The sequence below is a fragment of the Rathayibacter sp. AY1F4 genome (assembly GCF_002931775.1).
In the GTDB taxonomy this organism is placed as follows: Bacteria; Actinomycetota; Actinomycetes; order Actinomycetales; family Microbacteriaceae; genus Rathayibacter.
On the sequence record NZ_PSVE01000002.1, the window covers coordinates 32,713 to 90,383 of the forward strand.

The following is a 57,671-nucleotide window of genomic DNA, read 5'->3' on the forward strand; positions in this document are numbered from 1 at the left end:
CGGTGCGCCCCTCCGTCGCGCCCGGCCCGGGCTTGGGCGAATGGGTGGTGGGCTACTCCCGCTCCGGAGTGCCGACCGACTGGGTCACCCGGCTCGCGGAGGCGGTCGGCCCCGTCTCGCTGCTCGGCGCGGCGATCGAGACGGTGGACGGGCAGGCGGTCGGCCACGCGACGATCGGGCTCGGCCCGGTCGATGAGGCGCGGCTCACCCGTGCGGCGGCCGAGCTCGGCCTGTCGGTCCGGCCCGCCGGCGTGCGCGTCCTCGCCGAGGAGGTGGCGGCGTGATCCTCCACCTCGACAACAAGGTCCCGCTCGAGCAGATCCCCGCGCTGGTGCTGCCGGCGCTCGGCGAGACGCTGATCATGGTCGGCATCGTCATGGCGATCGTGGTGCTGGTCGGCGTGCCGCTGGGCGCTCTCGTGCACAACCTCGCTCCGGGCGGGCTGGCCGAGAACCGGGCCGCCCACCAGGTGCTCAGCGCCGTCATCAGCGTCGGCCGCTCGCTGCCGTTCCTCATCCTGATGGCGTCGATCATGCCGTTCACGCGCCTGATCACCGGCACCAACATCGGGATCGCGGCGGCCGTCGTGCCGATGTCGATCGCGGGGATCGCCTTCTTCACCCGCATCGTCGAGAACGCGCTGCGCAGCGTGCCGCTCTCGCTCACCCGCGTCGCCCGCGCCTCCGGAGCGTCGCGGCTGCAGGTGGTGCGGACCGCCCAGCTGAGCGAGGCGGTTCCGCAGATCATCGGCGGCCTGACGATCAACACGATCGCGATGATCGAGTACTCGGCGATCGCCGGCACGATCGGCGCCGGCGGCATCGGCTACGTCGCGGTGACCTACGGCTACCAGCGCTTCGACACCACCGTCATGCTCGCCACCATCGTGATCCTGGTCGCCACCGTCGCGACCGTGCAGCTCACCGGCGACGCCCTCGTCCGCGCGACCACGCCCGGCGCCTCCCGCTCGCGGCGAGCGCCGCGGGTCGCGGCCGCCGTCTAGAACCACCACTCCTCCTCCTGCGCCCTCGGGCGCCCCTCCCGCGCGCCCGCGCACCCTCTCTTCGAAAGGCACCGCCATGTCCACTCCCGACGACCTCGGATTCGACCTCAAGAAGAAGCGCCGCTGGCCCTGGATCGCCGGAGCGGCCGTCGTCGTGGTCGGCGTCGCCTCCGCGATCGCCGTCCCGCTCCTCTCCCCCGCCGTCTCGGCCAACGAGCAGGAGGGAGCGACGCTCTACGTCGCGACCGCCGAGGGCAACGCCTCCGAGCAGGCCCTGGTCGACTTCGTCGCGAAGGAGGTGGCGCCGCGCTACGGCATCACCGTCGCCTTCAAGGGGCTCTCGGACAGCAACACCATCAACCGCGCGGTGAGCGAGGGCGAGGTCGCGGCCACGGTCTACCAGCACAAGCTCTGGCTGGGACAGGTGCTCGAGGCCAACCCCGACTTCGAGGAGGAGGCGGCCACCCCCGTCTTCCGCTGGGGCTTCGGGCTCTGGAGCGACAAGTACTCCGACGTCTCCCAGATCCCCGACGGCGGCACGGTCTCGCTCTACTCCGACCCCGCCAACGAGGCGCAGGGCCTCTGGCTGCTGCAGAACGCCGGCCTGATCACGCTGAAGCCGGGCACGGAGCCGGGCACCGCGACCCAGGACGACATCGCCGAGAACCCGAAGAACCTGCAGTTCACGCTGCTCGACTTCGCCGCCCAGTCGCGCGCGCTGCCGGACCTCGACGCGGCCGTCGGCTACACCGAGTACTACCTCGCCGCCGGCATCCCGATCGAGCAGCAGATCTTCGCCCCGCAGGCCCCCGACGACTTCGCCGGGCAGCTCACCATCGGCTCGAAGTACCGCGACACCGAGAACGTGAGGAAGCTCGTCCAGGCCTTCCAGGATCCGGCCGTGCAGGAGTTCCTCGCCACGGACGAGACGGTGAAGGGGATCCTGCTGCCGATCGACGGCTGAGCAGGGCCGGAGCGACGGGGTCGCCTGAGGAGTCGCGCGCGGCTTCTCGGGCGACTCGGCGTCTGCGGACGTAGCGTGGGCTCATGAACACGTTCACTCTCCACAACGGTGTCGAGATCCCCGCCCTCGGACTCGGCGTCTTCCAGACTCCGCCCGACGAGACCCGCGCCGCCGTCGCCGCCGCGCTCGACGCGGGGTACCGGCACATCGACACGGCGGCGGCCTACGGCAACGAGCGCGAGGTGGGCGAGGCGATCGCCGGCCGCGACGACGTCTTCCTCGAGACGAAGGTGTGGATCAGCGACTACGGCTACGACGAGACGCTGCACGCCTTCGACAAGAGCGCGGGCAAGCTCGGCGTCGAGCGGATCGACCTGCTGATCCTGCACCAGGCCCTGCCCGAGGCCTTCGACCGCACCCTCGACGCCTACCGGGCGCTCGAGCGGCTGCTCGCCGACGGGAGGGTGCGGGCGATCGGCGTGAGCAACTTCATGGTCGAGCACCTCACCCGCCTGCTCGCCGAGACCGACGTCGTCCCCGCGGTGAACCAGCTCGAGGTGCACCCGTACTTCCAGCAGCGGCGGGTCGAGCGCTTCGGCTGCGAGAACGACATCCTCACGCAGGCCTGGTCGCCGATCGGCGGCATCACCGCCTACCGCGACTCCCCGCGCCGCAGCTTCGACGACCCGGTGCTCCTCGAGCTCGGCGCCAAGTACGGGAAGACGGCCGCGCAGGTGATGCTCCGCTGGCACCTGCAGGAGGGCCGCCAGGTCATCCCGAAGTCGACCCGCCCCGAGCGCATCGCCGAGAACATCGACGTGTTCGACTTCGCGCTCTCCGGCTCGGAGCTCGCCCGCATCGACGCCCTCGAGGCCGGCGTGCGCGGCGGACCGGAGCCCGAGGCCGTGACGCTGGAGGCGTACGGCCGCGACATCCCCGAGGCGTGAGGAAGGCGCCCGCGACGGGAACACCGGAGCCGTCGCGGGCGTTGCCCTCACCATGAGCGTTCCCCTCTCCATCCTCGACCTCGCCCCCATCGCCCCCGGTGAGACCGCTCGCGACAGCTTCGCCGCCTCCGTCGCCCTGGCCCAGGAGGCCGAGCGGAACGGCTACCGCCGCGTCTGGTACGCCGAGCACCACAACATGGCGAGCATCGCCTCCAGCGCGACCTCGGTGCTCATCGCGCACGTCGCCTCGCAGACCTCCACGATCCGCCTCGGCTCCGGCGGCGTCATGCTGCCGAACCACTCCCCGCTCACCATCGCCGAGCAGTTCGGCACCCTCGAGACGCTGCACCCGGGCCGGATCGACCTCGGACTCGGCCGCGCCCCCGGCAGCGACCAGGCGACCTTCCGCGCGCTCCGCCGCGACCCCGACTCCTCCGAGCGCTTCCCGCAGGACGTGCTGGAGCTGCAGGCATTCCTCGCCGGCGAGTCCCGCATCCCCGGAGTGAGCGCGACACCGGGCGCCGGCACCCGCGTCCCCCTCTACATCCTCGGCTCCTCGCTCTTCGGCGCGCAGCTCGCGGCCGCTCTGGGCCTGCCGTACGCGTTCGCCTCGCACTTCGCTCCGGACGCGCTGCACCAGGCCGTCGCGGAGTACCGCCGCGGCTTCCGCCCCTCCGAGCAGCTCGACGCGCCCTACGTGATCGCCGGGATGAACGCCATCGCCTCCGACACCGAGGAGGACGCACAGGAGCAGTTCGCGCAGATGAAGCGCGCCCGCCTGATGATGCTGCTGCGCCAGAGCGGGCAGATCCCCGTCGGCCAGACCTTCGACGACGAGGAGCTCGACGCCCTGCTCAGCGCCCCGATCGGCGCCCACGTCGCGAGCATGACCACCTACACCGGTGTCGGCACCGGCGACCAGGTGGCCGACTACACCGCCGACTTCGCCCGCTCCGCCGACGCCGACGAGGTCATCGTCGCCCACGCGTCGCTGCAGACGGAGGCGCGCCTGCGCTCGGTCGCGCTCCTCGCGCAGTCGAACGCGCGCGTCGCCGCCTGACGGGCGGCCCAGTCCGTCGACGCCGCCGCACGGGCCCCGTGCGCGACCGGGGCCGCGCATCGGCGGGCGTGCGGCGCGCATCGGCGGACTCCTGTGAAAGTGAGCCTCTAACGGGGGCCACCTCTCGGGGCACGACCCCGGGAGGAGCGCGTCCGCGGTGCCAGGCTGAGCCCTGTGTCGACGATGACGGGCAAGCGGCGTGAGCCCTGGGACAGCCCTGCGCGGTCAGCGGCCCTGCTGCTGCGGGTCTGCGCGGGCGACCGGACCGCCTTCCGGCAGCTCTACTCGCTCACCGCGGGCAGAGTCGTCTCCATCGCGGACGCGGTGCTCGACGACCGCGCCGCCGCCGAGGAGGTCGCGCAGGAGGTCTACCTCGAGCTCTGGCGCACCGCGCGCTCGCTCGACCCGGGCCGTCCCGTGCTCGCCTTCCTGGCCCAGGTCGCGCACCGCCGTGCCGTGGACCGCGCCCGGGCGGACCGGTCGGCGCGGCGCCGGGAGCTGCAGTACACGGTCCTCGACCGGCCGCGCGATCACGAGTGGGAGCGCTCGGACGTCCGGCTGGCCCTGGCGCCCGCGGCCGGCGCGATCCGGCAGCTCGCCGCCATCCACCACGACGTCCTCTACCTCGCCTACGTCCGCGGGTACAGCCACTCCGAGATCGCGGAGGAGCTGTCGATCCCGCTCGGCACCGTCAAGACCCGGCTGCGCGACACCCTCATCCGCCTGCACACCCACCTGCAGTCCGCCGGCCCGGCGGATCCGGACGGCGGACCGGGACGGCGCATCCGGCACTGACCGGTGGCGCGGACGCCTCTGCGCCACCGGGGTCGCACGCTTCAGGACCGTGTCCGGCCCGCTCAGCCCGCCTGCGTCGCGCCCGAGACCGCGAGCCCGACGATCACCGTCAGCACCGTCGTCCACAGCGCGATCGCGACGCCCTGCCAGAGCAGGATCCGCCCGCGGCCGACTCCGGCGCCCGCCAGCATCACCGCGGTGAAGTGGGTCGGGAGCAGCAGCGGCCCCAGCAGGCTCACGCCCGGGACGCCGTAGCGGGTGAAGGCCCGCTGGAACTTCTCGCGCCGCGGAGTCGTCCGCTTCGCCTCCGAGCGGCCCGTGATCGCCGAGCGGACGCCGGTGCCCAGCAGCACGAGCAGCGCCACGCAGACGAAGTTGCCGATCGCCCCGGCGAGCCCGGCGACGACCGGGTGGATGCCGCCGATGATCCCGATGCTCGCCGCTCCCTCTCCCTCGATGAAGGGGACGGCCCCGGCCGCGGCGACGACGAGGGGCTGCACGAGCTCGGGAACGCGGCCGATCAGGTCCTGGAATCCGAGGATCGCGTCGCTGATGATCGTCATGGTCGTGCCTTCCGGTTCGTGGCCCCGGCTCTCGGGACTCCTCCATCCGACCGTGTCCGCGCCCGCTGCGGCAGTGCCGCCGGGTCACCGCGTCCCGGGAGGATCGACGGCCCGAGGGGTGACAAGTGTCATGGTCGTAGCCTGGGCCGCATGGTGAACTCGACCGAGGCGGATCCGCCCGTGCGCGCGGGCCGCGGCGTCGCCGTGACCTGGTGGTACACCCTCGCGTCGGCCGCCTCCTTCGTGGTGATCGTCCTGGCCGTCTGGTCCGTGGCGGTGCTGAGCGCCGAGGCCGAGGAGTGGCGGAAGGGTGCCTACTTCCTGGGCGCGGCCGCCTGGGTCGCGGTGTTCTCGCCGACCGCGCTCGCGTACCGGCGCGCCGACCGCGAGGGCCCGGTGCGCCTCCGGGCTGTGCCGACCCTGGTCTTCGGCCTCGGAGTGGCGGCCGCGGCGCTCACCGGCACGGCCGCCGGGAGCCTCGCGCTCGGGCTCTCGCTCGCCGCGACCCTGATCGCGGTGCTGCCCTGGCAGAGCGGGGTGCGGCTCCGGGTGATGGTGCTCTGCACGATCGTCCTCGCGGTCGCGGCGGTGCTCGAGCAGACGCGCGCGGCGCCGGACGCGTCGGCCGCGCTCTCGACCCTCCTGCTGTTCGCGACGCTGCTGCCCCTGACTGTCGTCAGCGCGCTGTGGTGGTGGGACATCGTCCGCGAGCTCGACCGGGCGCGCGCCGCCGAGGGCCGTCTCGCCGCCGCGCAGGAGCGCCTGCTGCTCGCCGGCGACGTGCACGACCTCCAGGGCCACCACCTCCAGGTGATCGCGCTGCAGCTCGAGCTCGCCGAGCGCCTCCTCGGCAGCGACCCGGAGGCCGCTCTCGAGCAGCTGCGCGCCGCCCAGCGCTCGGTCGACGGCGCCCGCACCGGCACCCGCGAGCTCGCCACGCGCTTCCGCAGCGTCCCGCTCGCCGACGAGCTGGCCAACGCCGCCGACCTGCTCCGCTCGGCCGGGCTCCGCGTCGAGCTCGAGGTCGACCCGGCGGCGGCTCACGCGCCGGCCGAGACGCTCGGGCCGGTGGTCCGCGAGACGACGACGAACATCCTCAAGCACGGCGGCGGCTCCAGCGCCCGGCTGCGGCTCGCGCGGGAGCGGGACGAGTGGCGGTTCGAGGCGGTGAACGACCTGGCACCGGACGCGGAGGAGGCGGACGGGACCGGCTCGGGCGTCCTCGGCATGGCGGAGCGGGTCGAGCGCGCGGGCGGGACGCTGCGCGCCGGGGCGGTCCGCCGCTCCTTCGAGCTGGATGCTCGCCTGCCGGTGGGGAGCGACTCATGATCCGGGTGCTGATCGCCGACGACGAGGACATGATCCGCACGGCGCTGGCCGCGCTCCTCCGCCTCGAGGAGGACCTCGAGATCGTGGGCGAGTGCCGCGACGGCGAGCAGGCGGTCGCGGAGGCGCTGCGCCTGCAGCCCGACGTGTGCCTCTTCGACGTCGAGATGCCCGGGCTCGACGGGATCGAGGCGGCGGAGCGGCTGCGCCGCGTCTCGGCGACGCGGGTCGTGGTCGTCACCCGCCATGCGCGGCCGGGGGTCCTGCGGCGAGCGCTCGGAGCGGGCGTCAGCGGCTTCCTGCCGAAGTCGCGCCGGGTCGAGGACGTCGCCGAGGTGATCCGCCAGGTCGCGAGCGGACGCCGCTACGTCGATCCGGAGATCGCCGCCGACGCTCTGGCGAACACGCGCAGCCCGCTGACCGACCGCGAGCTCGACGTGCTCAGCGCCGGCTCCCGCGGCGAGACGATCGGCGAGATCGGCGCGGCGCTGCACCTCTCCTCCGGCACCGTCCGCAATCACGTCTCGTCGATCCTGCGCAAGCTCGACGTCGACACCCGCCAGCGCGCGGTGATCGAGGCCCGCGAGCGCGGCTGGATCTGAGCGCAGGGCCCGGCTGCACCACCGCCGCCCAGAACGGCCGGATGCCGCTCCGCCTCAGGCCTCCACGCTCCAGATCTCGAACACGTCCGCCGCCGCCGGCAGCACGACCCGCCCCGACTCGCACCGCACCTGGGCGTCCGCGCGCCGGACCGCGCGCCAGGCGAGCGGCACCCCGAGCTCCACCGGACCCCGCACCGCCGCTCCGGGCAGCCGCACGACGTACAGCAGCACCGCCCCCTGCGCGTCCTCGTGCGCCCGCACGAGGAACCCCGCCGGCGCTTCGATCGCGACGCCCGAAGCGGTCCCGCCGAGGTCGAACTGCCGACCCGCTCGCACCGCCTCGAGCGACTGCCTCTCGACCGCGTCGTAGCGTCGGCGAGCGGCAGGCGAGTCCCAGGCGGTGTCCGGCGCCGATTGCGTGCCGCGCACCCGGTAGGCGTCGACCCGAGCGAGGTCGTCCCACTCCAGCGCGGTGGCCGGCAGCGGGCGGGAGCCCGGACGGATCCGCACCCCGCGCAGCTCGCGCAGCATCCGCTGGAGGGCGCGTCCGAGCGGAGTGACGACACCGCTCCGCGTGATCGGCGCATGCTCCCAGTTCTCCCGGTCGACCAGCATGTACAGGTTGAAGCCCTGGTAGCCGAGGGCGAGAGCGGCTCCCCACCACGCCACCTGCTCCTCCACCGTCGGGTCCGGGTAGTCGACGACCTCGCCGGGCGAGCGCCAGATGCCCGCCTGCATCTCGGGAGACCAGACCAGCGGAGTCGCCGAGGCACGCGCCTGCGCCACGGCGAGCGCCAGCCCCGCGAGGTCGCGGTCGTCCAGCGGCGGCACGTAGTAGTGGTCCTCGCCGACCACGGTGCCCTCGAGCGCCTCGACCAGCACCCGCCCGTCCTGCGGCCAGCCGCGCACGGGGTGGGTGTTGAGATTGATCGTGCCCGCCAGTACCGCGGCGCCGGCGTCGGCCGTCACCTCGCGGAGCCACGCGAGGTAGTCCGCGAAGTAGACCCGGTGCCAGTGGGCCCACGCCGACTCGAGAGCGGTCGCGGATTCGGGGGGCCCGGTCCGCGGGCGCGGCGGCTCCACCGTCCCGCCGATGAACCGGTGCCAGTCGGCCAGTGCGTCCGGGTGCCAGTCGAAGCCGTGCATGCTGTCCTGGAACCCCAGGCTCGGCTCGTTGTCGTACTGGGTGCCGACGACCGGACCGTCCTCGCCGAGGAACTCCGCGAGGTCGCTCCAGACGGCGCGGATCCACCTCTCGACCAGGGCGCGGTATGCGCGGCTCGAGCAGCTGGGCATCGGGTGCTTGAAGGGCGGGTTGTAGCCGGACACCTGCTCGCCCCGGTGGTCGAGGGCGATCAGCGCGTCATCGGCCACCACCCAGTCGGGCAGACCTCCGTTGGGCTCCTCCGCGCAGATCCACGGCCCCGGCTTGAGGATCACGCGCAGACCCCGCTCGCGGCAGAGGCGCAGGAAGCGGTGCACGTCGAGCTCCGGCGCGTGGGTGCCGCGCAGATCGAGCGTGCCCTGCACCGGCTCGTGCCGCCGCCACGAGAGGTAGGTGGCGACCGTGTCGATGCCGATCTCCTGCACCGCGCGCAGCGCCGGCTCCCACTCCTCCGGCTCCATGCGCCAGAACTGCACCTCACCGCTGATCGGCAGGGCACCCGGCTCGACGAGGCTCACCCCTTCACTCCGCCCGCGATCGCCCCGCCCAGCAGCCAGCGCTGGATGAACACGAAGAGGACGAGCGAGGGGATCAGCACGAGCACGCTCATCGCCGAGACGTCGTTCCAGTGCACCTCGAACGCCGAGCTGAGCTGCGAGAGTCCGACGGGCAGCGTGCGGTTCTGGTCCGAGCTGGTGAAGGTGAGCGCGAAGACGAACTCCTCCCACGCTCCGATGAAGAGGAAGATGCCGGTCGCGACGACGCCCGGCCGGGCCGCGGGCAGCACGACGCTGAAGAGCGTCCGGAACGCTCCGGCGCCGTCGATCCGCGCCGCCTCGTCGAACTCCCGCGGGATCTCGTCGAAGGCGGTCTTCATCAGCCACACGCCGAGCGGCGCCGATGTGGAGACGCCCGCGATGATGAGCGCCGCGATGCTGTCGTACAGACCCACGTTCGAGACCAGCCAGAACAGCGGGATGATCAGCAGCACGCTCGGGAACATCTGCGTCATGATCAGGCTGACGAGGAAGAAGCGCTTGCCGCGGATCCGATAGCGGGAGAGGGCGTAGCCGCCGAGTACCCCGATCAGCAGCCCGAGCGCCACGGTCGACAACGAGACGATCAGCGAATTGACGAACCAGGCCGAGAAGGCTCCCCGCCCGAGCACGTAGAGGTAGCTCTCGATGGTGGGGTTCGCCGGCAGGATCGTCGGCGGACTCCGGAAGATCTCGGTGCCGTCCTTGAACGAGGCGAGGACGGTCCAGAGCACCGGCACGACGGCGAAGACGCCGATGACGACGCCGAGCATCCGCACGGCGACGATGCCGGGGCGGGGCCGGCGGCGCACGCGCCGGGGCGGACGGGGCGGAGGGACGGGGGTGCTCGGAGTGAGCACGGGCCGGTCGACGGTGGCGGTCATTTCAGGGCGCCCTTCCCGAGTGCGCGGACGTAGAGGAGGGACCCGGCGGCGACGATCACGAAGAGGAACACCGAGAGGGCGCTCGCGTAGCCGAAGTCGAAGCGCTGGAACGCGTTCTTGTAGACGAACGTGGTGAGGATGTCGCTGGCGCCGTCCGGGCCGCCCTGCGTCATCACGTAGATGAGGCCGAAGTTGTTGAACGTCCAGATCAGCGACATGAGCGTGCTGAGGAGGATCACGGGACGCAGCAGCGGCAGAGTGATCCAGAGGATCCGCTGCCCGGTGCGGGCGCCGTCGACGCGGGCCGCCTCGTAGACCTCGTCGGGGATGGCCGCCATACCCGAGAGCAGCATGATCATGATGAACGGGAAGCCGCGCCACACGTTGGTGACCATCACCGCGGCGAGAGCCGTCGAAGGGTCGCTGAGCCACGCGTGCTGGAGGTCGCCGAGACCGACGCGCTGGAGCACATCGTTGAGCAGGCCGAACTGCGGCTGGTAGAGCCAGCGCCACGACATCGCTCCGACGATGATCGGCGTCGCCCACGGGACCACGTACGCGGCGCGGAGCCAGGCCCACGCCCGCCCCTGGAGGGCTTCGCGGACGATCAGAGCGGCGGCGAACGCGAGCACGAACTGCAGCGCGACGGAGCCGAAGGTCCAGACCGCGCTGTTCAGCATGACCGGGCCGAGCTCGCTGTCGCCGGCGATCCGGGCGTAGTTGTCCAGGCCGGTCCACTGCCAGCCCACATGGCGGCTGGGGTTCACGTCGAAGAAGCTCTCGACCATCACGAAGAGGATCGGCAGGCCGATCACGACGACGGCGGCTATCGAGATCGGCGCGAGCATCACCGCCGGTGCGAAACCGTCGCGGCGGGGCCGCCGTGCACGGGGGCGCACGGCGGCCGCGAGGAGCGTCTGGCTACTCATCGAGCGCGCTGTTCGCCTTCTGCGCCGCCTCGTCGAGCGCCTCCTGCGGACTGGCCGCGCCGGACAGGGCTGCGGCGACGGCGTTGCCGAGCGCCGAGTCGACGTCCGCGGCGCGGGCCACGGTCGGCCGCGACTTCGACGCCTCGATGATGGTGCCGAAGGTCGCGACGGTCGGGTCGTCGGTGAAGGGCGCCTGCTCGTAGAGCGACTTCTTCGCGGGCACATAGCCCAGGTCGTCCGCCCAGCGCGACTGCACGTCGTCGGAGGCCCACCAGCTCAGGAAGTCACCCGCCTGCTCCTGGTGCGGGCTGCTCGCCAGGACCGACAGGTCCATCCCGCCCAGCACGGAGGCGCTGGTCGCGTCCGCAGGCAGCGGCGCGACACCCCACTGGTCGTCCTGGAGGCCCGAGGCCTCGAGGATCGACGTCATGTAAGGGCCGGAGGTCATCATCGCGATGTCGCCGTTCGTGAACGGGCCGCGGACGTCGTCCTCGGTGGCGGTCGCCATGCCCGCGGGCATCGCGGTCTTCTGCAGGTCGGTCCAGAGCTCGAGGGCGCGGACCCCGTCGGCCGAGTCGAAGGCGACCTCGCTTCCGGAGTCGGCCATCACCTCGGCGCCCGACTGCCAGAGCCAGGGGTAGAACTCGTACGCGCCCCAGCCGCCGAAGAGGCCGATGCCGTACTTGCCGTCGGCGGTGAGCTTCTGCGCGTCGGCGGTCAGCTCCTCCCAGGTCGTCGGCGGCGCGTCGATCCCCGCCGCGGTCAGCAGGTCCTTCCGGTAGAACAGCGCGAGCGTCGAGACGTCCTGCGGGACGCCGTAGACGTGGCCGTCGCGGGTGGCTGCGGTGATGGTGTTCTCGAAGTAGTCGGAGCTGTCGCCGAGCGAGTCCTCGACGGGGGCGAGGAATCCGCTGGCCGCGTACTGCGCCACCTTCGGCGGTTCCAGGCGCACGATGTCCGGGCCCTTGCCCGCCGAGATCTGCGTGACGAGCTTGTCGTAGTAGGAGGAGTCGTTGTCACGCGCCAGGGTGACGGTGACGTCGGGGTGGGCCTCGTGGTACTCCGCGACCAGCTTCTGCGCCTCGGCCGTCTCGGCGTCCGAGAACTGATTCTGGAAGGTGAGGGTCGTCGAGCCGTCGGAGGATCCGGCGCTGCCGACGGCGCAGCCGGTCAGGGCGATCCCGGTGACGGCGGTCAGGGCGATCGCGGTGATGAGCTTCTTCATCGAAGTTCGCTTTCTCGTGGGGGGTGGGGCTAGCGGGTGAGGGCCGCCGCGGGGGCGGCGGCGGAGGAGCGGTGCGCGGCGATGACGTCGCGGTAGAAGGAGGCGGACTGCTTGGGCGTGCGCTTCTGCGTGCCGAAGTCGACGTGGACGAGGCCGAAGCGCTTGTCGTAGCCCTCGCCCCACTCGAAGTTGTCGAGGAAGGACCAGGCGAAGTAGCCGGCCGCGGTCACACCCTGCGCGGCGGCGGCGTCGATCGCTCCGATGTAGCCGGCGAGGTAGTCGATCCGCTCGGGGTCGAGTACGCGGCCCTCGGGGTCGACGTAGTCGTGGAAGCTCGCCCCGTTCTCCGTGATGTAGACGGGCAGGTCGGAGTAGCGGGAGGTGACGCGGAGCAGGACGGCGGTAAGCGCCTCCGGAGTGACCGACCAGCCGAACGAGGTGTGCTCCGAGCCCGCGGGCGTCTCGCGGACCCGGGCCGCCCCGCCGTCCGCGTCGTCCTCGACCACGACGCGCTGGTAGTGGTTGATGCCGACGAAGTCGGTCGGCTCGGCGATGATCGCCAGGTCGCCGGGGAGAACGGCGTCCGAGAGCCCCCACGGGTCCAGCAGGGCCCGGGTCCGCGGCGTGTACTCCCCGCGGTAGACCGGCGCGAGGAACAGCTGGTGGTTCACGGCGTCGAGGCGCTCGACGGCGTCGAGGTCGTCGGGAGTGGCGGGAACCAGGTCCGCGACGATGTTCGTGACTCCGATGCGGGCACCGGGGGCCGCCGTGCGGATCGAGCGGGTGGCCAGGCCGTGCGCGAGGTTGAGGTGGTGGGCCGCCGTGACGGCGTCGCGGGTGCTGGAGCGGCCGGGGGCGTGCACACCGAGGCCGTAGCCCAGGAACGCCGCGCACCACGGCTCGTTGATGGTGATCCAGTCCCCGGTGAGATCGCCGAGGGCCGCGGCGACCGCTCCGGCGTACTCGGCGAAGGCGCGGGCCGTGGAGCGCGCCGTCCAGCCGCCCTCGTCCTCGAGCTCCTGCGGGAGGTCCCAGTGGTAGAGCGTGACGAAGGGGCGGATGCCCCGGGCGTGCAGGCCGCTCAGGAGCTCGCGGTACCAGCGGACGCCGGCGGGGTTCAGCGGTCCGCGGCCTCCGGGCTGCAGGCGCGTCCAGGAGAGCGAGAGGCGGTAGGCGGGGACGCCGAGCTCGACCAGCAGGTCGAGGTCCGCCTCCCAGAGCCGTCGATGATCGCACGCGGTGTCGCCGGTGTCGCCGTGGCGGGTGCGGCCGGGGGTGTGCGCGAAGGTGTCCCAGATGCTGGCCGTGCGGCCGTCCTGCCGCACTCCGCCCTCGATCTGGTACGCGGAGGTGGCGAGACCCCAGACGAAGTCGTCGGGGAGGTGGGAAGTAGGGGGTGACATCATCGTCGTCGCTCCATCGGTTCGGGCTGATGGGAGTCATCATCACACAGTTACTGACAGACCGGTAAGTAAATTTTTCGAGAGGTAGAATCGACTCGGCGGAAGGGGCGCGGATGAGGGCACAGCAGAGCTGGCCGGCGCCTGCCGCATCGGGGGCGGGCAAGGCGCAGAGGCCGCAGAAGCGGTCGGGGCAGCGGCGCAAGGAGATCCTCGACGCGGCGATGGCCGTGTTCGGGGAGCACGGCTACGCGAACGGCTCCCTCGCCGACATCGCCGAGCGCGTGGGCATGACGCACGCCGGCGTCCTCCACCACTTCGGCTCCAAGGAGCAGCTGCTCATCGCACTGCTCGAGTACCGCGACGACGCGGACGTCGCCGACCTGGAGGGGCACCACGCCCCGCGCGGCGCCGCCCTGCTCGACCACCTCATCGACACCGCCGCCGCCAACGCTCTGCGGCCCGGGATCGTGCAGACCTACACGGTGCTGCTGGGCGAGTCCGTCACCGACAACCACCCCGCCCGCGCCTTCTTCGCCCAGCGCTACGAGGGCCTCCGCTCGATGATCACCTCGGCCGTCGCCGACGCGACCGGTCGCGATCCGGAGGACGTGGAGGTGGCCGAGGCCGCCTCCGTCATCATCGCGACGATGGACGGACTGCAGACGCAGTGGCTCCTCAGCGACCGCCGCGTCACCATGCGGCGCAGCGTCCAGCTGGTCATCGAGTCGCTGCTCGCGCGCCTGCGCTGATCCCCGCCGCGCCACTCCCTCTCGGGAGCGCTCCGATGCGTCCGAAGCACCGCTCCGGCCGGCCGCGCCGACGCCCACCGGGCGGTCCTGCGGGCCGTGACGGACTCCAGCCACGTTCAGTCCATTCCTGCGGTCGGTATTTACTTACGGCCTGGTAAGTCTTTATCGTGTGCCCAGACCGCTCCGAGCGGGAACTCGATGAGGAGAACCATGAAACCGAGAATCGTGATCGCCGCCGCGGCGATCGCAGCGCTGGCCTCGGCCGGACTGACGACGGGCGCCCTCGCCACGTCCGCCGTCGCAGCCCCCTCCGGTACCACCGTGTCGGTCACTCAGACCGCACTCGCGGCCGACCGACTCGCCACCAAGACCGCGACCACCTTCGGCAGCCTCAACGGCGCCGTCCCCGACATCCGCGTCGACGCCGCTCAGCAGCACCAGGCCATTGACGGCTTCGGCGCCACCTTCAACGAGGCGGGCTGGGACGTGCTCAACCGCCCGAGCGTCAGCGCCGCGCAGCGCGGCGCCGTGATGGACCAGCTCTTCGACCCCGGTACCGGAGCGGGCTTCTCGATCGCCCGCACCTCGATCGGGTCCAACGACTTCGCGCTGGACCACTACTCCTACGACGAGACGGACGGCGACTTCGGCCTGAACGACTTCTCGGTCGCGCGGGACCAGCAGTACCTGATCCCCTACATCAAGGCCGCCCAGGCTTCCGCCGGCGGACCCTTCCGCCTCATGGCCTCGCCGTGGACCGCGCCCTCCTGGCTCAAGAACAACAAGTCCCTCCTCGGGAAGCCGACCGCTTCCGGCGACGCCTCCCTCGTCGCCCCGTCCGTCGATCCCCGCTACTACCAGGCCTACGCCGACTACTTCGCGAAGTACGTCGCCGCCTACAAGCAGCAGGGGATCGACGTCACCGACGTCTCGGTGCAGAACGAGCCCGAGAACCCCGCGTCGTTCGAGGCGACTCTCTGGACCGACTCGCAGATGGCGCAGTTCGTCGGCTCCTACCTCGGCCCCACCTTCGCCGCACAGAGCACCGGAACGAAGATCCGCGTCTACGAGCACAACCAGGACCACTGGTACTACCCGTCCAACGTCCTCAACGACCCGGCCGTGAAGCCGTACGCCTCCGGCGCGGACTTCCACCCCTACGAGTGCGACTTCGGGCAGAACTACTGCTCCGACGCCAACCTCGACCTCTTCGCCCAGGCCAGCCCGGGGTACTCCTCCTGGATGAGCGAGCACACCGACCTCGGCCAGGCGGAGCCCACCAACTACATCCGCGATGAGAAGTGGGCGAAGGAGATCGTCAAGCAGATCAACCACGGTCAGAGCGCGTACATCTACTGGAACATGGTGCTCGACCAGAACGGCGGGCCGGTCACCGACCTCTCGGCTCCGCAGGAGCCCCTCGTCGAGGTGGACACCAGTGGATCCGCGGCGACGGTCTCGTACATGCCCAAGTTCTACGAGCTGGCGCAGTTCTCGAAGTTCGTGAAGCCCGGCGCGCACCGCATCGGCGCCGAGGGCGGACTGACCGGCGACGACGTCGCTCAGACCGCGTTCGAGAACCCCGACGGAAGCCGCGTGCTCGTCGTCGTGAACAGCGGACCCGCCACGACGGCGACCGTCGGCGAGGGAACCACCGGCTTCACCGCGAAGCTGCAGGCCCACTCGACCTCGACCTACACCTGGGCCGGGGCGAAGAGCAGCTACGCGCTCTCGCCCGGAGCGACCGCCGGCTACAGCGACATCGCCTCCGAGCACTTCACCGGCGACTCCGGGCTCGTCTCCGGCGGCGCCACAGCGCAGGTCGCGGGCGACATCGCGAACACGGCCGACGACACGCTCTACCGCACCACCCGCACCGGCGCCGTCTCGTACGCGCTGCCGGTCCCGAACGGCCGCTACCGCGTCTCCCTCCTCCTCAGCGAGAACGCGGGGACCGCTGCCGGGCAGAACGTCTTCGACGTGACAGCGGAGGGAGGGACCGCGTTCAGCGGCGTCGATCCCTTCGCGGCCGGATCCGGTGCCCGCAGCGCCTCCACGGCGAGCGCCGTCGTCGCCGTCTCCGACGGCACGCTGAACCTCGCGACCGTCGCGCGACAGGGTACGCCCTCGCTCGCCGGCGTCCGCGTCTCCCCGCTGCCCGCGACCGGCGACGCGCACCGCTCGACCGTGACCGGCGGCCTCGCCTCCGGCTACAGCACGAACGCGGGAGTGCTCCCCGGCGTGGTCTTCGCCCAGGACTACAACGACGGCGGCTCCGGCGTCGGCTACTCGATCGCCCAACCGCAGAGCACGACGAGCGGCTACCGCCCCGACGCGGTGAACCTGGCGACCAGCACGGACACCACCTACGGGGGCGGCGAGGCCGTCGTCGGGCTCGCCACGGGCGACCGCATGAACTACACGGTGGACGTCGTCGCCGGCGGCCGCTACGACCTCGCGCTGCGGCTCCGGACCACGAACAACCTCACCGGCGGGGCGAGCATCCTGCTCGACGGGCAGCCGCTCGCGACCCTCCCGGCATCCACCACCGCGGGAGCCTGGGCCGACCGGTCCGTCTCCGGAGTCACTCTTCCGGCGGGCACCCACACCCTCACCGTGGTCGCGAGCGGACTCATCGACCTGCGCACTCTCACCGCGTCGCGCATCACCGACATCACCGCCGGCAGCACCATCGAGGCGGAGGACTGGGCGGCCGGTGGCGAGGGAACGGGCTACCACGACACCACGGCGGGCAACGGGAACACGACGTACCGCGGCCTGCCGCTCGTCGGCTACTACCGCGGCGGCGACGTCGACCTCGAGTCCTCGTCGGTCGAGTCCTCGCAGGGCGACAACTTCGACGTCGGCGGGACCGACGACGGGGAGTGGCTCCGCTACGACGTGCACGCCGACAGCGCCGGGGCGTTCGACATCAGCGCCCGCGTCGCCAGCGGCTTCGACTCGGGAGTGATCGCCTACGCGCTCGACGACCGGTCGAACATCGTCAGCCCCGCGGACACCACGATCCCGAACACGAACGGCTGGCAGACCTGGCGCACCCAGGTCGTGCAGAACGTGCCGATCCCCGCAGGGACGCACGCGCTCTACGTCCTGGTGAAGAAGGGCGGCTTCAACCTGGACCGCCTCACCGTCGTCCCGACCGGGATGGGCTGGGCCACGACGGTCGGCTTCGGCAGCTCCTACGCGGCCGGTCCCGGCGTCTCGACCTTCACCGACCAGAACGCTCGCCAGTTCATCAAGAGCGGCGGAGTAGACCGCGGCGCCTGCCAGCGCTCCCGCTGGAACCAGGTGCAGTACCTCGCCGACCGCTTCGGGCAGCGCGACACCTTCTACGACGCGTCCTGCCCCTCCGACACCAGCCAGTCCATCGCGACGTCGACCGGTCAGGGCGACGAGCTCGCCGAGGCCGCGACCGGCTACGCCGCGAACCCGTGGCGCGGAGCGGGAGCGCTCGGCTGGGGGACGAAGACGGTGACCGTCTCGGTCGGCGGCAACGACGTCTACTCCGGCACGAACTCCGCTGGCAAGAGGTACGAGGGCACGGTGACCGGAGCGATGTACGCCTGCGACAGGACGACCTCGTGCGTCGACGGCAACGGCGTCCCGAACTGGAACGGAACGAAGGGCGGAACTCGGAAGGGCGACATCACCGTTGCGGCGATGAAGGCGAACCTCAAGCCGATCGTCGAGCAGATCCTCGCCGCCACGAAGAAGGACGGCACCTCGTCGGTGCAGATCCGGTTCATCAGCTACCCGTCGGTGTTCGGCAGGCCGGGGACCTCGGTCTCCTGCTCCGGCGCGGCATCGGGCAGCGATCCCGCCTGGAGCTACACCGCGGCGGAGTCGACGTATCTGCAGAACCTGCTCGACACGCTGACCACCACCGAGGCCTCCACGCTCACCGCGATCTCGAGCGACCTCGGGCTCCCCGCCGGTCAGCTGCGGCTCGTCGACATCCGCTCGCAGTCCGAGGACCACGGGATCTGCCAGCCGCAGAGCACGCGCTGGATCGCGCAGCCCTACGGCGACTCGTCCGCGGCGGGCATCCACCCGAACCTCTCGATGTTCGCGATGGAGGCGCGCCAGGTCAGTCTCTCCTCGCCCCAGGGCTGAGCCGGTCGGAGGGGAGCCCGGCTCCCCTCCACCGGTCCCCCGCCGACAACGCGGAAGTCGTCGCACTCACACTCGAGTGCGACGACTTCTGCGTTCTCGCGAGCGGTGCCCGTCAGGCCGTCGGCGTCCAGATCCGCATCGTCGACGGCCCGCGGTTCGCCCAGCGGTGGTACGGCCGGAACTCCGCCTCGAAGCGGCGCCCCTCCTCCACCGGCACGGAACCGTAGGGCCAGCCGGGAGCCGCCTCCCGCGCCACGAGGGACACGCGCGCTCCCTCCGCCGTCACGACCGGCGGCACCGAGGCGTCGACCGCGATGTGCTCGGTGTCCAGGCCCTCGGGCAGGTCGAGCGACTCGATCGCGAGCACGAACGGCCCGCGCTCGAGGGCGACCTGGCCGCGCACCGCGTCGATCCGGGGGTGCGGGGCGACGAAGCGGGCCGTCATCGGCAGCGAGAGCCGCACGGTGTCGCCGGCGGAGAACGCCCGGCGGACGGTGACGGTCGGCGTCGAGACCGGCTCGCCGTCGAGCAGCGCCGAGCCCCGCGCGAACGGCGGCACCCGCAGCGTCAGCGCGAACTCCGCGTCCTCGAGGATCCGCACGACGATCTCGCCGTCGGCCGGGTACTCCGTCTCGACGCGCAGCGCGACGCCTCCGGTGCGCACCTCGTACGCGCCGTACTGGTGGAGTTGCACCCCGTCGTCGGTGGCGGTCGCGAAGCCGAGCTCGACGCTCGCGAGGGTGCGGGCGGTGTTGGTCGGGCAGCACGAGACCCAGAACCAGGGCGCGCGGAGGCTGGACTGCGCGCGGTCGGTCTCGCGCGACTCGTCCGGCGCCACTCCGTCGACGCGCTGCTGCAGCGTGTTCGTGTAGAAGAAGGCGCGGCCGTCGTCGCGGGTGGCGGGGAGCACCGCGTTCAGCAGCGTCCGCTCCATCAGGTCCGCGTAGCGGGGCTCGTTGGAGCCGAGCAGGAGCCGCCAGCTGAGCATCGTGGAGCCGATCGCCGCGCAGGTCTCGGCGTAGGCGCGGTCCGGCGGCAGCTCGTAGTCCGCGCCGAACGCCTCGTCCTGGTGGTGCGAGCCCATCCCGCCCGTGACGTAGGTGCGCCGCTCGACGGTCGCCTCCCACTGGCGGCGGACCGCCTCCTCCAGCTCGGCGTCGCCGGTCTCGACCGCGACATCGAGAGCCCCGGAGGCGAGGTAGAGGGCCCGCACCGCGTGGCCGCGCAGCACCTCCGCGTCGCGCACGGGCACGTCGTCCTGGAAGTACTCGGCGCCGAACGCGATCGGCTTCAGCGTCCCCGTCCCGCGCCGCTCCACGAAGAGGCGGGCCAGCTCGAGGTAGCGCTCCTCCCCCGTCGCCCTCGCCAGCTCGGCGAGGGCCGGCTCGATCTCGGGGTGGCCGCACACGGCGACCCTCCCCTCGGGCCCGAATTCGCGGTGCACGTGGTCGGCGAGGCGCCGGGCGACCTGCGGCAGGAGGTCGTCGTGACCGGTGCGCAGCCGCGCCACGGCGGCCTGGATCAGGTGCCCGAAGCTGTACAGCTCGTGGCCCCACTCCAGGTCGGAGTAGCGCGCACGCTGGCCGGGCCGGCCGAAGCTCGTGTGCAGGTACCCGTCCGGGTCCTGGGCGGAGGCGACCCGCGCGACGAGGTCGTCGTACCGCTCCTGCAGCCCGGTGTCGTCGCTCCGGCCGAGCTCCCAGGCCATGGCCTCGAGGAGCTTGTAGACCTCGGAGTCCACGAACTCGATGCCCGCGTGCGCGTCGCCGCCCTCGGCGGACGAGATCGAGCCGTCGGCCGCGCGGTCGAAGTTGCCGGCCCAGCCGACGCGCTCGATCCACGAGCGGCAGTGCTCGATGACGGCGGAGGAGTTGAGGTCCTGGTAGTGCTTCCAGAAGCCGCCGGTGAGGCGGATCTCGTCCTGGCGGAGCGGCCGGAGCACGCTCCGCGAGGGGGCGACCGGGCCGCCGAGGGCGGTGGCGGTGGGGGCGGTGAGGGTCACGGTGTCTCCTTGGAGGGACGGGTCAGTCCTTGACGGCGCCGGCGGTGACTCCCGCCGAGACGTACCGCTGGGCGACGACGAGGAGGACGGCGGCCGGGAGCGAGGCGACCACGGCGGTCGCCATGATCGAGTTCCACTCCTGGTTGTTGTTGCCGATGTACTTGTAGATGCCGAGGGTGATCGGCTGGAGCTTCCCGCCGCTGTCGAGCGTCGAGGCGAAGATGAAGTCCGACCAGGCCCAGAGGAACGCGAACAGCGAGACGGTGACGACGGAGTTGCGGCTGATCGGCATGATCACCGAGGTGAAGGTGCGCCAGGCGCTCGCTCCGTCCATCCGGGCCGCCTGGGTGAGCTCGTCGGGGATCCCCGACATGAAGGCCGTGAAGATCAGCACGCCGAACGGCACCGCGATGGTGGAGTCGGCCACGATCAGGCCCGGGATCGAGTTGAGCAGCCCCAGGTTGAGGTAGATGGCGTAGAAGCCCATCGCCATGATGATCGCCGGGATCATCTGCGCGATCAGCAGCACGAACGAGAGGGCCTGCCCGCCGCGGGGCCGCAGCTTCGCCAGCGAGTAGGCGGCGGGAGCGGCGATCGCCACGGTGAGCAGCACGGTGCCGAGGCCGACGACGAGGCTCGTGCCCAGGTAGGGCAGCTGCTCGCTCAGCACCGCCTGGTAGCCGGTGAACGTGGGCGAGAACGGGAACCAGTCCGGCGGATCCTTCCGCATCGAGCCGGTCGGAGTGAGGGAGACGTTGATCATCCAGTAGACGGGGAACAGCATGACCGCCGTGAGGGCGATCCCGACCACCGTCAGGTACCAGGGGCGGCGCGCGGTCACGAGTCGGCCTGCTTCCGCTGGACGCGGATGTACACGAGACCGAAGACGAGGGCCAGGATGATCAGCAGGTTGCCGACGGCCGCGGCCGGTCCGAAGTCGGGCAGCATCGAGCCGAAGCCGAGCTGGTACGTCCAGGTGGCGAGCGTGGTCGAGGAGTCGGCGGGGCCGCCCTTCGTCATGATCCAGATGATGTCGAACACCTTCAGCGTGTAGACGAGGCCGAGCAGGATCGTGATCGCCGACACCGGGCGCAGCAGCGGCAGCGTGATCCGCCAGAACTGCTGGGCGCCGGTCGCGCCGTCGAGCGAGGCCGCCTCGTAGAGGTCCTGCGAGATGTTCTGCAGGCCGGAGTAGAGGATCACCAGGTTGAACGGGATGCCGATCCAGATGTTCGCGATCAGGACCGCGATCAGCGAGGTGGTCGGCGAGGTGAGCCAGTTGATCTGGCCGATCCCGAAGGACTCCAGGAACGCGTTCACGATGCCGGAGTCGCTGTTGAGCATCCACGACCAGGTCGAGGCCGAGACGATCAGCGGCAGGAGCCACGGCACCAGGAACAGCGCCCGGAGCGTGCTCGCCAGCGGGAAGCGGCGGTAGAAGAACACGGCGAGCGCCAGCCCCAGCGTGAACTGGAAGAGGAGCGAGACGCCGGTGAAGACCGCCGTGTGCAGCAGCGCCGGGCCGAAGGTCGCGTCCTGGAACACCTGGACGTAGTTGTCGAACCAGACGAAGGGCGCGTTCCCCTGCACGAACGAGCGGACCGTGTAGTCCTTCAGGCTCAGCTCGAGGTTGCGGTACAGCGGGAACGCGTAGAAGACGAGCAGGTAGGCGACGAGTGGGGCGAGGAACGCCCACGCGACCAGGCGGCCGCCTTCGGGTCGCCAGCGGCGCCGACGGCTCTCGGCGGCCGGGGCGGGCGGGGCCGGCGGCTCGGTGCCGCGCCGCAGAAGGCGGGCGGTCTCGGTGGCAGTGGTCATGGTCTCTCCCGTCCCCCCGGCCGGTGCGCGGAGCACCGGCCGGAAGGACCTCGTTCGGGGAGCGGGAGCCCCCGGTCGTCCTACTTCGTGGCGGATTCGGCGGCCGACTGGGCGGCCTTCAGGGCGTCCTCGGGAGACTGCGAGCCGCTGAGCACGGTCTGCACCGCGCCCCACAGCTGCTCCGAGATCTTCGGGTACTTCGTGCCGAGATCGTCCGAGGTGCGGCCCTTCGCGGCCTGCACGGCGGTGACCCACGGCTCGAGGTCGGCGTTGCCGGCGACCTGCTCCTGCTGCGCCTCGGCCGTCGGCGCGATGTACGAGAGCGTGTTGTCGGTCGTGACCAGGCTCTCCGTCGAGGTCAGGCACTCGGCGATCTTCTTCGAGGTCTCGTAGCGCGCCGTGTCCGACTGCACCGGGAGGGTGAGGAACTCGCCTCCGGTCGGTGCGGGGGCCGCTCCGCCGTCCTTCGACGGGATGGTCAGGACGCCGTAGTCGATGCCCGAGGCCTTCGCGTTGGCCAGCTGCCAGGTGCCGTTCTCGCCGAACGCGTACTCGCCGGTCTCGAACTCCTGCCAGCTCGTGGTCTGCGTGTTGCCGATCACGGAGTTGGGCGCGTAGCCCTTCTGCAGCCAGTCGCTCCAGAGCGAGACGGCGTCGACCGCGGCGGGCGAGTCGAGGTCGGTCAGCTCGGCGCCGGAGCCCCAGAACCACGGCAGGAACTGGAAGGTCCCCTCCTCCGTGCCGATGCCGGAGAACGTGATGCCCTTGCCGCCGGAGGCGGTGACCTTCTCGAGCGCGTCGGTCAGCCCGGCCCAGTCGGTGATGGAGGCGGCGTCCACGCCGGCCTTCTCGAGCACGGCCTTGTTGTAGTACAGCGCGAGCGTGTTGGCGCCGATCGGCACGCCGAAGGTGTCGCTGCCGGTCTGGCCGGCCGCGAGGATGTTCGCGTCGATCCCGTCGGTGGAGAGCCCGGACTCGGCGGTCGTGGTCAGGATGCCCGACTCCGCGAGCGTCGAGACCACGGGGTTGTCGACGAGCAGGAGGTCGGGCGAGTTGCCCTGCTGGCCGGCGAGCAGCGCCTTGTTGGTCAGGTCGGTGGTGTCGTAGCCGGTGCGCTCGACGGTGACGCCGGCCTCGGTCCCGCAGGAGTCGATGAGCTTCGCCCAGTCGGACGACTCGTCGAACTGGGGGTACGGGTCCCAGAACGTGTAGCTGCCTCCCGCGGCGGAGCCGGAGTCGCCCCCGGTGCCGCTCGCGCAGCCGGTCAGTGCGGCCGCGGCCGTTCCCAGCAGGACGGCGGCGGCGAGGCCCCGAGCGTGCTTCCTCGTCTTCACGGATGATCCCTTCGTCGTTGACGGATTCCTCGGCAGTCGTCCCGATCGTCTGCGCCGGGCCGAAACTACTTTCTGTCGGGTAAACCTAGGCAGAGCACGTCAGTCCGTCAAGAGATGCGACCTTTTCGGTCTTTTCGGCTTTTACGCCGAGTCGTGCGAGGATCATCGCGGCGGCCCGTCGGGCCCGGAACGGAGACGCGGTGCCACCACGCAAGCCCACCGGCACCATCACGCTCACCGACGTGGCGGCCGCCGCCGGCGTCTCGATCGCCACCGCCTCCAAGGCGCTCAACGGCCGCGACCAGGTGCGCGCCGAGACCCGCCAGCGCGTGCTGGACGCCGCCGAGGCCCTCTCCTTCACCCCGAACCCGTTCGCGCAGGCCCTCAACTCCCGGCGCACGGGCACCATCGGGATGCTCACCAACGATCTCGACAACCGCTTCGTGCTCCCCGTGCTGCTCGGCGCCGAGGACGCGTTCGGCGCCGGATCGACGTCGGTGCTCCTCTGCGACGCCCGCGGCGACTCGATCCGCGAGCAGCACCACATCAAGAACCTGCTCGCCAAGCGCGTCGACGGGATCGTGGTGCTCGGCCGGACGACGAACCCGCGCCCCTCGATCACCCGCACCATCCCGGTGCCGGTCGTCTACGCCTACGCGCCCTCGGAGGATCCGCGCGACTCCTCCTTCACGCCCGACAACGTGCAGGCCGGCGTCCTCGCCGCCCGCCACCTGATCGAGCGCGGACGGACGAGGATCGCCCTCGTCAACGGCGAGCCGAGCTACACCGCCGCGCACGACCGCGCCCGGGGCGTCGAGCAGGCGCTGACGGAGGCGGGGCTGCCGCTGGTCGGCGGCGGCGTCCTCTTCGGGCAGTGGTCCGAGAGCTGGGGGCGCCAGTGCGCCGAGACGCTGCTGCGCGCGCATCCGGACCTCGACGCGATCATCTGCGCGAGCGACCAGATCGCCCGCGGCACCCTCGACCACCTGCGCGAGACCGGCCGGCGGGTGCCGCAGGACGTGGCCGTCGTCGGCTTCGACAACTGGGACCTCCTCGTCGAGGCCGCCCGCCCGCCGCTCTCGAGCATCGACATGATGCTCGACACGCTCGGCCGCGCCGCCGCGGAGGAGCTCTCGAACGCGATCCACGGACGTCCGACCGCGGGCGTGCAGGCCATGCCCGTCCGCTTCGTGCCGCGGGAGTCCTCCGGCTGACGCCTCCACCCTCCGCGAGAACGCGGAAGCCGTCGCACTCGAGCTCCAGAACGACGACTCCTGCGTTCTCGCGACCTGCCGACCCGGGCTCGCGGGATCGGATGTTGACGCCGCGCTCTCGGATGTGTACTTTCCAGTTATACGAATAACCGAGATCACGAGGAGGTGGGTCATGGCCGGACGGACGGCGACGATGAGGCAGGTCGCGGAGCGCGCCGGCGTCTCCCAGGCCACCGTGTCCCTCGTGCTCAACAACGCTCCCGGCAACCGCGTCACCGAGGCCACCCGAGCCCGCGTGATGGAGGCGGTCGAGGATCTCGGCTACCGCACCAACGCCTTCGCGAAGTCGCTCCGCAGCGGGCAGTCGGGGATGATCGGCTTCGTCTCGGACGAGGTCGCCAGCTCCCCCTTCGCCGGCCGCCTGCTGAAGGGCGCGCAGATGCGGGCCTGGGAGAGCGGCCACATCATCCTCAGCGTCGACACCTTCGGCGAGCGCGCCCTCGAGGAGTCGGCGATCGACATGATGCTGTCGTACCGCGTGCTCGGCGTCATCTACGCCTCGATGTACCACCGCGTCGTCGCGGTGCCGGAGGCGCTGGGCGACGTGCCCACCGTGGTCGTGAACGCCCAGTCCGCCGGCGGGCGCTTCTCCAGCGTCTTCCCGGACGAGGAGGAGGGCGGGTACACCGCCACCCGCCAGCTGACGGGCGCCGGCCACCGCCGCATCGCCTACATCGACATCCAGCCCGCCGACAGCGACCTCCCTGCGGGTGTCGGACGGCGGGCGGGCTACCGCCGCGCCCTCGAGGAGGCGGGCCTCACCGTGGACCCACGCCTCGTCCGGCACGGCTCCGGCGGCACCGTCGAGGACGGCCTCGCGCTCACCGCGGAGCTCCTCGACGAGGCCGATGCCCCCACCGCGATCTTCTGCGGCAACGACCGCACCGCCTGGGGCGCCTACCGGGCTCTCGAGGCGCGCGGCCTCCGCGTGCCCGAGGACTGCTCCATCGTCGGCTTCGACGACCAGGAGACCCTCGCCTCCTACCTCGACCCCGGCCTCACGACCGTCGCGCTCCCCCACGAGCGCATGGCCCGCGATGCCGTCTCCCTCCTCCTCGCGGAACCGCGCGAGGAGCCCCGACCCCATCCCATCCATTGCTCACCGGTCCTCCGCGGATCGGTGACGAGTGCAGAGGTGCGCGCATGACGACGATGAAGTCCGCCCCCGGGATCCCCCGGCCACGGCGCCTCCTGAGCCCGAGGCAGCGCCTCGGCTCCGCTGCGAGGCGCGCCCTGCGCTCCTGGCAGTTATACGTACTACTGACTCCGGCGCTCGTCTTCGTGGCGCTGTTCAAGTACTGGCCGATGTACGGCGCCCAGATCGCCTTCCGCGACTACAACCCGTCGCTCGGCTTCTCGGGCAGCCCGTGGGTGGGCCTGGACAACTTCACCCGCTTCGTCTCGTCGTTCCAGTTCGGGCGCCTGATCGAGAACACCCTGACGGTGAACGCACTGGGGCTGCTCATCGCCTTCCCGGTGCCGATCGTGCTCGCGCTGATCGTCAACCAGCTGCAGAGCGAGCGGTTCAAGAAGTTCACGCAGACGGTGCTCTACTCGCCGTCCTTCATCTCGGTCGTCGTGGTCGTAGGCATGATTCACCTGCTCTTCTCGCCGCGGTCGGGGATCGTGAACAGCGCGATCGTCGCCCTCGGGGGAGAGCCGGTGTTCTTCATGGGCTCGCCGGACTGGTTCCGGCCCCTCTACATCGGCTCCGACATCTGGCAGAACGCCGGATTCTCGATGATCGTCTACCTCGCCGCCCTCACCGCGATCGACCCGGCTCTGCACGAGGCCGCCCGCGTCGACGGAGCGAGCAAGTGGCAGCGGATCCGCCACATCGACATCCCGGGCATCCTGCCGGTGATCACGATCCTGTTCATCCTGGCGATCGGCAATCTCTTCAACCTCGGATTCGAGAAGGTCCTGCTCATGCAGACCGACCTCAACCTCCCGACCTCCGAGGTGATCCAGACCTACGTCTACAAGGCGGGGCTGCAGCAGGCGCAGTTCAGCTACTCGGCCGCCATCGGCCTCTTCAACTCCCTGATCAACCTCGTCCTGCTGGCGACCTTCAACCAGGTCGCCCGCCGTGCGGGCCAATCGAGCCTCTGGTGACGACGCCATGACACAGACCATCCACCCCGACCGCGCCGTCCGCGGGCCGTCGGCACCGACTCCCCCTCGCCGCACCGCGCCGGCGAAGCGCACCGGACGGTACGCGGACCCCGTGTTCAACACGATCGCGATCGCCGTCCTGCTCCTGGCGATCGTCGCGATCGTCTACCCGATGTACTTCATCGTGATCGCCTCGTTCAGCGAGCCGTCGCAGATCCTCAACGGGAACGTCTGGCTCTGGCCGGCCGGCTTCACGCTCGAGGGCTACGGGCGGATCTTCTCGGACGGCGCGATCTGGCAGGGCTTCGGCAACTCGGTCCTGTACACGGTCGTCGGCACCGCGATCAGCGTCAGCACGATCCTCTGCGCGGCCTACGCCCTGTCGAGGAAGGACCTCTACGGGCGGACCGTCTTCCTCCTGATCTTCATCCTCACGATGTTCATCGACGGAGGCCTGATCGCCCGCTACCTGGTGGTGCGCGACCTCGGGATGCTGGACACGATCTGGGCCGTGGTCCTGCCCGGCGCGGTCGGGGTCTGGAACCTGATCATCGCCCGCGCCTTCTTCGAGAACAACGTGCCGGGCGAGCTGCGCGACGCCGCTCAGATGGACGGCGCGAGCGACTTCCGCTTCTTCTTCAGCATCGTCCTGCCGCTGTCGAAGCCACTGATCTTCCTCATGATCATGATCCACCTCGTGGCCAACTGGAACGCCTTCTTCGACGCCCTGATCTACCTCGACGACGAGAGCAAGTACCCGCTCCAGCTGGTGCTGCGCAACGTCCTGATCCAGTCCGAGGTCACCTCCGCAGGCGGCTCCGGAGCGATGGACTCCTACGCCGCCGCCCAGCGCCTGGGCGAGCTGATCAAGTACGGAATGATCGTCGTCTCGACGATCCCCCTCTTGATCGTCCTGCCCTTCATGCAGAAGCACTTCACCAAGGGCGCCCTTCTCGGCGCCGTGAAGAGCTGACCCTCCACCCCTCCCGCACCACCCTTTCGACAAGAGGAACACGAACGATGAGACACCGCAGTTTCTTCACCACCACCGCACTCGCCCTCTCCGGCGGACTGCTCCTGGCCGGCTGCACGACAGGCGGCGGGAACGACCCCGTCCAGGACCGCTCGAGCGAGGTCGGCTTCAACGAGACCGGCCTGCCGATCGTCGACGACACGCTGTCGCTGACCTTCGGCGGCACCAAGTCCGCCCTGTCCCCCGACTACTCCTCGATGCAGCTCGTGCAGCAGTGGGAGGAGGACACCAACATCTCGATCGACTGGAAGAACCTCCCGGAGCAGGTCTACGCCGAGAAGAAGAACCTCCTCCTCGCCAGCGACGACGTGCCGAACGTGCTGTTCAACTCGGGCCTCACCGACGCCGAGATCGTGCAGTACGGCGAGAACGGCACGCTCCTCCCGCTCGAGGACCTGATCGAGGAGCACGCGCCGACCCTCTCCGCGATCCTCGAGGACCGGCCCGACATCCGCGCCGCGCTCACCGCCTCGGACGGCCACATCTACACGCTGCCCTCGGTCGAGGAGCTCGGGATCCTCCAGTACCCGAACTTCCTCTTCATCAACACCGCCTGGCTCGACGCACTCGGCCTCCCGATGCCGACGACGATCGAGGAGTACCGGGCCGCGCTCGAGGCCTTCAGGACCGGCGACCCCAACGGCAACGGCAAGGCCGACGAGATCCCGCTGTCCTTCCGCACCGACTCGTTCTGCGGCAACCCGCACGACCTGATCGCGGCGCTCGGCGGGCAGCCGGAGAACAACGACCACCGCATCGTGGTCGACGGGAAGGTGCAGTTCACGGCCGACACCGACGGCTACAAGCAGGGCGTCGAGGCGCTCTCCGACTGGTACGCCGACGGGCTCATCGACCCCGAGTCGTTCTCGCAGGACGACGTCGCCTTCCTCTCCAAGGGCAAGGCCGACACCCCGGTCCTCGGCTCCTTCTTCTGGTGGGAGGCGAAGGAGATGGTCGGCGAGGACCGCCTCGGCGACTACGCGATCCTCGGTGTGCTCGAGGGCGTCGACGGCGAGAAGCGCGCCAGCGTCACCAGCAACCAGGAGATCAACCGCGGCGCGATGGCGATCACCCGCTCCAACGAGTACCCCGCCGCCACGATGCGCTGGGCCGACCGCCTCTTCGACCCCGAGATGAGCGCCCAGAGCAGCTGGGGACCCCTCGGCGTGACCCTCCAGAAGGACGAGGCCACCGGCCTCCTCGTGCAGATCCCCGCCGCCGCCGGCGAGGCCGAGGGCGAGCGCCGCCAGAAGGTCGCCCCGGGCGGCCCGAAGATCACCACCGAGAAGGACTTCGAGACCGTCGTGGCCCCCGAGCCGCGCGCGAAGGAGCGCCAGGACCTGGTGAAGGAGTACTACCTCCCCTACAAGGCGAACGACGCCTACCCGCCGGTGATGCTCTCGAACGACGAGCTCGACCGCGTCTCGTACGCGCTGACCGACATCAACACCCTGGTGAAGGAGAAGTTCGCCGCCTGGATCGTCAACGGGACCGTCGACAGCGAGTGGGACTCCTACGTCTCGCAGCTGGAGTCGATGGGCGCCTCCGACGTGACCGCGACGTACCAGCAGGCCTACGACCGCTTCCAGAACGGCGGCGAGTAGTCCCCGGGGCCGCGGGCGGCAGCCGCCCGCGCCCCTCGTCAGGCCGCACCGAACCCCTCTCCTCAGGAGCCCTTGTGACCATCACCACGACGACCGACGCCTGGCGTCCGTCCGCCCACTTCACCGCCCGATCCACCTGGCTGAACGACCCGAACGGGCTCCTCTTCCACAACGGCACCTACCACCTGTTCTTCCAGAACAATCCGACCGGCAGCACCTGGGGCAACATCTCCTGGGGCCACGCGACCTCGACCGATCTGGTGTCGTGGAGCGAGCAGCCCGTCGCGATCCCCGTCCTCGACGGCGAGATGGCCTTCTCCGGCAGCGCGGTCGCCGACGTCCGCAACACGGCGGGCTTCGCCGGCCCAGGCGAGACGGCCCTCGTCGCGGTCTACACGGCCGCCCGCGACGCCCTCCCGGACGGCACCGGGGCCTCGCAGGCCCAGGCACTGGCCTACAGCGTCGACGACGGCGCCACCTGGACCCGGTACGCGGGCAACCCCGTCCTCGACATCGGCTCCGCGGAGTTCCGCGATCCGAAGGTCTTCTGGTTCGGCGGGGACGACGGCCACTGGGTGATGGTCGCCGTCGAGGCGGTCGACCGCCGCGTCGCGGTCTACACCTCGCCCGACCTGATCGCGTGGACCCGGCGCTCCCACTTCGGCCCCGCCCACGCCACGGGCGGCGTCTGGGAGTGCCCGGACCTCTTCCCGGTGCGCGTGCGCGGCACCGACGAGGTCCGCTGGATGATGATCGTGAGCCTCAACCCGGGCGGCATCGCCGGCGGCTCCGGCAGCCAGTACTTCCTCGGCGACTTCGACGGAGCCGAGTTCACCGCCGACCGGCTCAGCGCGTCCGAGGACCCCGCCGACTACGACTGGCTCGACTACGGCCGGGACTACTACGCGGCCGTCTCCTTCAACGACGCCCCCGAGGGTAGCCGCCTCACGATCGCGTGGGCCAGCAACTGGGACTACGCGAACGAGACGCCTACCGGCCCGTGGCGCTCGTCCATGTCGCTCGTGCGCGAGCTCGACCTCGTCCGCGGGGCCGACGGCCGTCTCCGCCTCGCGCAGCGGGCGGTCCTGCCGACCGGGCCGGCGTCCCGCGACGTCCGCGTCTTCGACGTCGACGTGTCCCGCCTCCCCGGCGACCGCACCGAGCTGCGCCTGCTCACCGGCACGACCGACGACGAAGTGGTGCTCACGGTCGACGGCGACGAGGGAGTGCTGACCTGCGACCGCACGCGCAGCGGCGCGGTGGACTTCGCGGCGTCCTTCCCCTCGGTCGACTGGGCTCCGCTGCCCGCGCCGGACGAGTCGGGGCGGATCCCGGTCCGCATCGTCGTCGACGCCTCGGTGGTCGAGGTGTTCCTCGGCGGGGGTCTCAGCACCCTCACCCAGCTCGTCTTCCCCTCGGCGCCGTTCACGACGCTGCAGGTCCGCGCGGCGGCGGAGTGAGCGGGCCCGGCGCGGGCTCCGGCTCTCACGTCCTCGTCGTCGGCGAGACCGTCGTCGACGTCGTCGAGCGGAACGGGAGCCGGTCGGAGCACGTCGGCGGCTCGCCCGCGACCGTCGCCGTCGCGCTCTCCCGGCTCGGCCGCTCCGTCCGCTTCGCCACCGCCCTGGGCGACGACGAGCGCGGACGCCGGGCCCGAGCGCACCTGGAGGAGTCCGGAGTCGCGGTGTCGGCGCCCGCGCGCGGCACCACGTCGACCGCGGCGGCGGTCATCGGCGCCGACGGGTCGGCCCGCTACGACTTCGACCTCAGCTGGGACCCGGACCGCATCGATCCCGACGGAGCCGCGCACCTCCACACCGGGTCGATCGCCGCCTTCCTGCACCCCGGCGCGGACGCGGTCGCGGACCTGCTCGACCGTCTGCCGCCCGCGACCTCCGTCAGCCTCGACCCCAACATCCGGCCCGAGGTGCTCCCTGCGCGCGCTGAGGTCCACCGCGTCCTCGAGCGGCTCCTCCGGCGCTGCGATCTGGTGAAGCTGAGCGACGAGGACGCCGAGTGGCTCCACCCCGGCGACTCCGTCGACGCCGTCCTCGACCGCCTCCTGGCCGCCGGCCCTTCGCTGGCGGTCGTCACGCGGGGCGGCGAGGGCATGGTCCTCGCGTCCCGCCGGGCCCGGGTCGTCGTCCCCGCCTCCCGCATCGCCGTCGCGGACACCATCGGCGCCGGCGACACGGCGATGGCCGGGCTGATCGACGCCCTGCTCGACAGCGGGACCACCGCTCTCGACGAGGACGCCCTCCTCGCGGCGGGCCGGTGGGCGGCCCGGGCGGCGGGAGTCACCGCCTCCCGCATCGGCGCGGACCCGCCCCTCCGAGCCGAGCTGGCCGGGGTCTGACGGCCGGGCGGAGCGGATCCCGGCATCGAGCGGACGCCCGCGTTCCGAGCAGAGCGGTCGCGCACTCCTCGCATGCCGCCTTCCGCCCCGAGACACTGCCCCTACCGCGATGTCCCGGCGCTCGGAGCGGCGTCTCGACGCACGAGCGGGCCTGCGCGCAGCGGCGAGGACACCGGAGAGACGGGCGGAGCGCGATCGTGGGCGCAGACGTGCGCCGGACCCCTCGGGAGTCCGGCGCACGGCCTGGCGGTGATCAGCTTCCGGTGATCAGCCGGGATCAGCTCCCGGTGCGCTCACCGCGGCGTCGGAGGGTGAGGAGCATCAGACCCCCGCCGACCAGGGCGAGCAGGCCCAGCACTCCGGCGGTCGCCGTCGCTGCGGCGTCCACTCCGGTCGAGGCGAGAGCCGGACCGCGGGGACCGTTCGACCCGGACACGGGAAGGACCGCGGCGTGGGAGGGCGCCGGTCGCGGCGCTGTGATCGCGGTCGGAGTGGGCGAGGCCGTGGGCGTCGCGGTCGGCGTGGTGGTGGGGGTCACCGTCGGCGTGGTCGTCGGCGTGGCCGTCGGAGCCACGGTGGGCGCGATCGTGGGAGTCGCCGTCGGAGCCACGGTGGGCGTGACCGTCGGAGTCAGCGTCGGAGTGACGGTGGGCGTGACCGTCGGAGTCACCGTCGGAGTGACGGTGGGAGTCACCGTCGGCGTCACCGTCGGCACGACGGTGGGAGTCACCGTCGGGGTGACGGTGGGAGTCACGGTCGGCGTGACGGTCGGGGTGATAGTGGGCGTGACCGTCGGCGTCACAGTCGGAGTGACTGTCGGCGTGACGGTGGGGGTCACCGTCGGCGTGACGGTGGGGGTCACCGTCGGGGTCACGGTCGGAGTGATGGTCGGGGTCACCGTCGGCGTGACCGTGGGCGTCACGGTCGGCGTGACCGTGGGGGTCACGGTCGGCGTGACCGTCGGGGTCACGGTCGGCGTCACGGTGGGCGTGACCGTCGGCGTCACAGTCGGCGTGACCGTCGGCGTCACAGTCGGCGTGACCGTCGGCGTGACCGTCGGCGTCACGGTCGGCGTGACCGTCGGCGTCACAGTCGGCGTGACCGTCGGCGTGACCGTCGGCGTCACGGTCGGCGTGACCGTCGGCGTCACGGTCGGCGTGATGGTCGGAGTCGCCGTCGGCGACGATCCGCCGTCGGAGGGCTCGCAGCCCGGTTCGGTGAAGTCGTTGGAGTCGAGCGTGACCGCTCCCGTGCGGGCCAGTGCGCGGCCCTCGACGGAGACGCCCGTCGTCACCGTGATCGAGGCCGAGGCGAGCACGGAGCCCACGAAGTCCGAGTCGGTGCCGAGAGTCGCGGAGCTGCCGATCTGCCAGTAGACGTTGCAGGCCTGCGCTCCGTTGATCAGGGCCACCGTGCTCGACGAGGCCGTCGTCAGCGTCGACGCGGCGCGGATCACGAAGACCGCCTCGTTGACGCCCTCGGCGTCGAGCGTGAGCGTCCCCGTCACTCCGACCGGTCCGGCCGCGGTGTAGACCCCGGGCTTCAGTGTCCGGCCGCCGATCTCGGCGCCGATCTGCGCGGTCGTCGCCTGCGAGGCGAGCTGTCCGTAGGCGGTGCCCACGTCGGCCTGGGCCTGGGCCGCCTCCGCGTCTCCGCGGTGGATCACTCCGTCCGTCCGTCCGGGCGGGAACCCGGTGACGGCGGTCAGCGGGCTGACCCCGACGCTCTGGTCCAGGACGCTCGACCCCGTGTTCGTCACGGTCGACGCGGCCAGGACCGAGTAGTCCTCCGCCGTGCCGAGGTCGGGAGCAGTGGCCGCCTGCGCCGAGACGCCGGCGAAGAGCGCGGCGCCGACGACGGCGAGGACGACACCCGTCCCGATCGCCCCTCTTCTGCGGTTCTGCCGATGACGGCGGAGCGAGGTACGAGAGGACACGTGCGGCATGAGGCCAGCGATCTGCCCACGTCAGCGTGAGCTCAATAACCCGAGGTGGGAGGCTCGAACCGTAGGTCGCGCTCCTCGCCCGCGTCTACGCCGCGACCCTGACGGGGGGCAGGATCCGCCGACGGCGTCCCCCGACCAGGGAAATGGCCGCCACTGGAGTCCTCGCGCCGGTGACGGCGGACCCGGCCGGCGGAGCGGATCAGCGGTGACGCCCGCGGCACCGGCGCCGGTCCGGGTACCGTGCGTCCCGGAAGCCCTCAGCCGAGAGCCGCCACCCGCTCGATCACGCCCTCGCCCAGCCGGGCGACGTACCCCTCCGGATCCGGCCCGGCCGGCGCCAGCTGCACGTGGTCGATCCCCAGCGCCGCGTACTCCTCCATCGCGCGGACGAAGCCGTCGGGGTCGCCGATCGGATCGCCGCCCCCGGTGATGGTCTTCGTGATCGTCGCGTAGTCGCGCCCGAGGTCGTCGCAGTGCCGCTTCAGCACGTCGAGCTTGTGCGCCACGTCGTCCGCGCCGGTGCCGAACAGGTTGCAGGCGTCGCCGTACTGCGCGACCAGCCGCAGCGTCTTCCTCTCGCCGCCGCCGCCGATGAGGATGGGCGGGCCGGGCTGCTGGATCGGCGCCGGGTGGTTCAGCGTCTCGGCGAGCCGGTAGTGCGTCCCCTCGAACGGCCCGTCGTCGTCGCTCCACATCTGACGGCAGATCCGCAGCGTCTCCTCCAGCCGCTCGAACCGCTCCTTCAGCGGCGGGTACGGCACGCCGAGCCCGAGGTGCTCGCGCTCGTACCAGGCGGCGCCGATGCCGAGCATCGCGCGTCCGCCGGAGAGCACGTCGAGGGTGGTGACGATCTTCGCGAGCAGTCCCGGATGGCGGTACGTCACGCCGGTGACGAGGAGCCCCAGCCGCATCCGCTCCGTCCGGCCGGCGACGAAGCCGAGCGAGGTGTAGCCCTCGAGCATCGGATCCTCGCTCGTCGCGAAGTGCTCCATCTGGAAGTAGTGGTCCATCAGCGTGAACCAGGCGCAGCCGACGTCCTCGGCCGTCCGTGCGGTCGCTCCGAGGATCGGCGCGATCTGCGCGCTCCCCCCGGGCAGAGTGAAGTTCATGAAGTGAATGCCGAGCTGCACGCGCGTCTCCTGTCGTCCCGGGATGTCCCGGAGCCAGTGTGCGCCGAGCCACCGCTCAACACGCCGACGCGCCCGCCTCTGAGCGGCGTCTCATCCGTTCCGCGGCGTCTCGGCCGATCGCACCCGTCGAGGCGCGGCCGCGCTCACTCGCAGACGCGGAAGCGGTTCCGGTCGAACCCGACGACGTCGCCGACGGCGAGCTGGCGGCCGCGGCGCAGATCGACCTCGCCGTTGACGGTCACCATCCCCTCGGCGACCGCCTCCTTGGCCTCGCCGCCCGAGAGGATCCCCGCGAACTTGAGGAACTGGCCCAGGCGGATCGACCCCCCGCCCAGCGGGACGTCGACGGGCTCGGGGACGGCAGCGGCGCCCTTCACGCTCAGACCGCCGGGATGTCGGCGAAGCGCGAGAAGTGGCCGTGGAAGCCCACGGTCACCGTGCGGGTCGGGCCGTTGCGGTGCTTGGCGACGATGAGGTCGGCCTCGCCCGCGCGCGGGTTGTCCTTCTCGTAGGCGCTCTCGCGGTGCAGGAGGATCACCATGTCGGCGTCCTGCTCGATCGAGCCGGACTCGCGGAGGTCCGAGATGGCGGGGAGCTTGTCGGCGCGCTGCTCGGGGCCTCGGTTCAGCTGCGAGAGCGCGATGACCGGCACCTGCAGCTCCTTCGCGAGGAGCTTGAGGGCACGCGAGAACTCCGAGACCTCCTGCTGGCGGCTCTCGACCTTCTTGCCGGAGGTCATCAGCTGCAGGTAGTCGATGACGACCATCTTGAGCCCGACCCGCTGCTTGAGCCGGCGGCACTTCGCCCGGATCTCGACGAGGGTCATGTTGGGCGAGTCGTCGATGTAGAGCGGCGCGTCGTTGATCCGGCCGCGGGTGGAGGCGATGGTCGTCCAGTCGCGCTGGTCGACCGTGCCCTTGCGCATGTGCTGCAGCGGCACGGACGCCTCGGCCGAGAGGAGGCGCATCGCGATCTCGCTGCGCCCCATCTCGAGGGAGAAGAAGATCGTGGCCATGTTGTGCTTGATCGCGGCGGCGCGGGCGAAGTCGAGCGCCAGCGTCGACTTTCCGAGCGCCGGGCGCGCGGCGACGATGATCATCTGCCCGGCGTGGAAGCCGTTGGTCAGGTCGTCGAGGTCGGCGAAGCCGGTCGGGACGCCGGTGAAGCTGCCGTCCTTGTGAGCGGCCGCCTCGATCTCGTCGATCGCGACGGTCACCGCGTCGGTCAGCGGGACGTAGTCCTCCGCCGTCTCGGAGCCGGTGACGTTGTAGATCTCGGCCTGCGCCGTGTTGACCAGGTCGAGCACCTCGCCCTCGCCCTGGTAGCCCATCTGCGCGATGCGGGTGCCCGCCTCGACGAGGCGGCGCAGCAGAGCGCGCTCGGCGACGATGGAGGCGTAGTAGCCCGCGTTGGCCGCGGTGGGGACCATCGAGGTGAGCGTGTGCAGGTAGTCGGCGCCGCCGGCCCGCTGCAGCTCGCCCTGCTTCGTGAGCTCGTCGGTGACCGCGATGACGTCGGTCGGCTCGCCGTGCGAGTAGAGGGCGAGGATCGCGTCGAAGACGATCTCGTGCTTGGGGATGTAGAAGTCGGTGCCCTTGACGCTCTCGACGACATCGGCGACCGCGTCCTTCGAGAGCAGCATGCCGCCCAGCGCCGACTGCTCGGCGAGGAGGTCGTGCGGAGGGGTCCGCTCGTTCCCGCGCGACTCGCCGCGGTCTCCGCGACCGTCCCGTCCGTCCGAGCCGGGTACCGCCAGGTGCGCGATCGTCATGCCTTCGCCTCCTCCTGTCGGGTGCTGCGCGTCCGGTCGAGCCGGTGCCGGGATCCGGTCTACCAGCGACCTCCGACAGCGGCGCACGGGCGCCTGCCCGCACCCCTCGCGGGGCGCTGCGCCACCCTACGGACCGCCGCCCGCGGCACGCAAACCGCCCTGTGGAGAGAGCTGTGCAGAACCGAGGGGAAACGCCGGGCCCACTGTGGGCAACATGTGCACAACCCTGTGGGAACAGTGGCCGTCGGCAAGTTTTTTCTGGGCCCTGACCAGGCATTCACCGCTTTCCACAGGTGTGTGGGGAAAAGAGTCTCAAGACCACAGTGAAGGTTGGTCCCGCCGGAGGGTGTATGTGGATGGAGCTGTGGAGAACGGGAACGACGAAGGGCGGTGCGAGGGGACTCGGAAGTCCCGTCGCACCGCCCTCCGCGGCGTTCTCGCGGCCTTACTTGGCCGCGACCACCTGCAGCTTCACAGTGGCCTGGATGTCGTCGCGCAGACGCACCACGGCCTCGTGCTCGCCGACGTGCTTGATCGCGTTCGAGATGACGATCTTGCGCTTGTCGAGTTCGCCGAATCCGGCCGCCGCCACCGCGTTCGCGATGTCGGAGGTCTTCACCGAGCCGAACAGGCGGCCGTCCTTGCCGGCCTTGACCGTCAGCTTCACGCGGTTGGCCTCGAGGACCTGCTTGGTGTGCTGGGCCTCTTCGATGGTCTTGTGCTCACGAGCGGCTCGCGCCGACTTGATCTGCTCGACCTGCTTCTCGCCACCGCGGGTCCACGCGACGCCGAAGCCCTGCGGGATGAGGTAGTTGCGGGCGAACCCGTTCTTCACGTCGACGACGTCGCCGGCCGAGCCGAGTCCGTCGACCTCGTGGGTCAGGATGACCTTGGACATACCGTTACCTACCTTCCGCTGCCGGCGTAGGGCAGGAGCGCCATCTCGCGGGCGTTCTTGACGGCACGGGCGATGAGGCGCTGCTCCTGAACGGAGACGCCGGTGATACGACGGGCGCGGATCTTCCCGCGCTCCGAGATGAACTTGCGGAGGGTCGCGACGTCCTTGTAGTCGATGACACCCACGCGGACCGACTTCGCGGGGGCCGCGTTCTTCGCGCCCTTGCCGCGGATCGGCTTGCGGCGGTCGCCGCTGCTCTTTCCAGCCATAGTGGTTTCCTTAGATTCTGGTTCGCCCCTGCCCCGCCGCGAGCGATCGCGGTGCGGGGGAGGCGTGATTCAGGTGAGGAGAGCGTCCGAGCCGAGGCTCAGAACGGCGTCTCGTCGTTGTAGCTGCCCGGCGTGCTCCACACGTCGCCACCGGCGGGAGCGCTCGGCGCCCACGGCTCCTCGGCCTGACCGCCACGGTTGCCGCCGGCGTTGCCGGAGCCCCCCTGACCGCCGCCGCCGAAGCCGCCCTGGCCGCCGCCGATCTGACCGCCGTTGCCCTGGCCGCCACCGGCCTGGCCGCGTCCGCCTCCACCGGAGGCGCGCGTGACCTGCGCGGTCGCGTAGCGCAGCGAGGGCCCGATCTCGTCGATCTCGAGCTCGATGCTGGTGCGCTTCTCGCCTTCCTTCGTCTCGTAGGAGCGCTGCTTCAGGCGGCCGGTCGCGATGACGCGGCTGCCCTTGGTCAGCGTTCCTGCGACGTTCTCGGCGAACTCGCGCCAGACGGAGGCGCGGAGGAACAGCGCTTCGCCGTCCTTCCAGTCGTTCGCCTGACGGTCGAAGGTGCGCGGCGTGGAGGCGATGGTGAAGTTCGCGACCGCGAGCCCGCCCTGCGTATAGCGCAGCTCGGGGTCGGCGGTGAGGTTCCCCACCACGGTGATGATCGTCTCGCCGGCCATGAGCGCTACGCCTTGGGAGCGGCCGAGGCCTTGGCAGCCTTGCGGGCGGCCTTCTCGTCGGCGAGCTTCGCGGCGGCCGCGACCTGGGCGATGCCCTCTTCGGCCCGCAGCACCTTGGTGCGCATGACGGCCTCGGACAGCTTCAGCTGACGGTCGAGCTCGTTCGCTGCGGCGGAGGTCGACGTGAAGTCGACGACGGCATAGATGCCCTCGGACTTCTTGTTGATCTCGTACGCCAGACGACGGCGGCCCCAGACGTCGACCTTGTCGATGGATCCACCATCGGTGCGGATGACGTTGAGGAACTTGTCGAGACTCGGAGCGACGGTGCGCTCATCGATCTCGGGGTCCAGGATGACCATGATCTCGTACTGATGCGTCACTAACCCACCTCCTTCGGACTGAACGGCCACGGTATTTCCGTGACAGGAGGGTATGTAGCATCTGCCCACTCCCGCGGACGCGAGTGCGTCTGGTCGTGGACAACCTGTACAGACTACAACAGGACCGCCTCGACGCGCCGGACGGATCCGCTCGAGGCGCACCACCCCGGGCGCAGGGCGAGGCGGGCACGGGGCCCCGCTCAGCGCCTCAGCGCGACGCCCACCACTCGCGGAGCCGCTGCGTCGCGACCTCCTCGCCGAGCGGACCCTCCTCCAGCCGCAGCTCCAGCAGGAACCGGTACGCCTGCCCGACCTCGGGGCCCGGGGCGAGGCCGAGGATCTCCATGATCCGCGTGCCGTCGAGGTCGGGGCGCTTGGAGGCGAGCTCCTCCTTCTCGGCGAGCTCCGCGATGCGCGCCTCGAGGTCGTCGTAGGCGTGCGCGAGCCGGTCGGCCTTGCGGCGGTTGCGCGTGGTCACGTCGGCGCGGGTGAGGATGTGCAGCCGCTCGAGCAGAGGCCCGGCGTCGGTCACGTAGCGGCGCACCGCGGAATCGGTCCACGCGCCGTCCGTGTACCCGAAGAAGCGCAGGTGCAGCTCGATGAGGCGGGCCACGTCCTTCGTCGTCTGGTTGTCGAACTTGAGCGCGCGCATCCGCTTGATCGCGAGCTTGGAGCCGACCAGGTCGTGGTGGTGGAAGCTCACCGCTCCGCCCGGCTCGAGCCGCCGCGTGGCCGGCTTCCCGATGTCGTGCAGGAGGGCGGCGAGCCGCAGCACGACGTCGGGCGCGGCTCCGGGGTGCCGCGACTCCTCCAGCGCGATCGCCTGCTCCAGCACGGTGAGGCTGTGGGTGTAGACGTCCTTGTGGTGGTGGTGCTCGTCCTGCTCCAGGCGCAGCGCGGGCAGCTCCGGGAGGAAGCGACCGGCCAGACCGGTGTCGACGAGCAGCTCCAGGCCGGCACGGGGCGAGGCGGTCGCGAGGAGCTTCCGCAGCTCCTCCTGCACGCGCTCCGCCGAGACGTCGTCGATCCGGCCGGCGAGCTCGGCCATCGCCCACTCGACCTCGTCGGTGGTGCGGAAGCCGAGCTGCGAGGTGAAGCGCGCGCCGCGGAGCATCCGGAGCGGATCGTCGCCGAAGGAGAGATCGGCGGGGGAGGGGGTGCGCAGCCGGCCGGCGAGCAGGTCCTCCACTCCTCCCGAGGGATCGACGAGGACGACCTCCGGGAGCCGCAGCGCCATCGCGTTGACCGTGAAGTCGCGCCGCACCAGGTCGCCCTCGAGCGAGTCGCCGAACTCGACCTCGGGCTTGCGGCTCACCCCGTCGTAGCTGTCGCTGCGGTAGGTCGTGATCTCGACCGTCTCGCCGGCCACGCGAGCGCCGATCGTGCCGAAGGCCCGGCCGATGTCCCAGTGCGCCTCGGCGATCGGAGCGACGATCCGCACGATGTCGTCGGGGCGCGCGGAGGTGGTGAAGTCGAGGTCGTGCACGCCGTGGCCGAGGAAGGCGTCGCGGACCGGGCCGCCGACCAGCGCGAGCTCGTGGCCCTGGGCCGCGAAGGCCTCCGCCAGCCGCGTCACCGTGGGCGTCCCCGCGAGCGCGCGGAGGGTCTCGAGAGCGGTCTGGACGCTGTGCATTCGCACGATCCTAGTGGCGGGGGGTGTCCCGTCAGCGGGTGACCGTGCCAGGGGGTTACAGGGAGAACCGCGTGCACAGCGGACGCACCGCCTGCCCCGAGGAGGGCTGCCCGTAGAATCACCCGCATGGAGGCCGAGTGAGTCCGATGCATCGGCGCGACCCCTCCCTCCGCTCCCGCCGCTCGCGGGCGGCCCTCCTCCTGCTCCGCTCGGCAGGTGCTGCCGCTCTCGCGCTCGGCCTGACCGGCGTGGCCTCCCCCGCCTTGGCGGCCCCGATCTCCGCCGCGACGGCGACCTCGACGCCCGCTCCCGGCACCGTCACCACGACCGCGGGGGCCGGCAGCGACGGCGTCCTGCGGCCCGGCCAGGACCTCGAGCTCTCGATCGCCGTGCGCAACGGCACCACCGAGGCGATCGACAGCGCCGACGTGACGGTCGCCCTCTCCTACGCCACCCTCGACACCCGCGCGGAGCTGCACGACTGGCTCGACGCCGAGGCCGACAACGACACCGACCCGGTCCGTGCGACCGCCCAGCTGCGCCTGCTGCCCTCCAGCACCGCCGAGGCCGGCCTCACCGTGCCGGTCGACCAGATCCCCTTCTCCAACGACCGGACCGCGCTCGGCACCCACGCCGTCCTCGTCACGGTCACCGGTCCGGGTGGTGTCGTCTCGACCGCTCGCACCGCCGTCGAGCTGACCGACGACGCGGCGGCCCCGGAGCGCGAGACCGGCGTCAGCGTCCTCGTCCCGCTCACCGTCCCGGACACGGCCGACGGCCTGCTCTCGGCCGAGGCCCTCGCCGACTACACCGACGGCACGGGGACCCTCACCCGGCAGCTCGACGCGGTCGCGGGGAAGGGCGTCACGATCGGGGTCGACCCGCGCATCCTCGCCTCGATCCGCATTCTCGGCAGCGCCGCTCCGGAGTCCGCCCTCGACTGGCTCGACCGGCTGCAGTCCGTGCCGAACGAGCGCTTCGCCCTGCCGTACGCCGACGCCGACGTCTCGGCCCAGGCGCAGGCCGGGCTCTCCGCGCTCCTCTCTCCCACCTCCTTCGAGTACGCGATCGACGACACCCGCTTCGCCGCGGTTCCCGGCACCGCCAGCCCGGCGCCCACGGTCGCCGTCGACTCCGACCAGCCGGCCGAGGACCTGCCGGCGCGTCCGAGCACCGAGTCGCTGCTCGCCTCCGACTGGAGCACCTCCCTCGGCAGCGTCGCCTGGCCCGACGAGGGCACCCTCCGGGGGTCGGACCTCGACGTCTACGCGGCCAGCGGAGTGAACCGCACGGTCGTCCCCTCCTCCGGTCTCCTGCTGCCGGAGGAGGTGACCACCACCTCGCGCGCCACCGTCGGCGACTCGGACCTGGTCGTGGCCGACTCGCGCCTCACCGAGGCGTTCGACGCGGCCGCCACCGCCACCGACGACACCGAGTGGCGCGCCCGCATGTCCGAGATCGCGACCGATCTCGCCGAGGTGCAGGAGGAGGGGACCGCGCCGGACGTCGTGCTCACCCTCGGCCGCGGCTCGGCGATCGGCGCCGCGCGCCTCTCCGAGACCCTCGACGCGATCGAGTCGCTGCCCTGGGCCCGCGGAGTCGCCCTCTCCACCGCCCTCGCCGTCCCCGCGACCGAGGGCGCGAGCGTCGTCGACTCGCCGGAGTCGGAGTCGCGGCTCGACCGGGTGCGCGACGTGCTCGACGCCGGCTCCGAGGTCGAGGCGTTCTCCTCCGTGCTGCAGGAACCGGAGCTGCTCTCGGGCAAGAGCCGCAACGACGTGCTGGCGCTGCTCTCCGTGACCTGGCGCGGAGACGGCAGCGGCTGGGGCGACGCCGTCGGCGCGGCCATGACCGAGGCCGACCGGACGCTCTCGCTGGTGTCGATCGACGCGACCGGCAGCATCCTGCAGGTCTCCCGCGACTCGAGCATCCCCGTGTACGTCCGCAACGAGCTCCCCTGGCCGATCGCCGTCCGCATCCAGGCCTCGACCTCGAACGCCGTCCTCGACATCGACGAGGAGGCGATCGAGACCACCGAGATCGACGCCCGCTCGCAGGGCCGCGTCCTCATCCCCGTGAAGGCCCGAGTCGGCAACGGCGAGACGAGCCTCGGCCTGCAGCTGACCTCGGCGCAGGGCGTCCCCATCGGCACCCCCACGGGCATGACGACCAGCGTCCGCGCCGACTGGGAGACCGTCGGAACCCTGGTCATCGGGATCGCGCTCGTCGTCGTCTTCGGAGCCGGCATCCTCCGCAATATCCGCCGTCGCCGTCGAGGCGACACCCCTGAGGACGAGGAGGACCCGAACGCCGTGCTCGAGGTCCAGCCCGATCTCGACGACCAGCGATCGGACCCGCGTGGCTAGCTTCTCCCTCGGACGCGCGAGCGCCGTCCTCGCCTCCGGCACGATGGTCTCGCGGATCCTCGGCTTCGTCATGTCGATCGTCATGGCGAACACGATCGGAGCCGCGGTCGCGCCGGGCGCGGACGCCTTCACGACGGCGAACCTGCTCCCCAACACGATCTACTCGATCATCGCGGGCGGCGCTCTGAACGCCGTCCTCGTCCCGCAGATCGTGCGGGCGGGCCTCGACGCCGACGGCGGCCGCGGCTACATCAACCGCCTGCTGACCCTGGCGCTCGGCCTGCTCCTGGTGACCACGATCGCCGCCACGGTCCTCGCTCCCCTGCTCGTGCGCCTCTACGCGCCCGGCTACGGACCGGAGCAGTACCAGCTGGCCGTCGCCTTCGCGTTCTGGTGCCTGCCGCAGGTCTTCTTCTACGGCCTCTTCACGATCCTCGGCGAGGTGCTCAACGCCCGCGGCTCGTTCGGCCCCTTCACCTGGGCGCCCGTGCTGAACAACGTCGTGGTGATCGCCGGGCTCGTCGCCTTCATGGTGCTGTTCGGCGCCGATCCGGAGGGGAACCGTCCGGTCGACTCGTGGTCCCCGGCGATGGTCACCCTCCTCGGCGGGAGCGCGACGCTGGGCATCGTCGTCCAGTCGCTGTTCCTGATGCTCTTCTGGCGGAGGGTCGGCCTCAGCTACCGCCCCGACTTCCGCTTCCGGGGCGTCGGTCTCGGCACGGCCGGGCGGATGTCGCTGTGGTCCTTCGCCACGGTGTTGCTGACCATCGTCGCCGGCATCGTCGAGAGCCAGGTCTCCTCCACCGCGTCCGGGGAGGGGCCCTCGGCCGCGGCGCTGCAGAAGGCGTGGCTGATCTTCATGCTGCCCCACTCGGTCATCGCGATCTCGATCGCCATGGCGTACTTCACCAAGATGAGCGGCCACACCGCGCGGGGGGAGATGAAGGAGTTCCGCTCGGACGTCTCCACCTCGCTCCGCCTGGTGCTGATGATGCTCGTCTTCGCCGCCGCCGCGATCGTCGTGGTCGCAGTGCCGTTCGGCTCCGTCTTCACCGACTCGTACGCGGACGCGCAGGCCATCGGAGCGATCGCCATGGCCTACGTGATCGCCCTGCCGCTGTTCTCCTCGATCGCCATCATGCAGCGCGCGTTCTACGCCCTGAGCGACGGAGCGCGGCCGTTCCTGTTCACCCTGGTGCAGGTCGTCGTGGCGGTCGCCGGGTACCTGATCGTGCTCCGGCTCCCCGCCGACCGCACCGCTGTCGGCATCGCCGCTGCGACCTCGCTCGGCATCTGCGTGCAGGCCCTCGTGGCGGCCCTCCTCCTGCGCCGCCGGCTCGGCGGCCGCGGAGGCAGGCGGATCCTCGTCAGGCTCGCGCAGTTCGTCCTCGCCGCGGTGCCCTCCGCCGCCGCCGGCTACGGCGTCCTGGTCGCCCTCGGCGGCACGCGCGCGGGCGGTTTCGCCGTCTCGAACTACGTGGAGCCGCTGCTCTCGATGGCCGCGATCGGCACCGTGATGGCGCTCGTCTACTTCGCGGTCCTCTGGTTCCTCCGGGTGCCGGAGCTGCGCGCCGTCCTCGCTCCGGTGCTCCGCCGACTGGGCCGCTGATGCTGCTCCGGCAAAAGCCCGGTCAGAGGCCCTTTCCGGTTCTGCTGAGTCGACCGGACCGTAGCGCTGCCCACGCTCCCGGGCCCGCGGAATAGTGCCCGCCTAGGATGTGTTGTAGCCCACGGAGCCGCGGAACGATTCGAGCGACCGGCTCCGGGTGCTCGGCTCCCGCCCCACCCGTCACCGCTCGTACAGACCCCGAGGAGTTGCCGTGCGCGACATCGTCATCATCGGATCCGGCCCCGCCGGCTGGACCGCCGCCATCTACGCGGCGCGCGCCGAGCTGCACCCGGTGGTCGTGGCCTCGTCGGTCGAGATCGGCGGCGACCTGATGAACACGACGGACGTCGAGAACTTCCCCGGCTTCCCCGACGGCGTCCTCGGCCCCGAGCTGATGACCTCGATGCAGGCGCAGGCCGAGAAGTTCGGCGCCGAGACCTTCTACGACGACGTCACCTCCCTCGATCTCGAGGGCGAGGTCAAGACCGTCCACCTCGGCTCCGGCGAGAGCATCGAGGCGAAGACCGTCGTCGTCGCGACCGGATCCGCGTACCGCAAGCTCGGCCTCCACGACGAGGATCGCCTGTCGGGACACGGTGTCTCGTGGTGTGCCACCTGCGACGGCTTCTTCTTCAAGGGCAAGACCATCGCCGTCGTCGGCGGTGGCGACTCCGCCATGGAGGAGGCGACCTTCCTCACCAAGCACGCCGCGAAGGTCTACGTGATCCACCGCAAGGACTCGCTCCGCGCCTCGAAGGTCATGCAGAAGCGCGCCTTCGACAACGAGAGGATCGAGTTCATCTGGAACGCCGAGGTCACCGGCATCACCGGCGAGAACCACGTCGACGGCGTGAAGCTGCGCGACACGGTCGACGGCACCGAGTCCCACCTCGACCTCGACGGCCTGTTCATCGCGATCGGCAACGACCCGCGCACGCACGTCGTGCACGGCAAGCTCGACCTCACCACCGAGGGCACCATCTCGGTGGTCGGCCGCTCCTCCCAGACCTCCGTTCCCGGCGTCTTCGCCGCCGGCGACGTGATCGACCCGACCTACCGTCAGGCCGTCACTGCCGCGGCATCCGGAACGGTCGCCGCCCTCGACGCGGAGCACTACCTCGCTTCGCTCGCCGATGGCACCGCCCACACCGAAGGCTCACCCCGGGCCGAGCTCATCACCCGCTGACCGTCCGGTCATCGCACATCGGAGCCGGCAGCCCGCCGACTCGTGAAGGAGAGAACACCATGTCCACCGCGAAGAGCGTCACCGACGCATCGTTCCAGTCCGACGTCCTCGATTCCGAGAAGACCGTCCTGGTCGACTTCTGGGCCGAGTGGTGCGGCCCCTGCCGCATGGTCGCGCCGATCCTCGACCAGATCTCGGCCGAGCACGGCGACAAGATCGAGATCGTCAAGCTGAACGTCGACGAGAACCCGCAGACCGCCGCGAAGTACCAGATCACGTCGATCCCGGCGATGAAGGTGTACCAGAAGGGCGAGGTCGTGAAGACCGTCATCGGCGCCAAGCCGAAGCCGGCCCTCGAGGCCGACCTGGCCGCGTTCCTCTGAGTTCGCACCCCTGACCGCCCTCTGCGGTCTCCGAGAGCCCCTGTCACGTCGTGACGGGGGCTCTCCTCGTGCCCGGGGCTGTTTCACGTGAAACAGACCCGCTGGGGCGCAGGCCACGATCCCTGCGGTGGCGCCCGACCGCCCCGCCGCAGCACAGGACCGGCCGGTACTGTGGATCCACCCGGCTCCGGCCGGAGAGATACTGTCCACCGAGCGAAGCGGAACCATCGTGACCAACCGCGGCACCAACCTCGACCCCTGGTACAACTCCTACGCGGAGCGCACGGCCGGTCTGGCCGCCAGCGAGGTCCGAGCCCTGTTCGCCGTCGCGTCACGCCCCGAAGTGGTCTCGCTCGCCGGCGGCATGCCGTTCGTGTCCGCGCTCCCCCAGGACCTGGTGACCGGCGCCATCGAGACGGTGATGCGGGAGCAGGGGCCCGTCGCGCTGCAGTACGGGTCGGGCCAGGGCGTCCCCGTCCTGCGCGAGCAGATCCTCGACGTCATGGCCCTCGAGGGCATCTCCGCCAGCGCGGACGACATCGTGGTCACCACGGGCTCTCAGCACGCCCTGGAGCTCGTCTCCAAGCTCTTCCTGGACCCGGGGGACGTCGTCCTCTCCGAGGGCCCCAGCTACGTCACGGCGATGGTCATCTTCCGGTCGTACCAGGCCGAGGTCGAGCACGTCCCGATGGACGAGCACGGGCTCATCCCCGCCGCCCTCCGCGAGCACATCGCCCGCGTCCGCGCCGCCGGCAAGACGATCAAGTTCCTGTACACGATCCCCACCTTCCACAACCCCGCGGGCGTGACCCTCAGCTGGGAGCGCCGCGTCGAGATCCTCGAGATCTGCAAGTCCGAGGGGATCCTCGTGCTCGAGGACAACCCGTACGGCCTCCTCTACTTCGAGGACGTCCCGCCGAAGGCGATGCGCTCGCTGGAGGAGGACGGAGTGATCTATCTCGGCACGTTCTCGAAGACGCTCGCTCCCGGCTTCCGGGTGGGCTGGGCTCTCGCTCCGCACGCGATCCGCGAGCGGCTGATCCTCGCCAACGAGGCGGCCGTCCTCAGCCCGTCGTCCTTCAGCCAGCTGGTCATCTCGAAGTACCTCGAGACGGCCGACTGGCGCGGACAGATCGACACCTTCCGGGGCGTCTACCGCGAGCGGAAGGAAGCGATGCTGAAGGGCCTGCAGACTCATCTGCCCGGCCTCAGCTGGACGAACCCGAACGGCGGCTTCTACGTCTGGGTCACGCTGCCCGAGGAGCTCGACTCCAAGGCGATGCTGCCGCGCGCGGTGAAGGAGCTCGTCGCGTACACGCCGGGCACTGCGTTCTACGGCAACGGAGACGGACGTCAGAACATCCGCCTCTCGTTCTGCTACCCGACGCCGGAGCGCATCGGCGACGGCATCCGCCGCCTCGCCACGGTCATCAACGGAGAGCTCGATCTGCTGTCGACCTTCGCGGGCACGGGCCGGCTGACCAGCGCCGACGCGAGCAAGCGCGACGCCGTCCTGCCGCCGAACGTCTCCTGACACCGCTCCTTCGATAAGAAAGCCCTGGTCATGACCGATTTCTCTGTGCTCGACCGTACTCTCGACATCGTCGTCATCAGCGGTGGCATCAGCCACGAGCGCGACGTCTCCCTGCGGTCGGGCCGTCGCGTGGCGGATCGTCTCTCCGCGATGGGCCACCGCGTCTCCCTGCACGAACCGGACGCCGGCCTCCTCTCGACGCTCCTGCAGAAGCGTCCCGACGTCGTCTGGCCCGCGGTGCACGGGGCGAGCGGTGAGGACGGTGCGCTCCTCGGGCTCCTCGAAGCGGCGGGCTTCGCCTACGTCGGCTCGCAGACGGACGCGGCGCGCTTGGCCTGGTTCAAGCCCACCGCGAAGACGCTCGTCGCTCGCGCCGGCTTCTCGACCCCGCGCTCCGTCACCCTCCCCCGCGAGACGTTCCGCGAGCTCGGAGCAGCCGGGATCCTGGAGCAGGTCGAGGCGCACCTGCCGGGCTCCCTTGTGGTGAAGCCTGCCCAGGGCGGTTCGGCCCAGGGTGTCAGCATCGTGACGGAGTCGTCGCAGCTCCCGCGAGCGATGGTGGAGGCGTACACCTACGGCGACGTCGTGCTCATCGAGCAGCAGATCCAGGGGACCGAGGTCTCCGTCGGTGTTCTCGACCTCGGTGACGGAGCTTTCGCACTGCCGCCCGTCGAGATCGCCCCGGTCGCGGGCCAGTACACCTTCGAGGCGCGCTACAACGCGGGGGAGACGCACTTCTACACGCCGGCCCGGATCTCGCCGGAGATCACGGAGGAGGTGTCCCGCGTGGCCGTTGCGATCCACGAGCTGCTGGGACTCCGCCATCTGTCGCGGCTCGACTTCATCATCGACGACGCCGGACTCCCCTGGTTCTTCGACGCGAACGTCCTTCCCGGAATGACCGAGACCTCGCTCGTTCCCCAGGCTATCGAGGCGTCCGGCCGCTACCTCGGCGACGTCTACTCCACTCTCGCGAAGCTCGCCGCCTCCTGACTCCATGCCGTTTCACGTGAAACGGTCCGCTGCGCGCACGCTCCTTGTCGCGAGGCTGCGGCGTTGTGAACAAGTGCGCGAAACCCTGCCAGGCGAGTAGCCGGATCGCGGTATATCGAGACCCGCGATCGCCTCCTTCTCCTATGACAGGGGTCGAGTAGCCGCCCAACAACGTGTCTTGGTCTTGATCAGCAGACCAGTACTGCCGACTCGGGGGAAGAACCCGAGGCCGCGTCTCGACTCCCACAACGCCAGACATCCATCGCCGCGCCGGTCGAGTATCCGTAGATCGGCGTGGTGAGAACCCCTCGCCGCGCTGAACCCACCAGGAATCGACCTGGCCCATGGGCTTCCATCGGCAACTGGTCCTCGTCGTCATGCTGGTCGAGTAGCCACAACGCGACGTATCGAGACCGGCCCGAAGGGACCCCTCTCGCTTGGTTCTCCGACCTCAACTCCGCCTCGGGGGGGTGATGTCGGAATTTCGGTGGTCAGGCGAGCGATCTCTTCTGAGCACTGCGGTCGAAGGCCGTTCCACGTGAACCGCACGGGCGTCCAAGGTTCTCGGCAGAGGCGTTTCACGTGAAACGCTTCCGCAGCCGTTGAGCAACTTCAATCGGAAAAGATGCGCCCTCTGAAGCGGGTCATGCCGCGAGGGCGTCCTGTTAGACCTGGCACGTTCGTAGCTCTTCAACGGCCAGGCCGCCCTAGAGCGCACCGTTTCACGTGAAACGGCCCTTACATCGTCTCTTTCAGTGCCCTCTGGGGGCGACCGCCGACGGAGTCCTCCGTCAAGCGTCGGCGAACTCACTCATACATCCGCGTCGATTCTGGAAATGGAGGGATACCGCATCTCGTCTTACTTGCCCGCCCGCCGGCCAATGCCTGGAGGCCTAGGAAGCGCTCCTCCTGAGCGACATGGGCTGCACGGTCAGCCAAGGGGTCCTCATGTCAGCGATCAACCGAGGACTGTTTCACGTGAAACATTGCGCACGCGACTATCGGCGACGATGACGTCGCCCTTTGCAGCGGAGAGCGCCAGCGAGTACGACCCGTCCAGGCGCCCGTCCTGCGCTCGCCAGCGAGCTACCGAACGCGACTCGAACGCCGGAGGCCGACGATGTCTGAACTCCGCCAATTCTAGATCCGGCGCTCCGCGCCTACTTGACCACCTTAGGCGCAGCAGGAGTGGCTCTATCCAGAGATCACTACCCTGATACCCGACGTATCATCGTGGATCGATGATGACCGCCGTATTCGCGACCAGGCCCGGAGTCAGCAGGGCCTCGCAGATCCTGGGGCCACCTCATCAGGCTGTACCGGTCATAAGGGCCTATCAATCAGAGAAATGGCGACGACCAAGAGTGCCGAGCTCGCACGGCAGCTCGTAGGTCACCTCAAGCGTGCTGATCTCTGTGATCGTGATGCCGACGAGGGGAGCAGATACCGCCTCATCGGCCATTATTGCCAAGACCACAGCGAGAGCGCGCCCTCGCCACCCCACGGTTGATCAGTAGCGGCCGCTAGGCCGGCCCTCTACGGAGCGAGCGACACCTCGGTCGGCTCCCCGATCTCGGCGAGGATGCGGTTCAGGTCCTGGATGGTGGCGAAGTCGATGACCATCTGGCCCTTGCGAGCACCCAGAGTGACCTTGACACGCGTGTTCAACCGGTCGCCGAGGTGATCCGCGATCGACGAGAGATGTCCGGAGTGCCCGCCCTGCTCCTCCACCACGGGACGCGTGGTCGTCCGTGGCGCCTTCATCTGCGCGGCGGCGGCCTCGGCGGCGCGGACGGACAGGTCCTCGTTGACGATCTTGTCGGCCAGGCGGCGCATCATCTCGACGTCGTCGAGCGACAGAACCGCACGCGCGTGTCCGGCGGTCAGGACGCCGGCAGCGACGCGGGCCTGCACATCGGCCGGGAGGCGCAGGAGACGGAGTGTGTTCGAGATCTGCGGCCGAGACCGTCCGAGCCGCGTGGCCAGGGCCTCCTGGGTGATCCCGAAGTCGCTGAGGAGCTGCTGGTAGGCGGACGCCTCCTCGAGCGGGTTGAGGTCGGCGCGGTGCAGGTTCTCCAGCAACGCGTCGCGGAGCATGTTCTCGTCGGCCGTGTCCTTGACGACCGCGGGGATGGTGGTCAGTCCCGCGGCCTTCGAGGCCCGGAACCGGCGCTCACCCATGACGAGCTCGTACTTCGCTCCGCCGCGAGCCGTCACGGGCCGGACGACGATCGGCTGCAGCACTCCGAACTCGCGGATGCTGTGGACGAGCTCCGCGAGGTCGTCCTCGTCGAACACCGACCGCGGCTGCGCCGTGTTGGGGGTGATGTCGGCGAGGGGGAGTCGCGCCAAGCGCGCTCCGGGGACCTCGAGGAGCTCCTCGGCACGGGCCGAATCGCCGACCTGATCAGGGAAGAAGACGTCGACGGGCCGGGAGCGCGACTCGTCGCTGGTCGGGATGAGCGAGCCGATCCCCCGGCCGAGTCCCGTGCGCTTGGTCGCCATCAGCGTGCCTCTCCTTCGTGTGCCGTCTCGGGTGTCTTCCGGGCTCCGCGTCGTGCGATCTCCGCGGCCGCCTCCAGATACGCCAGCGAACCGGACGACTGCGGGTCGTAGCTGATCACGCTCTGTCCGTAGCTCGGCGCCTCCGAGATCCTCACGTTGCGCGGGATCACCGCGCGCAGCACCTCCTTCGGGAAGTGCTCTCGCACATCCGCTGCCACCTGCTGGGAGAGGTTCGTGCGGCCGTCGTACATCGTCAGGAGGATCGTCGAGACACCGAGGTTCGGATTGAGGTGCCGCTCGATCAGGTCGATGTTCTTGAGCAGCTGGCTGAGCCCCTCGAGCGCGTAGTACTCGCACTGAATCGGGATGAGCACCTCGCGAGCGGCGACGAACGCGTTGATGGTCAGCAGACCGAGCGACGGCGGGCAGTCGATGAAGACGTAGTCGAACGGCTCGTCCATGGTGTCGAGCATGCGGTCGAGCGCACGGCGGAGACGCTGCTCGCGTGCGACGAGCGAGACCAGCTCGATCTCGGCGCCGGCCAGGTGGATGGTCGCCGGCACACCGTAGAGCGAGGCGAACTCCGGGCTCTTCTGCACGACGTCCGCGAGGGGAGTGTCGTTGACGATCACGTCGTACACGCTGGCCGTCTCGGCGCGGTGCTCGATGCCCAGGGCCGTTGACGCGTTGCCCTGCGGATCGAGGTCGATGACGAGCACCTTCGCCTCACCGCGGGCAAGCCCGGCGGCAAGGTTGACGGTCGTCGTCGTCTTGCCGACGCCGCCCTTCTGGTTCGAGATTGTGATGACGCGCGTCGACTCGGGCTTGGGCAGCGGCTGGGCGTTCAGCAGTGCGCGCCGGCGGGTCATGTCCGCGATCTCCCGGGCCAGGGGAGTCGAGGAATCGAAGCCTCCGGTCAGACCGGCGGAATCGGTTTGTTTCACGTGAAACCTTCGCTCAGCGAGTGGGACGGACATCAGCACCGAGGAGTCGACGGACGAGGAGTCGGGGGCTCACTGCGGCGTCGTGGCGATCAACCCACTGTAGCCCGGACGACCCTCGTCACCTCGGAGAGCACGCCGTCGCCGAGCACGACGACCTCGGGCGGGTAGAGCCGGAAACGACGGATCTGCTTGGCCGCCGCCTCGATCTCCTTCTCGGCGTTGATGCCCTTCAGCAGGACCAGCTCGCCTCCGGGCCGCAGCAGCGGCGCGGTCAGCGGGATCAGCTTCGAGAGGGCGCTGACCGCCCGAGCGGTCACCTGGTCGAGAGGCTCCGCGAGCTCCGCCTCTTCAGCACGGGCTCGAAGAACTGAGACATTCTCGAGCCCGAGTCCGTCCACCTGCTCCTGAAGCCAGACGACGCGACGCTCCATCGGCTCGATGAGCACGAAGCGGACGTCCGGCCGCACGATGGCCAGGACGAGCCCGGGAAGGCCCGCGCCACTGCCGACATCACCCACCAGTCCCGGACGCAGGAGAGGGGCCACCAGGGCGCTGTTGAGCACGTGCCGCGTCCAGAGCCGGGGGAGCTCCAGGGGCCCGATCAGGCCGCGCTCCTCACCCTGGTCGGCGAGAGCCTCTGTGAAGCGCCGCAGGAGGGGCAGGCGATCGCCGGCGATCGCCGCAGCGGCTGAGGGCTCGGCCTCGAGGGTCGACTCCACGCCGCTCAGCCGCGGGTGATGACGGTGTGGCGCTCGCGCGCCTCGCCGCGCGACTCCGACACGAAGCCGCGCTCGCCCACCATGTCGTGGACCAGCTTGCGCTCGTACGACGACATGGGCGGGAGCGAGGCCGACGTGGCGCCGTCCTCGATCCGCTCGATCGCGCGGTCGACCAGCTGGGCCAGCTCCGCCTCGCGGGCGTCGCGGGAGCCGCCGATGTCGAGGATGAGGCGGGAGAACGCGCCGGTCTTCGTCTGGACCGCCAGGCGGGTCAGCTCCTGCAGCGCCTGGACGGCGTCGGGGCGGGAGAGCACCCGGAGGTTCGTGTCGCCGGAGGCGGTGACCGAGAGGTAGGCGCGGCCGTTGCGGACCTCGATGTCGATGTCGCCGTCGAGATCGCAGATGTCGAGGAACTCCTCGATGTAGTCGGCGGCGACGTCGCCCTCGTCCTCGAGCTGCGAGAGTGTGGACTCGGGCGCCTCGTCGACGGCGGACGCGTCCACGTCCACGGGTGCGGACGCGTCGTCGGTGATGGTCTGCATCGGATCGGTCATGGCGGCTCTACTTCTTTCCGGCTTGCTTCTTGGAGCGGTTCTTGCTCACGGGCTGCGTGCGCTGCACGGCCTTCTTCTCGACGAGGGTGACGTCGCCGGCGGCCGTGGTCTCCTCGACCAGTTTGCCCTTGCGGCGCAGGCGCTCCTCGCGGGCCTTGGCGGCCTCGCTGCCCGGGGTCGGCATGTTCCGGATGACGATGAACTGCTGGATCATCGTCCAGATGTTCGAGGTCAGCCAGTAGAACATGACGCCGAGGGGGAAGGCGAAGCCCGAGAAGGCGAAGACGAGGGGGAGGATGTAGAGCAGGATCCGCTGCTGCTTGAACGTCGGCGAGGCCTTCGCCTCGGGCGACATGTTCTTCGAGACGATCTGCAGCTGCGTGATGAACTGCGACGCGGTCATCAGGACGACCATGATCACCGCGATGATGATGACCGGCTCCTGGCCGCCCTCGGCGAGTGCGCCCTGGATCGACTGGTGCAGCGGTGCGACGCCGAAGAGGTTCGCCTCGCCGAACTGGCGGGCGAGCGTCTCGTCGAGCGGGCCCACGCCCTTCTGGCTGTGCTGCGCCGCGTTCAGCACCGAGAACAGGCTGAAGAAGATCGGCATCTGGATCAGCAGGGGCAGGCAGGAGGCGAGCGGGTTGGTGCCCGTCTTCTTGTAGAGCTCCATGGTCTCGCGGGACATCGCCTCGCGGGACAGCTGGTCGCGCTTGCCCTTGTACTTGTCCTGGATCTTCTTGAGCTGGGGTGCGACCTCGAGCATCCGGCGCTGGCTCTTGATCTGCTTGACGAAGATCGGGATGAGCGCGGCGCGGATGACGATGACCAGGCCGACGATCGAGAGGACCCAGGTGATTCCCGCGGCCGCCTCCATGCCGGTGAAGGTCAGCAGCTGGTGGAAGGCGACGAGGAGCAGCTCGACCACCCACTTGAGGGGCCAGAGGATCGTGCCGAGGAGGTCCATGGAGTGGGGTCAGTCCTTTCGAGGGCCCACGACGAACCCGGCTCGCGTCACGGCGAAGCGGGTCCGGCCGGAAGCCGGTCGGTGCAGGGGGATCGAGGTCGGGACGTCGTCGATGCCGCCGGCCGCCCACGGGTGGCAGCGGAGCAGACGGCGGGCCGCGAGGACGGAGCCGAGGACGAGCCCGTGGAGCTGGACCGCCTGCAGCGCGTACGCGGAGCACGAGGGGTAGTAACGGCAGACGTCCCCGTAGAGAGGGGACACGACCGCCCGGTAGACGATCAGGAGCAGGACGCCGATGTTCCGCGGCAACAGGAGGATCGCCCACCCGAGCCGGGCGAACGGCGCCTCGCGGCGGGGGAGCACGGCGGTCACGAGGACGCCCCGCTCTTCCGCGCGGCTCGCGCCATCGCGGACCACACCTCGGAGCGCAGCTCCGACCAGGGGGCGTCGGCGCTGCCGGGCAGCGCGCGGACGACGACCTGGGTGCCGGGGTCGATCTCGGGGACGAGCTCGAACGCCACGGCCTTGAGCCGGCGGCGGACGGTGTTGCGCGTCACCGCGGTGCCGACCGTCTTGGCGACGATGAACCCGAACCGCGCCGGATCGCCCGCGGAGGACCGGCGGACATACGTGACGGTGTGCGGTCCTGTGGACCGCACACCGCGACGGACGACTGTCCGGTACTCGCCTCCGTGGACGATGCGATTGGCTCTGGCCAGCACCGCTGGTCGGTACCGCTCGCTGCTAGGCGGAGAGCTCGGTGCGCCCCTTGGCGCGGCGCGCGCTGAGGATGCCGCGGCCGGCACGGGTGCGCATGCGCAGACGGAAGCCGTGCACCTTGGCGCGACGACGGTTGTTCGGCTGGAAGGTTCGCTTGCTCATAATCAGATCTCCACGTACGTGTTCCGCGGCGCGAACCGGCACCACCCGCTCGGGCGGAGACTCGGATCCTCCGGGAAGAAGGGGTGCCCGGCTGCGGAATCCGCCCGGCCTGCGAGGGCCGCACGGACGACACCGGGCAGGCGTCAACTGACTTAAACTACGGCCTCTTCCGCCACCGGTCAAATGTGGACGGCGCGAAACCTCGATCATGCACACGGGACACGGGGTTCCGCGCATTGACACGCGGGTGTCGCTGTGGTGGATTTGTCTCCTGTCGGCTCCGTTCGTTACGGTGTTGAGCCGCAGTTATCCACAGGTGGGATCCGCGTCCTCCCGCGCCCGCACAGGCATCGCTCGAGGCCGGTGGACAACCCTGTGGAGAGAGCGGCACTCGAGACCCGGCTCCGCGCCCGGTCCGCGACGCCCCTGCAGCGGGCGGCGACGGGTCCGGCGGAGACGGCGATCCCGCAGCGACTTCACAGCGACAGCACCCAGGACCGGAGACAGATGGCAGACGACACGTCGATGGTCGACGCGTGGAACGTGATCCTCGGCGCACTGTCCCAGGACGAGCGGATCACCGCTCCCCTCTACGGGTTCGTCTCGCTCGTGGAGCCCAAGGGCATCATGGCGGGCACCTTCTACCTGGAGGTCCCGAACGAGTTCACCCGCGGGATGCTCGAGCAGCGCGTGCGCGTGCCCCTGCTCAGCGCGATCGGGACGCTCGACGACTCCTTCGGCGTCACGACGTTCGCCTTCGTGGTGAACCCCGACATCGAGCACGAGCCCCTCAGCTCCCCGTCGTCGCAGGAGTCGATGAACCCGTTCGAGCCGATCACCGCCTCCTCAGCGACGGTCGCGCCGACCCGCGGGGTCGAGGAGCTGCGGACCGTGCCGGCGACCGACACCCGCCTGAACCCGAAGTACAGCTTCGACAACTTCGTCATCGGAGGCTCCAACCGGTTCGCGCACGCCGCGGCCGTCGCCGTCGCCGAGGCTCCCGCCAAGGCCTACAACCCGCTCTTCGTCTACGGCGACTCCGGGCTCGGCAAGACGCACCTCCTCCACGCCATCGGCCACTACGCGATGAGCCTCTACCCGGGGATCCGCGTGCGGTACGTCTCGAGCGAGGAGTTCACCAACGACTTCATCAACTCGATCGCGAACAACCGGGGCAACGCCTTCCACGGCCGCTACCGCAACGTCGACATCCTCCTGATCGACGACATCCAGTTCCTGCAGGGGAAGGCGGAGACGCAGGAGGCGTTCTTCCACACCTTCAACCAGCTGCACGACCACAACAAGCAGGTCGTGATCACGTCCGATCTGCCGCCGAAGGCCCTGACCGGCTTCGAGGACCGGATGCGCTCGCGCTTCGAGTGGGGCCTCATCACCGATGTGCAGGCTCCCGACCTCGAGACCCGCATCGCGATCCTCCGCAAGAAGGCGGTCAGCGAGAAGCTGCTCGTGCCCGACGACATCCTCGAGTTCATGGCGTCGAAGGTGTCGAGCAACATCCGCGAGCTCGAGGGGACGCTCATCCGCGTCACCGCGTTCGCGAGCCTGAACCGGACGCCGGTCGACATGTCGCTCGTGCAGACCGTGCTCAAGGACCTGATCACGCTCGACGAGGACAACGTCATCTCGCCGGTCGACATCATCAACCACACGGCGGACTACTTCAAGCTCACGGTCGACGACCTCTACGGCTCGTCGCGCTCGCAGGCCGTCGCCACCGCGCGCCAGATCGCCATGTACCTGTGCCGCGAGCTGACGAACCTCTCGCTGCCCAAGATCGGCCAGCTGTTCGGCAACCGCGACCACACCACGGTCATGTACGCGAACAAGAAGATCTCGGAGCTCATGAAGGAGCGCCGCAGCATCTACAACCAGGTCACCGAGCTGACCACCCGTATCAAGACGAACCGCTAGCCGGCAGTCGTACGGTCCCCGGGACCGCCTGTCCCGGGTGGCGTGCCCCGGGGTCCATCGGCGTCCGTGCGCGGTGGTCGGGTAGTCGCTCCCCTCTCTTCGTGTGAGGGGAGGCGACGGGGATCGCGGCGCGAGCAGCAGGGCGTCCGTGTCGGCGCGCGTCGAGATCAGGCGAAGGCGCTGGCGGGGGTCTCGATACGGCTCGCTGGGGCTACTCGACCAGCATGGACCGAACGTGCTCAGGGGGTCAGGGTGAGCGGCTGAGCAGCCGGCGCGCGATCGGACGGTGTTGATCCGCCGTGCGACGGCTTGGAGAGCAACGCAGGGGAGTGGGAGCGCGCATCGTCTTCCGCGCCGCTCGGACGGGCGCGAGTCGCGTTCGACGGCCTCCGTCGTGACCGGAGAAGTCGTCGACGGACTCCTCCGACCCGCCTCGCGCGCCTCGGACACGCCGCCTCGCGCGCCTGGGAGGGCCGATTTCCACAGTGTGAGGAACCTGTGGATAACTGTGGACAACCGCCTCGGGGCTGTGCGCCGGAAGAGCCCGCCTGTGGAGAGGGACCGGTCGGC

General features: G+C 70.6%; 50 protein-coding genes and 1 pseudogene. 24 read left to right on the forward strand and 27 right to left on the reverse strand.

The window, feature by feature from the left end; all coding sequences use genetic code 11:
• The 6 genes and pseudogenes from C5C59_RS17110 to C5C59_RS01145 form a co-directional block, all read left to right on the forward strand.
• Positions 1-284 (forward strand): annotated as a pseudogene (locus tag C5C59_RS17110) (hypothetical protein); the annotation flags it as partial.
• On the forward strand, positions 281-1,003 hold the full coding sequence (locus C5C59_RS01125; protein WP_104222708.1) for a methionine ABC transporter permease: 723 nt from the start codon (positions 281-283) through the stop codon (positions 1,001-1,003). The pseudogene C5C59_RS17110 and the gene C5C59_RS01125, both read left to right, overlap by 4 nt.
• A gap of 76 nt (positions 1,004-1,079) precedes the next feature.
• Positions 1,080-1,967: a MetQ/NlpA family ABC transporter substrate-binding protein gene (locus tag C5C59_RS01130; RefSeq protein ID WP_104232971.1), complete on the forward strand. Its 888-nt coding sequence runs from the start codon at positions 1,080-1,082 to the stop codon at positions 1,965-1,967.
• Between the two features lie 83 nt (positions 1,968-2,050).
• A complete protein-coding gene (locus C5C59_RS01135; RefSeq protein WP_104222706.1) occupies positions 2,051-2,914 on the forward strand; it encodes an aldo/keto reductase in 864 nt (287 codons plus the stop codon).
• A gap of 52 nt (positions 2,915-2,966) precedes the next feature.
• Positions 2,967-3,974: an LLM class flavin-dependent oxidoreductase gene (locus C5C59_RS01140; RefSeq protein WP_104237741.1), complete on the forward strand. Its 1,008-nt coding sequence runs from the start codon at positions 2,967-2,969 to the stop codon at positions 3,972-3,974.
• A gap of 183 nt (positions 3,975-4,157) precedes the next feature.
• Positions 4,158-4,769, forward strand: coding sequence for a sigma-70 family RNA polymerase sigma factor (locus C5C59_RS01145; protein ID WP_258062526.1), 612 nt, complete (start codon positions 4,158-4,160; stop codon positions 4,767-4,769).
• Between the two features lie 62 nt (positions 4,770-4,831).
• On the opposite strand, the gene C5C59_RS01150 is transcribed toward C5C59_RS01145, so the two are convergent.
• On the reverse strand, positions 4,832-5,332 hold the full coding sequence (locus C5C59_RS01150) for a small multidrug efflux protein (RefSeq protein ID WP_104225805.1): 501 nt from the start codon (positions 5,330-5,332) through the stop codon (positions 4,832-4,834).
• A gap of 150 nt (positions 5,333-5,482) precedes the next feature.
• Here C5C59_RS01150 and C5C59_RS01155 point away from each other — a divergent pair, with 150 nt between their 5' ends.
• Both C5C59_RS01155 and C5C59_RS01160 read left to right on the forward strand, forming a co-directional pair.
• On the forward strand, positions 5,483-6,661 hold the full coding sequence (locus tag C5C59_RS01155; protein WP_104237743.1) for a sensor histidine kinase: 1,179 nt from the start codon (positions 5,483-5,485) through the stop codon (positions 6,659-6,661).
• Positions 6,658-7,260 (forward strand): response regulator transcription factor, encoded by a 603-nt coding sequence (locus tag C5C59_RS01160; protein ID WP_104237744.1) that lies wholly within the window; start codon positions 6,658-6,660, stop codon positions 7,258-7,260. The genes C5C59_RS01155 and C5C59_RS01160 overlap by 4 nt, the downstream gene beginning before the upstream one ends.
• Positions 7,261-7,314: 54 nt before the next feature.
• On the opposite strand, the gene C5C59_RS01165 is transcribed toward C5C59_RS01160, so the two are convergent.
• From C5C59_RS01165 to C5C59_RS01185, 5 genes are read right to left on the reverse strand one after another with little or no spacing between them, the layout of a single operon-like run.
• Positions 7,315-8,943, reverse strand: coding sequence for a beta-galactosidase (locus tag C5C59_RS01165; RefSeq protein WP_104237745.1), 1,629 nt, complete (start codon positions 8,941-8,943; stop codon positions 7,315-7,317).
• Positions 8,940-9,845: a carbohydrate ABC transporter permease gene (locus C5C59_RS01170; RefSeq protein ID WP_104237746.1), complete on the reverse strand. Its 906-nt coding sequence runs from the start codon at positions 9,843-9,845 to the stop codon at positions 8,940-8,942. Before C5C59_RS01170 ends, C5C59_RS01165 begins: the two co-directional genes overlap by 4 nt.
• Entirely contained in the window at positions 9,842-10,774 is a 933-nt protein-coding gene (locus tag C5C59_RS01175; RefSeq protein ID WP_181134792.1) for a carbohydrate ABC transporter permease, read from the reverse strand. The genes C5C59_RS01170 and C5C59_RS01175 overlap by 4 nt, the downstream gene beginning before the upstream one ends.
• Positions 10,767-11,999 (reverse strand): sugar ABC transporter substrate-binding protein, encoded by a 1,233-nt coding sequence (locus tag C5C59_RS01180; RefSeq protein ID WP_104237748.1) that lies wholly within the window; start codon positions 11,997-11,999, stop codon positions 10,767-10,769. The genes C5C59_RS01175 and C5C59_RS01180 overlap by 8 nt, the downstream gene beginning before the upstream one ends.
• Positions 12,000-12,028: 29 nt before the next feature.
• Positions 12,029-13,405 carry a GH1 family beta-glucosidase gene (locus C5C59_RS01185; RefSeq protein WP_219812423.1) on the reverse strand — a complete coding sequence of 459 codons (1,377 nt, stop codon included), beginning with the start codon at positions 13,403-13,405 and terminating at the stop codon, positions 12,029-12,031.
• Positions 13,406-13,515: 110 nt separating this feature from the next.
• Here C5C59_RS01185 and C5C59_RS01190 point away from each other — a divergent pair, with 110 nt between their 5' ends.
• Both C5C59_RS01190 and C5C59_RS01195 read left to right on the forward strand, forming a co-directional pair.
• Positions 13,516-14,151, forward strand: coding sequence for a TetR/AcrR family transcriptional regulator (locus tag C5C59_RS01190; RefSeq protein ID WP_104237749.1), 636 nt, complete (start codon positions 13,516-13,518; stop codon positions 14,149-14,151).
• A gap of 210 nt (positions 14,152-14,361) precedes the next feature.
• Positions 14,362-18,285 (forward strand): carbohydrate-binding protein, encoded by a 3,924-nt coding sequence (locus C5C59_RS01195; RefSeq protein ID WP_181134793.1) that lies wholly within the window; start codon positions 14,362-14,364, stop codon positions 18,283-18,285.
• A gap of 112 nt (positions 18,286-18,397) precedes the next feature.
• Here the strand turns inward: C5C59_RS01195 and C5C59_RS01200 are convergent, their stop codons facing one another.
• From C5C59_RS01200 to C5C59_RS01215, 4 genes are all read right to left on the reverse strand, one after another.
• Complete coding sequence (locus tag C5C59_RS01200) at positions 18,398-20,287, reverse strand: glycoside hydrolase family 127 protein (RefSeq protein WP_104237751.1); 1,890 nt, start codon at positions 20,285-20,287, stop codon at positions 18,398-18,400.
• Between the two features lie 22 nt (positions 20,288-20,309).
• Positions 20,310-21,128 carry a carbohydrate ABC transporter permease gene (locus C5C59_RS01205; RefSeq protein WP_104222699.1) on the reverse strand — a complete coding sequence of 273 codons (819 nt, stop codon included), beginning with the start codon at positions 21,126-21,128 and terminating at the stop codon, positions 20,310-20,312.
• Positions 21,125-22,105: a carbohydrate ABC transporter permease gene (locus tag C5C59_RS01210; RefSeq protein WP_104225802.1), complete on the reverse strand. Its 981-nt coding sequence runs from the start codon at positions 22,103-22,105 to the stop codon at positions 21,125-21,127. Before C5C59_RS01210 ends, C5C59_RS01205 begins: the two co-directional genes overlap by 4 nt.
• Positions 22,106-22,185: 80 nt before the next feature.
• The gene (locus C5C59_RS01215) at positions 22,186-23,439 is read right to left on the reverse strand and encodes an extracellular solute-binding protein (protein ID WP_104237752.1); all 1,254 of its coding nucleotides are present in this window, start codon (positions 23,437-23,439) and stop codon (positions 22,186-22,188) included.
• A 200-nt stretch (positions 23,440-23,639) separates the two neighbouring features.
• Between C5C59_RS01215 and C5C59_RS01220 the strand changes: the two genes are divergently transcribed.
• The 7 genes from C5C59_RS01220 (at position 23,640) to C5C59_RS01250 (ending at position 31,821) form a co-directional block, all read left to right on the forward strand.
• A complete protein-coding gene (locus C5C59_RS01220; RefSeq protein ID WP_104237753.1) occupies positions 23,640-24,653 on the forward strand; it encodes a LacI family DNA-binding transcriptional regulator in 1,014 nt (337 codons plus the stop codon).
• Between the two features lie 172 nt (positions 24,654-24,825).
• The gene (locus C5C59_RS01225; RefSeq protein ID WP_104237754.1) at positions 24,826-25,860 is read left to right on the forward strand and encodes a LacI family DNA-binding transcriptional regulator; all 1,035 of its coding nucleotides are present in this window, start codon (positions 24,826-24,828) and stop codon (positions 25,858-25,860) included.
• Complete coding sequence (locus C5C59_RS01230; protein ID WP_244229528.1) at positions 25,857-26,828, forward strand: sugar ABC transporter permease; 972 nt, start codon at positions 25,857-25,859, stop codon at positions 26,826-26,828. The genes C5C59_RS01225 and C5C59_RS01230 overlap by 4 nt, the downstream gene beginning before the upstream one ends.
• A gap of 7 nt (positions 26,829-26,835) precedes the next feature.
• Positions 26,836-27,801: a carbohydrate ABC transporter permease gene (locus C5C59_RS01235; RefSeq protein ID WP_104237755.1), complete on the forward strand. Its 966-nt coding sequence runs from the start codon at positions 26,836-26,838 to the stop codon at positions 27,799-27,801.
• Between the two features lie 47 nt (positions 27,802-27,848).
• Positions 27,849-29,465 (forward strand): ABC transporter substrate-binding protein, encoded by a 1,617-nt coding sequence (locus tag C5C59_RS01240; RefSeq protein ID WP_104237756.1) that lies wholly within the window; start codon positions 27,849-27,851, stop codon positions 29,463-29,465.
• Positions 29,466-29,539: 74 nt separating this feature from the next.
• Positions 29,540-30,925, forward strand: coding sequence for a glycoside hydrolase family 32 protein (locus tag C5C59_RS01245; protein WP_104237757.1), 1,386 nt, complete (start codon positions 29,540-29,542; stop codon positions 30,923-30,925).
• Positions 30,922-31,821, forward strand: a complete 900-nt coding sequence (locus tag C5C59_RS01250; RefSeq protein ID WP_104237758.1) for a carbohydrate kinase family protein — start codon at positions 30,922-30,924, stop codon at positions 31,819-31,821. Before C5C59_RS01245 ends, C5C59_RS01250 begins: the two co-directional genes overlap by 4 nt.
• A 277-nt stretch (positions 31,822-32,098) precedes the next feature.
• On the opposite strand, the gene C5C59_RS01255 is transcribed toward C5C59_RS01250, so the two are convergent.
• The 9 genes from C5C59_RS01255 to C5C59_RS01295 all read right to left on the reverse strand — a co-directional run bounded on the left by C5C59_RS01255 (position 32,099) and on the right by C5C59_RS01295 (position 40,527).
• Entirely contained in the window at positions 32,099-33,757 is a 1,659-nt protein-coding gene (locus C5C59_RS01255; RefSeq protein WP_181134794.1) for an ice-binding family protein, read from the reverse strand.
• 266 nt (positions 33,758-34,023) lie between these two features.
• Positions 34,024-34,896 carry an LLM class F420-dependent oxidoreductase gene (locus C5C59_RS01260; protein WP_244229529.1) on the reverse strand — a complete coding sequence of 291 codons (873 nt, stop codon included), beginning with the start codon at positions 34,894-34,896 and terminating at the stop codon, positions 34,024-34,026.
• 143 nt (positions 34,897-35,039) lie between these two features.
• Positions 35,040-35,273, reverse strand: coding sequence for an RNA-binding S4 domain-containing protein (locus C5C59_RS01265; protein ID WP_104222694.1), 234 nt, complete (start codon positions 35,271-35,273; stop codon positions 35,040-35,042).
• A gap of 2 nt (positions 35,274-35,275) precedes the next feature.
• Complete coding sequence (gene dnaB, locus C5C59_RS01270; RefSeq protein ID WP_104225797.1) at positions 35,276-36,667, reverse strand: replicative DNA helicase; 1,392 nt, start codon at positions 36,665-36,667, stop codon at positions 35,276-35,278.
• A gap of 445 nt (positions 36,668-37,112) precedes the next feature.
• On the reverse strand, positions 37,113-37,565 hold the full coding sequence (gene rplI / locus C5C59_RS01275) for a 50S ribosomal protein L9 (protein ID WP_104222692.1): 453 nt from the start codon (positions 37,563-37,565) through the stop codon (positions 37,113-37,115).
• Positions 37,566-37,573: 8 nt separating this feature from the next.
• Positions 37,574-37,834, reverse strand: a complete 261-nt coding sequence (rpsR, locus tag C5C59_RS01280) for a 30S ribosomal protein S18 (RefSeq protein WP_055784551.1) — start codon at positions 37,832-37,834, stop codon at positions 37,574-37,576.
• 98 nt (positions 37,835-37,932) lie between these two features.
• The gene (locus C5C59_RS01285; RefSeq protein WP_104222691.1) at positions 37,933-38,511 is read right to left on the reverse strand and encodes a single-stranded DNA-binding protein; all 579 of its coding nucleotides are present in this window, start codon (positions 38,509-38,511) and stop codon (positions 37,933-37,935) included.
• Between the two features lie 5 nt (positions 38,512-38,516).
• On the reverse strand, positions 38,517-38,894 hold the full coding sequence (rpsF, locus tag C5C59_RS01290) for a 30S ribosomal protein S6 (RefSeq protein WP_068207796.1): 378 nt from the start codon (positions 38,892-38,894) through the stop codon (positions 38,517-38,519).
• Positions 38,895-39,102: 208 nt separating this feature from the next.
• Positions 39,103-40,527 (reverse strand): CCA tRNA nucleotidyltransferase, encoded by a 1,425-nt coding sequence (locus C5C59_RS01295; RefSeq protein WP_104237760.1) that lies wholly within the window; start codon positions 40,525-40,527, stop codon positions 39,103-39,105.
• Between the two features lie 146 nt (positions 40,528-40,673).
• Here C5C59_RS01295 and C5C59_RS01300 point away from each other — a divergent pair, with 146 nt between their 5' ends.
• From C5C59_RS01300 to C5C59_RS01325, 6 genes are all read left to right on the forward strand, one after another.
• The gene (locus C5C59_RS01300; protein WP_104237761.1) at positions 40,674-42,893 is read left to right on the forward strand and encodes a DUF6049 family protein; all 2,220 of its coding nucleotides are present in this window, start codon (positions 40,674-40,676) and stop codon (positions 42,891-42,893) included.
• A complete protein-coding gene (murJ, locus tag C5C59_RS01305; RefSeq protein WP_258059789.1) occupies positions 42,886-44,502 on the forward strand; it encodes a murein biosynthesis integral membrane protein MurJ in 1,617 nt (538 codons plus the stop codon). Before C5C59_RS01300 ends, murJ begins: the two co-directional genes overlap by 8 nt.
• A 211-nt stretch (positions 44,503-44,713) precedes the next feature.
• Positions 44,714-45,688: a thioredoxin-disulfide reductase gene (gene trxB / locus C5C59_RS01310; protein ID WP_104225794.1), complete on the forward strand. Its 975-nt coding sequence runs from the start codon at positions 44,714-44,716 to the stop codon at positions 45,686-45,688.
• 59 nt (positions 45,689-45,747) lie between these two features.
• The gene (trxA, locus tag C5C59_RS01315) at positions 45,748-46,071 is read left to right on the forward strand and encodes a thioredoxin (RefSeq protein WP_104222687.1); all 324 of its coding nucleotides are present in this window, start codon (positions 45,748-45,750) and stop codon (positions 46,069-46,071) included.
• 229 nt (positions 46,072-46,300) lie between these two features.
• Positions 46,301-47,605 carry a PLP-dependent aminotransferase family protein gene (locus C5C59_RS01320; RefSeq protein WP_104237762.1) on the forward strand — a complete coding sequence of 435 codons (1,305 nt, stop codon included), beginning with the start codon at positions 46,301-46,303 and terminating at the stop codon, positions 47,603-47,605.
• A gap of 30 nt (positions 47,606-47,635) precedes the next feature.
• Positions 47,636-48,598, forward strand: coding sequence for an ATP-grasp domain-containing protein (locus C5C59_RS01325; RefSeq protein WP_104237763.1), 963 nt, complete (start codon positions 47,636-47,638; stop codon positions 48,596-48,598).
• Between the two features lie 1,536 nt (positions 48,599-50,134).
• On the opposite strand, the gene C5C59_RS01330 is transcribed toward C5C59_RS01325, so the two are convergent.
• From C5C59_RS01330 to rpmH, 8 genes are all read right to left on the reverse strand, one after another.
• Positions 50,135-51,103, reverse strand: coding sequence for a ParB/RepB/Spo0J family partition protein (locus tag C5C59_RS01330; RefSeq protein ID WP_104222684.1), 969 nt, complete (start codon positions 51,101-51,103; stop codon positions 50,135-50,137).
• Positions 51,103-51,972, reverse strand: a complete 870-nt coding sequence (locus C5C59_RS01335; protein WP_104247021.1) for a ParA family protein — start codon at positions 51,970-51,972, stop codon at positions 51,103-51,105. Before C5C59_RS01335 ends, C5C59_RS01330 begins: the two co-directional genes overlap by 1 nt.
• Positions 51,973-52,136: 164 nt before the next feature.
• Positions 52,137-52,766 (reverse strand): 16S rRNA (guanine(527)-N(7))-methyltransferase RsmG, encoded by a 630-nt coding sequence (gene rsmG / locus C5C59_RS01340; RefSeq protein ID WP_104237764.1) that lies wholly within the window; start codon positions 52,764-52,766, stop codon positions 52,137-52,139.
• A gap of 5 nt (positions 52,767-52,771) precedes the next feature.
• A complete protein-coding gene (locus C5C59_RS01345; protein ID WP_258062514.1) occupies positions 52,772-53,320 on the reverse strand; it encodes a R3H domain-containing nucleic acid-binding protein in 549 nt (182 codons plus the stop codon).
• 7 nt (positions 53,321-53,327) lie between these two features.
• On the reverse strand, positions 53,328-54,287 hold the full coding sequence (yidC, locus tag C5C59_RS01350; RefSeq protein WP_104222681.1) for a membrane protein insertase YidC: 960 nt from the start codon (positions 54,285-54,287) through the stop codon (positions 53,328-53,330).
• A gap of 9 nt (positions 54,288-54,296) precedes the next feature.
• A complete protein-coding gene (gene yidD, locus C5C59_RS01355; protein ID WP_244230695.1) occupies positions 54,297-54,650 on the reverse strand; it encodes a membrane protein insertion efficiency factor YidD in 354 nt (117 codons plus the stop codon).
• A gap of 5 nt (positions 54,651-54,655) precedes the next feature.
• Positions 54,656-55,009, reverse strand: coding sequence for a ribonuclease P protein component (rnpA, locus tag C5C59_RS01360; RefSeq protein ID WP_104222680.1), 354 nt, complete (start codon positions 55,007-55,009; stop codon positions 54,656-54,658).
• Between the two features lie 22 nt (positions 55,010-55,031).
• Positions 55,032-55,169 carry a 50S ribosomal protein L34 gene (gene rpmH, locus C5C59_RS01365; protein WP_055784512.1) on the reverse strand — a complete coding sequence of 46 codons (138 nt, stop codon included), beginning with the start codon at positions 55,167-55,169 and terminating at the stop codon, positions 55,032-55,034.
• A 627-nt stretch (positions 55,170-55,796) separates the two neighbouring features.
• On the opposite strand from rpmH, the gene dnaA reads away from it, so the two are divergent.
• The gene (gene dnaA, locus C5C59_RS01370; protein WP_374952921.1) at positions 55,797-57,101 is read left to right on the forward strand and encodes a chromosomal replication initiator protein DnaA; all 1,305 of its coding nucleotides are present in this window, start codon (positions 55,797-55,799) and stop codon (positions 57,099-57,101) included.
• Positions 57,102-57,671: the final 570 nt, after the last annotated feature.

Excerpts from the sequence above, each read along its gene's own strand:
- C5C59_RS01335 (WP_104247021.1), bottom strand. The coding sequence starts at position 51,972 with ATGACCCGCCGGCGCGCACTGCTGAACGCCCAGCCGCTGCCCAAGCCC.
- C5C59_RS01145 (WP_258062526.1), top strand. The coding sequence starts at position 4,158 with ATGACGGGCAAGCGGCGTGAGCCCTGGGACAGCCCTGCGCGGTCAGCG.
- C5C59_RS01155 (WP_104237743.1), top strand. The coding sequence starts at position 5,483 with ATGGTGAACTCGACCGAGGCGGATCCGCCCGTGCGCGCGGGCCGCGGC.
- C5C59_RS01345 (WP_258062514.1), bottom strand. The coding sequence starts at position 53,320 with ATGACCGATCCGATGCAGACCATCACCGACGACGCGTCCGCACCCGTG.
- C5C59_RS01140 (WP_104237741.1), top strand. The coding sequence starts at position 2,967 with ATGAGCGTTCCCCTCTCCATCCTCGACCTCGCCCCCATCGCCCCCGGT.
- C5C59_RS01195 (WP_181134793.1), top strand. The coding sequence starts at position 14,362 with ATGAAACCGAGAATCGTGATCGCCGCCGCGGCGATCGCAGCGCTGGCC.
- C5C59_RS01235 (WP_104237755.1), top strand. The coding sequence starts at position 26,836 with ATGACACAGACCATCCACCCCGACCGCGCCGTCCGCGGGCCGTCGGCA.
- C5C59_RS01325 (WP_104237763.1), top strand. The coding sequence starts at position 47,636 with ATGACCGATTTCTCTGTGCTCGACCGTACTCTCGACATCGTCGTCATC.
- C5C59_RS01330 (WP_104222684.1), bottom strand. The coding sequence starts at position 51,103 with ATGGCGACCAAGCGCACGGGACTCGGCCGGGGGATCGGCTCGCTCATC.
- C5C59_RS01300 (WP_104237761.1), top strand. The coding sequence starts at position 40,674 with ATGCATCGGCGCGACCCCTCCCTCCGCTCCCGCCGCTCGCGGGCGGCC.
- C5C59_RS01285 (WP_104222691.1), bottom strand. The coding sequence starts at position 38,511 with ATGGCCGGCGAGACGATCATCACCGTGGTGGGGAACCTCACCGCCGAC.
- C5C59_RS01230 (WP_244229528.1), top strand. The coding sequence starts at position 25,857 with ATGACGACGATGAAGTCCGCCCCCGGGATCCCCCGGCCACGGCGCCTC.
- C5C59_RS01225 (WP_104237754.1), top strand. The coding sequence starts at position 24,826 with ATGGCCGGACGGACGGCGACGATGAGGCAGGTCGCGGAGCGCGCCGGC.
- rpsR (WP_055784551.1), bottom strand. The coding sequence starts at position 37,834 with ATGGCTGGAAAGAGCAGCGGCGACCGCCGCAAGCCGATCCGCGGCAAG.
- C5C59_RS01295 (WP_104237760.1), bottom strand. The coding sequence starts at position 40,527 with ATGCACAGCGTCCAGACCGCTCTCGAGACCCTCCGCGCGCTCGCGGGG.
- C5C59_RS01160 (WP_104237744.1), top strand. The coding sequence starts at position 6,658 with ATGATCCGGGTGCTGATCGCCGACGACGAGGACATGATCCGCACGGCG.
- C5C59_RS01190 (WP_104237749.1), top strand. The coding sequence starts at position 13,516 with ATGAGGGCACAGCAGAGCTGGCCGGCGCCTGCCGCATCGGGGGCGGGC.
- C5C59_RS01180 (WP_104237748.1), bottom strand. The coding sequence starts at position 11,999 with ATGAAGAAGCTCATCACCGCGATCGCCCTGACCGCCGTCACCGGGATC.
- C5C59_RS01130 (WP_104232971.1), top strand. The coding sequence starts at position 1,080 with ATGTCCACTCCCGACGACCTCGGATTCGACCTCAAGAAGAAGCGCCGC.
- dnaA (WP_374952921.1), top strand. The coding sequence starts at position 55,797 with ATGGCGGGCACCTTCTACCTGGAGGTCCCGAACGAGTTCACCCGCGGG.
- rpmH (WP_055784512.1), bottom strand. The coding sequence starts at position 55,169 with ATGAGCAAGCGAACCTTCCAGCCGAACAACCGTCGTCGCGCCAAGGTG.
- dnaB (WP_104225797.1), bottom strand. The coding sequence starts at position 36,667 with ATGACGATCGCGCACCTGGCGGTACCCGGCTCGGACGGACGGGACGGT.
- C5C59_RS01150 (WP_104225805.1), bottom strand. The coding sequence starts at position 5,332 with ATGACGATCATCAGCGACGCGATCCTCGGATTCCAGGACCTGATCGGC.
- C5C59_RS01240 (WP_104237756.1), top strand. The coding sequence starts at position 27,849 with ATGAGACACCGCAGTTTCTTCACCACCACCGCACTCGCCCTCTCCGGC.
- C5C59_RS01175 (WP_181134792.1), bottom strand. The coding sequence starts at position 10,774 with ATGAGTAGCCAGACGCTCCTCGCGGCCGCCGTGCGCCCCCGTGCACGG.
- C5C59_RS01170 (WP_104237746.1), bottom strand. The coding sequence starts at position 9,845 with ATGACCGCCACCGTCGACCGGCCCGTGCTCACTCCGAGCACCCCCGTC.
- trxA (WP_104222687.1), top strand. The coding sequence starts at position 45,748 with ATGTCCACCGCGAAGAGCGTCACCGACGCATCGTTCCAGTCCGACGTC.
- yidC (WP_104222681.1), bottom strand. The coding sequence starts at position 54,287 with ATGGACCTCCTCGGCACGATCCTCTGGCCCCTCAAGTGGGTGGTCGAG.
- C5C59_RS01185 (WP_219812423.1), bottom strand. The coding sequence starts at position 13,405 with ATGATGTCACCCCCTACTTCCCACCTCCCCGACGACTTCGTCTGGGGT.
- C5C59_RS01210 (WP_104225802.1), bottom strand. The coding sequence starts at position 22,105 with ATGACCACTGCCACCGAGACCGCCCGCCTTCTGCGGCGCGGCACCGAG.
- rplI (WP_104222692.1), bottom strand. The coding sequence starts at position 37,565 with ATGTCCAAGGTCATCCTGACCCACGAGGTCGACGGACTCGGCTCGGCC.
- C5C59_RS01135 (WP_104222706.1), top strand. The coding sequence starts at position 2,051 with ATGAACACGTTCACTCTCCACAACGGTGTCGAGATCCCCGCCCTCGGA.